This is a genomic window from Polynucleobacter sphagniphilus (genome assembly GCF_029892205.1).
Lineage (GTDB): Bacteria > Pseudomonadota > Gammaproteobacteria > Burkholderiales > Burkholderiaceae > Polynucleobacter > Polynucleobacter sphagniphilus.
The window spans coordinates 1-57,671 of record NZ_JARXVX010000005.1; the positions used below are offsets into that span (position 1 = coordinate 1).

Genomic DNA, 57,671 nt, shown 5'->3' on the forward strand with positions numbered 1-57,671 from the left:
GCTTGGGCCATTCTTCCCATCTGAGCGTAAAGATTAGTTAATGCATCTCCAGCCTCTTTGATTTGATCCAAAGTTAACTGGCGATTAGTAAAAGGCTTGAGAGCTTCCTGTTTCGAGTCAAGCCAATCCCTGAGCTCCAATTCATTGCAAAACTAGGCGGCGCTTACTTAAGCACATCCTCTTCCGCGCTGATTGGCTCATCAAACGGCTTTGCTCTCACATCTGGGGTGGGTGCAAAGTATGCACTTTATAAAAATATGGATCTCACCGTCGATTACACCCATTTTAGTACCGCAGGGTTTATGAACAGTGCAAACACTTATATGGGTGGGATGTCATATCGTTTTTAAATAATTACAAGCTAAATTATGAATATCCAAGCCATTAAAAGATTTTCTCTGGGGTTAATTTTCTCAAGCCTGTCACTGCTACTATCCGCATGCGGAGAGGGCAGCAACCACTCTCTTGTTACCAATAAAGATGCTCAAACCTATAAAGCATCACTTGATGTTGCTTGGGAAAAGATGAGCCCTCACGAACAAGAGGCATTTAATTGGGCGGTACAAGATTTTGATCTAGCTCGCCTTAACAAGGAATACGCGGGCGCAAGTCCTAAAGAAATTATTAGGGCGGAGGTAAAAAAACAAATAAAGATTAGTGAAGAGCAAATTCCAGCGCTCAAGCAAGATGTTGATGCCTGGGAAAAAGAAGCCGCCACATTACGATTAATTACCGTAAGCGACGCTAGCTTTTATATTGCTAAAGACTTTTTTGGCGACCAGCCAAAGATTAAAGCCAAAATGATTAATAAAAGTGGTTACGACATCAGCTCGGCCAAATACTACGCGGCCCTATACATTGATGACCAACCTGACCCCGTGGCAACAAGCATCGTCTCATCTAATTACAAAAGTATTGGGGGGTTTAAAAATAGTGAGGTAGTGACTAGCAGCTACACCATTGGCTTTGTAACTGGCGACGCTGGCTGGACCACCTTAGAAATTGTCAATGCCAAAAACAGGGTGGTGAAGATGTCTGTTATTCCGGATTCCGTTCGTGACTTTGGTGACCGGGCTTTTATTCGCGAATATCCTGGCACTCGACTCAAGCAGCTTGAAAATGGCCTTGCCTTAGCAAAGTCTTACAAAGACATCTAATTTCAATTAGCTACGTATTTTTTGCTTACGGGCGTCTTTTATGGCAAACCCAATAGAGGTAAGTGTTGCAGTAGTTATGACTGAGCACTCAAGCCAAGAATAAGCTCCCGATAGTGACAGAATAAGCAAAAGAACCAGTGATATGAAGCAGAGCCAAAGAGTATTCATAGGCTTAGACTTTAAGCCCGCCACACATTTTTATTTGTTAAAAATTGTTAAAGCTATCGCTAAATCCTTTGGAGCAATACAAAAGCCACCCCATAGCCAAGGAAACCACAGGGCTACCCACCGCTATCAGCATCGGTTGTTATTCACTTCGCAGAGAGTCAGGCGCAAAATCGTTCCATACCTTTCTTTTATGGATTAATTGGCGCTAAGGCTGGATTATTAGACTGTAGCTTTTCGGGGAAGGGTGTCAATCGCATGCATTTTGGCCGCCATCGTTTTTAATTTCAGGGGTGTTTAATTAATAAATGTTTTCCCAGGGTGATTGAGCCCGTCCCTTTGCAGTGACCTCATATAGCCAATATCAAATCGTAATGAGAAGTAGTCTGGCAAAAGACTATCTGGTACTTTTAATTTTATAAATCGCATCTACAAGAGATTTATTTTTTCAAGATATCGATCATGTTTCATTGTGTCAAATCGAAGTGCAACATTTTCCTCCAGCCTTTTTAGCTCTGTATGCAACTCATTTAAACGTCGCGTAATTTACTTTAATTTGATGCGGGTTAGAGTTAAAAACAGGTGGGGTAGAGAGTGCGCGGTGGTAAAAAAATTACCGCTCTACGGTTTTGAACTTAACAATATTTAACTTTCAAATTACCTTAAGTGAATTATCTTTGTACAGTCAAATATAAGTTCGCCAATATGTACATTAAACCCTTAAAAATTATTGTTGTTACTTGCTTGTTATTGCAAAACTATGAATTGGCATTTGCCTGCGGAACATCTGCGGCACAAGCCCCCTGCATTAATGTTCCGACTACAAAAATAAGCAACACTAGCCAAGCTCAAGTAATTGCTGCCCTACAACAACAGGCTCTGAGGGCTTTTCCAATTTATTCTTCAAACAATACAAACTCAGCAGCAAAGGATGAAGGATTCACTACGAATATAGCCAATCTTACTCAGCAAAATGAGGGGAGCGTAGTTGCATCAATTAACAATCAAACAAATATTGATCGGGTAACTTTTCGCTTCCCCGGGGAACGACTTGGATACCAAATTGATTCCAAGTTATATGATTCACTGGTGCAAAGTAAAAAAATTATCCCCATAGGAACACAGTTTGCTGCGGTTCCCAATAGCCTCATAAGCGCCATTAAGGCAATGGTAATTGAGGGTGCTACGTTCCAAAAAAATCTACTGCTCAAGGTAAATAACAAAGAAATTGAATTAGTTGCTGCCGATTAATGCATGCCAGGGCCTTAAGATCTACCGAAGCTTTATCGGCCTCATAAGGGGGAAAGATAAGCAAAAAATAATGGTGCCGATTCATTCTATGTTGACTAAACCAGCTTTAGCAAACCATTAAAACCTCAGGCGAACATATTAAATTAATAGCAACCTAAATCGCGCCGAGAATTTATTGAGCTGGCTGCGTAACCAATAGATGGATGGGCCCCCTCAACACACTGAAACATTTCAGACTCTGAACTTACAAGCTTTATTTCCCGGGAATCTTTAATCGAATCGCTGTTAGCAAGGAGAGCCTTAAAACTAGTTCGACTAACGCCCAGACTGGATAATAATGATTCAGTTGATGGGCTTTCTGGCGGTAATAGGCATACGCGAATTGTTTCACTCCCATCATTTTCGTAAGACGCCGAAAACAGCTGCGGCAAATCTCCTAAAGAAATATGTGCATCTTTTACCAAAGCAACAGAAAATTCATCTTTACTTAACGCGGATAAATTTTCAGAGCTTGAGCAAAGCAACTCAATTGCATTGGCATGGTGAATGCCGCTAATCAGGATACAAGTTATCGCGATGACGTATCGCATCAATCGAAAATTAATGCAGGATAATTGACTGGCCTTATTGCGATTTACAAATTTTGGCAGATGGGTTCGTGGTTGGAGCATGCTCGAATTATTTACTTAAGTAATTCGAACCTCAACCCCAAAGATCAATATTTAACATTCTTTAATATTGCTCTTAAAGCTCCGCTTCATCCCTTATCAAAGTCAGAAGACTCTCGTAATTTAAGTTGCGGCGACCGCTACCATCTTCCATGGTATTGAGTCGCTTAATTATCGATATAGCACTTTGCGCGCTCAACTTTGGGTCTTGCAAGACAAGTTCTGCCATTACGCCCGCTACCAGAGCGGACGAATAGCTTGTCCCCAACCCGCCATCTCTACCAATTGGCTGCTTTGTGTTTGGATCATAGCCCGCAATTTTGATCTTATTTTTAAGGGCCATCGAATATGTTGGTGACTGACTGCCGCCCCCAGGAGCATATAGCAAGATACGGCTATCTACAGCCGTATAGAATGTATTTGAATTATCAGGGTTTACTGCCCCCACACCAATAACTCCATCGCAAATAGCGGGCTCGAGAGCAGATTTCCCAAAGGTGTTGCCAGATGCGCTAATCACGATGATATTTTTTTTAATCAGCTGATCAATCAATTCCTGCAGGGAGGGGTCACATCGCGCCTCTCCTCCTGCCATACTGATATTTATTATTTTTGCTGGGTGTAGGTTGTCTTTTACCCCATCAATATGTAGGCCAGCAGCCCATCGTAAGCCATCCATTAAATCACGCCTACTGGCTGGACAGGCCCCCATAATCTTAATCGGAAGAATTTTTACTCGGGAATTTACTCCGAAAACCCCCAGCTCTCCATTGCCTGCAACGACGCTGGCAACACCTGTTCCATGGCTAAAAACATCAGGGTTATTAACCCGTTTAGTTATGGGACATAGGTCTTTTTCATTGTCAGGGGCAAAATTTTCACTCCTATCCCCACGGGGATTGCGCTCAGAAGAGACCATATCGACACCGGGCAATACTTTTCCACGCAAACTAGGATGATCGCTGCGCAGTCCGCTATCAATTAACGCAACCACTACCTCGCCAACGCCTCTAAAGCGCACTAATTGTTCGGCATTAATTGCCGCCGCCTCCTGAGCATTAGTTTTCGGGTCATCGAAATACCAAGGAAGGCTTACTTGCGCATACACGAAAGGCGCGGCAAAAAGCAATATGGCTAATAATAATCTTTGCACAAGGTATTGAACCAAATTAAGCTAACAACCTTAATTTTACCTGTCATAGTGCATAAGAAGGAAAGCCAAGAGTCTTTACTTTTTTTAGATTGGATAAGTTAGCGCAAAATTAAAGCGCCAGGAATTTGGATTTGTTTCATAAACGCCAGGCACAAAAGCAGCATAACTGCCAATCGCCTTTGCAACTGAGGCGTTGTAATTGACTCCCTTTACATAGCCGCCGAAAGAGAGCCCCACACCCTGCAATGCATAAGGGGTGTTAAATTGTCCAGCAACTGGAGTGCGGTTTTGTTTTACTATCCCGCCATCGTAGAACGCGCCTACAAAATGATCAACTAAGTATTGCTGACGAATTTCAAGAGACCCCATTGCGCCCATGTCCCCAATGCCATCAAGGGTAGTATAGGCACGCACTCCATTTACACCGCCCAGAGATAATCGGTTATAGGTATCTAGATTTCGTGAGGGAGCTCCCTGAGCCCGCATCTTTGCATATAGGCCGAGGCCGGTACTATTTAGATTGCCCTGATAATTTGCCCCAACCAAGAGAAATGAATAACGGCCGTTGTTGTTATCCGTACCATCAACCATCGTCATTTCATAATGCTGAATATTATCTCTTGCAAGCTTATCATTATCTGCAGCAAACTTTAATCGAGCCTGATCATCAACTATGCTACTAATCTGCAGCCCGCTCGCCTGAAGCTTGCTGGAAGTGTTTCTCTGAGATAGATCAATAAACGACTTGTAGACCATATCTCTCTGAGAACCCAAAAGATTAGTTAGTCCTACGCCATAATTACTAGTAAGCCCCTGAGTCGCAGTACTGCCACCATAGATCGTTCTACTATAAACAGACTCCCCAAATATACGAGCACGCCCTGCGAGCTCTTCTACTGGAGCCTCATACTCCATTCGACCGTAAGCCAATCCCTCTGCCCCCTGAGCAATCACAGTAGCTGTTGAGTCAGGTGTAAATCCATTAAAAGCTGCGATGCCTAAAGCCTGGGTTCTCCCGTACTGGCTAAGGCCATAATTATTTACCTGAACGGCGCCATAACGTAAAGTGCCTGGGTTACTTTCCTTTTCGGCCACATTAACCACCAGAATTACCTGATCAGAATCTACTGGACGAATATTTAAGTCCAATGAAATTGGCAAATCAAAGCTGATGTTGTCCAATTTCTGCTCTAAAGAAAGGGTGTCCACTGTTTGCCCTGGCACGCCGCTATCCCCAATACGCCTAATAATCTGCCCAGAATATTTTTCTGCCAAAGACTTGTCTTTTGAGTAAATCTTAATTTCCTTAACCTTTGGTAAAGAAATCTTGATCACCAGCCTTTGCCCCCCATCCTCCTTAAGGATTTCTGTGTGCAGGAATGCAAAGTAACCGGCCTGACCAAATTTTTGCCAAGCCCATTCTTTGAAGTTGGCAATATCTTGATTTGTGACAGACTTTCCAATAGATGGCGCCCAATACTGCAAAATCTCATCTTTAATTAGGTCGTTGTTTACACTCACCCCGATTAATTGATCGATATAAATCTTCGAATCGATTTTTTGGACTTCAGGCAAGCTCTTGGTTTGATCTTTTAAGGGCGGTAAAGTCGAATTATCTTGAATGTTTTTCAAGGCTGCTGCTGGGTTGGGCTCCACGGCCGGAGCGCTTTGACCAAAAGCTAACAGCGGACAAAGAAGCATTACACCCAAATATATTAAGGCTTGGTTAATTTTGGAATTCTTACGCAATTTAATGAATTGATTTTTTGTCATACGGGGCCATGAAAAATATTTATATTGATATACATCGCGACTTAGCCGATAGGGCATAGCGATATTTTCTATAAGAAGAGGTGCTTCTTGCTTATGCCCCAATCCTTGGGACATAAGGAAAATTGATGCCTACCATTTACCACCAATTAACTTAGATATCTGGATTTTTGGCTTAACACTATCGACGTCAATTGAATAGCAAATCTCTACCCCGGCAGTATCCGTCGCATCACAATTGCAAGACCGTTTAGTGCTGCAAATATCAGACTCCTCTATAGAGGCAGGTCCAAAAGAAACACCAAGGCCAGCTGATTGAGTGCTCGACGGAATGACAGTAGGACTTACTGGATTGACATTAGGTGGTAGTGGTAGCGGGGCGCTATTGACAGCAATAACAACACTATTAGTGCCGCCAGTATTGATGTTCGAGCCACCTGTGCTGCCTGCGGTTGCCGTCGCTGAAGTTGCTGCCGCATTCAATACGTAATTGCTAAACAACCATCCGCTAGTAGGAACAATACTAGTTACTGTATTGCTACTGCCAGTAGTTACATTACCTGCAGTGTTTAAAGTAACGCTGCTGGCTGTGCCATTTAAATCCCGCCCAACCAAGCCATATAGCGTAATGTTACTTGCGCCATTAATGGTTGTGCCAAGGCCTTGATAAGTCGCATTAATTGCAACACCAAGGGGCGCCGGTGTCACGGCTATGTTTGGCTGCGCCGATAAGCTAACAGTGCCACTCGCATCGGTATAGCCACTAATGCCGCCATAAGTATATGGCGTCCCGCCAGTTACATTTAAAACGTTTCCGCTATTTACGGACGCAGAGGCTACATTCAGATTTCCGAAAGCCGTTTGGGCTGACATTGAGAAAGCGTTATTTCCTAACGTGGTCGATAAATTAGCAGAGCCAGAGTATGCCGAGCTTAGCGCCGATATCAATGCTGCGCCTGATGGTCCGGCTGCGCCGTTATACACCTGAGAAATATTATTCAATGTCAATGAATAAGATGGCGCAGTAGCATCTCTAAACATGACCTGCGTATTGGAGGTTGATCCAGTGACTGTACCGCCTACTGAGTAAGCCGTACTTAATTGGGCATTAGGGGCGACACCAGAGCCCACCAAAGACAAGTTATTAAAACCTACGTTCAGACCGCTTAAATTTCCAGTCGCAGTTGTTGATCCAGAATATAGATATACCTTACCGGTGCCGCTATTGATTACCGGATTTAAAGCGGAGCTTGTCGAGCCGGCTGGCGCAGTAATGTTGGCAGATAGCCCATTGCCTGCTGTAAATCCCGTGCCAGCAGCTATAACAACATCGCCATTGCCGTTGTTAATAATTTTTGGTGGGGCAACATTGCCATATTGGGATGAGATAACCACACCTGCATTACTATTTTGAGTAATAACGGGCAAATTACCGTACGTAGTTGTATTGGCTGCACCAATCGTAGTCCCAACACCGCTTGAATCGACACCACTTGCACTAACTAGCACTGCTCCAGCACTAATGGCATTGGTAATGACCGTGCCATTATCTAGCTGTGTATTGGCACTACCACCACCAGTCCCGCTGATCATAGTATTACCGCCGTTGGAGTTATTGATAATAGAGGCACTATTAATAACAACGCCCCTTGTGCCCGATCCAGCAATCTTAATTGCATCAGCTCCGGCAGCGTAGCTACCACCATTAGCAGTAATAGTGCTGCCCTGCCAAATAATGACGCCTAAATCCTGATTAGCAGTTTGATTGCCAGTAATCGTTATTGGGCCACCTGCTGTGATTGCCGCATTATTAATATCTACTCCATGTGAGTAGCCAGTTGAGCCATATACATTAATGGCATTGCCTGCGGTAATGCCATTGGTAGAGTGGCTAAGACTTACGCCTTGATATGCAACATTCCCGCCATTGCCGGCAATATTAATATTGCTTGCTGCATTTAAATTAGATGCACCAACACCAAGTGCTCCCGATGTTAGGCCAGCAGAACCTCGCGTGATTACACCGCTTGTTGCATCAATCGTACCGTTAGTGTTATCCAGTGAAATATTGTTAGCGCTGATTGCGCCATTAGCCGCAATAGTGCCGCCATTTGATTCCACTGCGACATTGGCTACGCCAGTCGCACTATTGATGCCAGTAATGGTGCCCCATAATGTGATGCCTGATCCAGCAGTAGTGGCTTTTAAAGAGATATCCGAGTAACCCTTAATCACTGAGCCGCCAAACGTCTGAATACCTGTAGCACCGGCAGCTTTGGCAGTGCCAGTTAAGGAAACCGCAGTGCCTGTCGTTGCATTGCCAGTAATCGCTACGTTGTTATTGATATAAATTCCAGCACCGCCCGCCGTTCCAGCCACACCAGTCATCGCAACCGTTGATCCAGAAATATTAGCGTTTGCATACAAATAAATACCATTGTTATTGGTAGCTAAGCCGGTTTGGGCTCCATAAAAGTTCACAGCCCCCGTTGCCGCAATGGGCCCTGCCAGCTCTAATGACGATGTTGTAGTGGAGTTTGATTGCGCGGCAATATTAATATTGCCCGTTGCGCTAATGCCGCCGCCAACACCACTATTGCTGTTGCCATCCTGAAACAGAAGGCCCCTAGAAGTTTGTGCGTAGCCACTGCCCGGCGTTGTAATAGCGCCTGTTGTGGGATCGATATTGGTGCTGCCCGTATTATCAATGGTGACATTAGCGCCTTTGATAGTGGGCGTACTGGCCGTTGTCGACCCATCATAAATACTAATTTGGCCTTGGGTTGTCTTGATTAAGACATTACCAGTGGTGGCAGTTATTAAAGGGGCAGTAGTAGTAGAAGTGCCATTAATGTAGATCGCTGTGCCCGTGTTCACTGTTGGGTTAGCGCTTAAGGTGATATTAGTACCCTTGAGCGGATTGGTGGCAGTGATGGCGTATCCAGTTCCGGATGAGGTGCCATTGACAGTGATGCTACCGGTTGTGGAAATACCAGAATAAAGAGAAACGCCATTTCCTGCGCCGGTGCCGACTGTTCCGGTTAATGAAATGGCGCCACCACCAGTGCTGGTGACATTCGATGTCGCCCCCACATTCTGGAAAGTAATACCACTACCATTACCGGTGGTGCCCAATTCAGTACCATTCATCGTAATGCTACCGGTGTTGGTAGTGATTTTGGATAATACGCCGTTCAAATTTAATTCAATACCATTGCCAGTGTTTGCATTTGTGGAAACTCCGGTCACGCTAATGTTTGCGGCATTAGTTGCCAGCACTTGAGGGGCTACGCCGCCACCATCTTGAAAATAAACGCCATCGCCAGTATTAGACTGGCCCATTAAACTCAGAGTACCTGAGCTAGCATTGATAGTGCCTTGAACCTGAAATTTGGCATAGTTATTACCAGTAGATCCGATGGTGACATTACCCGAGGTGTTCATCGTGGCGCCACCGCCATAACCAAACCGAACACCCTGAATGCCTATATTATTCGAGCCGCTTGACACGACTAAGGAGCCGGCTCCAGCATTAAATGTGGTGTTAGTAGAGCTATAAAACTCTACGCCATCAGCCGTGCCAGACTGCGTGCTACCCGTAATCGAGCTTGTACCCGTGGAAGTAAATGAGGTAGTGCCTCTAAACATAATGCCGGCACCATTTGCGCCCCCCTCAGAACCACCGCTGGTAGCGTTCATGTTTCCAATAACGGTATAGGTGCCAGCAGTAATGCCAGAGCCGTTATTAAACGCAACACCGTCGGAGGTGGCATTCGTTGTTGCACCCGTTAAGCTAACGGTGCCAGTACCCGCATTGATTGCGCTATTTAAGATAATGCCCTGGCTAGTGGTTCCTAAGCCATTGGCTGTCATAATGACATTTAAATTAGATCCAGAGGTGCCGATATTTGCGCCAACTGTAATGCCGTTATTGGCAGTTAAGGTTAGCGTTGGAATATTCGTTGAGCCTGTATAACTATTGGTAATAGCCGAGTTCACCAAAATATTGCCATCAGCTTGTGTACCACCTGATCCTGCGATCGCTACACCGGTTGCGCTTGAAGTAGATCCAGCGCCGCTTCCAGTAGCAATCGTCACACTCGTGCCATTACCTAAGGCTGTACTAATATCACCTGCTTTAACAACTGAGTCACCCGCCGTATTAGCAGTAGAGTTGGTATTAATCTCCACATTATTGGGATCTAGCAGCCAATCTTTTGCGGTGATCTGAATGCCATCAGTCTTTAGATATTCACCGGAGGTTTCTATAAAACCGCCCTTGGCTTGTAAGGTAGCGCCGCTGACATCGGTTGTGGCTGAAAGGATGCCTGATTGGGTATCGCGGCCAATAATGATATTGCCGCCAGCGTTATTGGGATTGGTGCTATTGGCTGTAATGGAGCCATCGACTTTAATGTTGCCGTGATCTGTCAGTATGGCGACATTACCGGCCTGCGCTCCTGATACATCGATTGCTCCCGAGTTGGTGACTGAGCTCACCGCCGTTGCCGCCACATCATTAAGCGCAGATGCTTGCATAAACACTTGACCGCCCTCGGCCACAATCGTACCGGTACTCGAGTTGGTCACTGCTGTGTTGATCGCTGCAGGTGAGAGCTCCAGCTTAATCTTGCCGCTGCTAGACAAAGGCACAGTAATCGCTTCGGCCGCACCTAAATAGGCGGTGCCTTGTGGGGCGATGATCTTACCGTTGTTGGTGACTTGCGCGCCAAGGAGGGCTACATAGCCACCGCTAGATGATTGTAATGAGCCATTGTTTTCAATGGTGCCAGTAGAGCCATCACGAGTGTAGCGATAGTTGCCGGCCAAAAAGTCTGCATCACTAATGCCTAGAGTAGAAGCAGTAAAGGATGAAGCACTCACAGAACCATCTTTACCAAAGACAATACCATTTGGGTTAACCAAGATGACTTGGCCATTGGAAGTTAACTGTCCAAAGATTTGAGAAGGGTTGTTACCAGTTACACGATCAAGCTGAACACTGCTTGAGCTAGGTTGATTGATGACTACTTTGGCGTTAGTGCCAATGTTAAAAGAGTTCCAGTTCACAATCGCTTGATTGGTGGTCTGGTTCACGGTGAGCGTATTGCCTGATTGACTAATGGCTACCTTACCCGCGGCGACGGAGGCGCCAGTGGGAAGGGCGTTGACGGCAGGGGCAGCAAATGCAGAGCCATGCCCATCTAATGCAATTAATGCGGCAAACGAGCAAAGAGACAACCTAGCAACATAAGAAATATGGGAAACGATGCCTCGTTTAGATTGATTTCTGGCTCCAGAATGAGAGACGCTAGACGCGTTCTCCCCCACCGCAATAATTTTATTGTGGCGCTTGGAATATATGAGTTTGTAGGATTTTTTATTCATATAGGGCTTACCCGCTATTATCCTAAAATTTACGTATCAAATTGTTAAATCTTGCTAAATTTTCAATAAAACCATGCACTTAATGAGAATAATTTAATAAAAACATCATTAATATAAATTAAGGTGGTTTCTTAAGGTGGTGCTAATGGCAGTTTTAACTAGGTGTACACCTAAGGGCTAATATCAAAATTGAATTTGAAGGAATGTGCTGCGAGTGAAAAGACCGAAGACTGTGTGATGCCAAATGCCAATATGGTGGCGCAGGATGGGGCGCTCTTCAAATTGCAAAGTTACTGTGACATCGCGACTTAGCCGATAGGGAATAGCGATATTTTCCACAGGTCAAAAGTTATTGCTTCCTGATGACCCAACCATTGGGGCATCAGGAAAATTAATGCTTACCATTTGCCACCAACTAACTTAGATAACTGGAGTTTTGGCTTAACACTATCGACGTCAATTGAATAGCAAATCTCTACTCCGGCGGTACCCGTCGCGTCGCAATTACAAGCTCGTTTAGTGCCGCAAATATTAGACTCCTCTATAGAAGCAGACCCAAAAGAAACACCAATGCTAGCTGATTGAGTGCTTGATGGAACAACAGTAGGGCTTACTGGATTGATATTTGGTGGTAGGGGTGATGGCGGTGGTACCGGGGCACTATTGGCAGTAATATCAGCCGTTGTTGTAGATTGATTGCTGATGTTGTAGTTGGTTAAATCTGTATTAATACCGGCCGTATTAACCAAGGATAGGTTAACGGTCTTACCATTGCCTACTGAAGGGCTGTCAAAAGCCCCTGTCGCTGCAGTATTAATCGCCTGGCCAGAAACGACTCCAGCAGTCACCATGCCAGAAGTATTTAGAGTCGCCAAAGTGGTACCGTCATAAACTTTATTTGCAGCTGTAATACCAGAAATCACCACTGGTGCAGGCGTAATTGAACCTGACCCAGTTTGCGTGCTTACCTGATAATTATTTCCAGAGTTTCCATCATTGACGGTATAAGAACTAACCAGAGTCGTATTTGTACCAAGGACATTAGGGCTATTAAATACTTGTGTAGCACTAGCCGAATCTGAACCTTGCAATCCGTTAAAAACAACCGGCACAGAGGATACATTTGATCCGTCGTACACTTTTGTATCTGCAGCAGCTTTGATGATTAAGCTTGCCGGAGCAATAGTTAAAGTGCCTTCCGTCGCGGTTAACAGGTAATTGGCAGCATCAGACCCAGTTAATGAGGTTGCACTCGTTGTAGAGCCAACATTTCTTAGTGAGTTACCTGTTTGAGCTACTTGAACATTGGTGCCCGAGATGACGCCACTAATTATTGGGTTAGCTAGGCTTTGAGCACTACCGTTGTATACGACTGAAGATGATGCGGTATTGGCTGTAATTGGAGCTTGCGCAATGTTAAAGCTAGCATTATTTAATGTAATGTTGTAATTACCCAGAGTAGTTGGATCAGTGCCTGCAAGCGACAAATTAGACGTGTAATTGCCAGCGTTACGCGCAGACACAAGACCATTAATACTTAAGACATCACCACCAACTAAACCGGTCGTTGTGTTAGTTTGATTTTGAGTTTGACCATTAAATACTAATCCAGTACCAGTGTTAGCGGATACGGTTAAGTTGGCTTGATTGATGACAAGTGAACCCTGATTAATCGTAATCGCGTAATTCGAATTGGAAGCAGTTGCATTGCTGGTGTAGCTTCCTGCGTTGCGCGCGCTAATCAAGTCACCAGTAATTCCTAGATTATCAGAGCCAAATACTTGTCCAGAGGTAACAGAGTAACCACTAGATGATTGGGTAAGGCCATTGTATGTGGTTGAAGCACTATTAATGGTGACTCCAACATTAGCCTGCCCAACAGTCAGAGTACCCTCAGCAGCAGTTAATGCATAGTTATTCGCATCGACACCCGTTAAGGTGGTTGAGCTAGTAGTGGAGCCTACATTTTTCAGACTCGTACCTGTTTGAGCTACTTGAACATTCGTACCGCTAATGATGCCATTGACTGTCGGGCTCAATAAGCTCTGTGTTGAGCCATCGTAGGTGACATTAGATGAGGCAGTATTGGCTGTAATCTGCGCCTTGGCAATGTTAAAGCTTGCATCATTTAAAGTCACATTGTAATTATTTAATGTAGTGCTGCTGCCAGATAAAGATAGGTTCGAGTTGTAGTTACCAGCATTACGCTGTGACACCAAACCATTAACTGTGATGTTATCGCCAGAAACTAAGCCAACAATGTTATCGGTTTGGTTTTGAGTTTGGCCATTAAAGACAAGATTTAAACCCTGGACCGCACTAACAGTGAGATTAGCTTTATCAATCACCAATGTGCCTTCTGTCACATGGAAGTTATAGTTATTGAGCGTCGTTGCGTTGCCTGTCAATGTAGTCGTAGTGGTATAGCTGCCAGCATTAATCCCAGAATTATTAATTTGTGATGTGCCAACATTAGCGCTATCGCTCGTATATACACCACTAATTACTGGAGCAGCAAGTGAATAAGTTGAGCCGTTATAAGTGTTACCAGTTAATGAGCTGGCGGTTGTTACATACGCATTGGCTTGAGCAATATTAGCCGTGGTGGTAGTGGTGTAGTTGTTAGCAAGTTGATAGTTGCCAGCCGCTTGACCAGTCAACCCATATCCCGTAATCGAAACGCTCTTATTAGAGCCAGCGTTAGCATCGGCAAATGTGCCTGTCAAACCAGCAGTAGTTGCCGACACCAGGTTGTTATCGGTTGATAAAACTCCATTTAAAGTAATGCCGCTGGTATTGAGCGTTGCACCTGCAGTAGTGTCATACGTTTTATCATTAGCAGTGACACCAGTAGCAGTAATCGTTTTAGGCGTAATGGTTGCTGTGTAAGAAAGGCTTGGACCGACACCCGAAGAATTTACTAAGGTGTAGTTACCAGCATTTGTACCGGTTAATCCAAGTGACGTGAGATTAACTGTTTTGTTAACACCCGCATTGGAATCCACAAAGCTTGCAGCGCCAGCAACCAAATTCACATTGTCGCCAGACACAATACCCGATAAGGTTCCAAGACTAGATAAAGAGGCGGCCGTAGAGCCGTCATAAACTTTATTCGCAACCGTTAAGCCAGAAAGACTTAATAAAGCCTGTGAAGTGGTTAAAGTGCCTGATTGATAGGTAATGGAATAGTTACTAAAGTTGCTCGGCGTTGTTGCAATCGCGTTAATTGAGTATGTACCCACATCACGACTATTGATGGCGCTACCAGTATAAGTAAGCCCGCCTAAACCTGCTACGGTTTCACCATTCATTAAGCCAGTAACGGTTGCGCTCGGTGTTGTATAGGTAGAGCCGTCATAAATACGAGATGCGTTATTAGCAGTAACGAGCAAAGAAGCTGGATCAACTGTATAGGTGCCTGTTTGTGTTCTAACCAGATTAAAGTTACCAGAACTTGTAGCTGTGCCGCTATTTAAAGCGGATACCGCATAAGCATATGAACCTACGCCGGAATTAACCGTTACATTTTGCAAGCTTGGATTAATCGAAATGGTGCCACCAACGCCATCGGACCAAGTAGTACCACCAGTATTGGTAAGATTTTTAATGACATTGTTGTTGCCGTCTAAATACTGAACAGACGCAATGGTGGGTGTACCCAAAGTGCCGTAGGTGGTTGTTGCACTGTTCATGGTGATTAATAAAGCGGATGCGCCCAGAATCTGAAAAGTAGAAGTGCTTGGCACTACGTTTGCAATAATATAGTTGCTACCAGCTGCGCCACCCGACATGGAGATGGCATAAGTACCTGCGGTTTCACCAGCTGCGCGTGTCAAGGTTGGGCCGGAGGTGATCACACTTGCAGAATCGCCATTGACCAATCCGCTAGTCGCGTAAGACAAGGTAGGATCAGCTTGAGTAACAATTTTAGAATTGCCGCCAGCTGTAAAAGTCAGCGTCGCCGGAGTAATTGCCAATGTTCCAGGAGTAATCGCTGAAAGAGTGTAGTTTTGATAATTCTGTCCTTGCACTGAGGATGCTGTAATGGCGTACGAGCCTACATTATTCGTAGTCGATGTACCGGTATATCCAGTAGAACTAAGACCAGTAATGGAAATGCCTGCGGTTGAGGCGGTTTCATTATTAACAAGTCCGTTCACGCTATATGTCAATGGCGCTACTGCGCCATAAGTAGTGGTGACATTATTTAATGTGGCGGTAATGGGGGTCTTATCAACAGTGCCTAATGCGCTTGTTTGATAGGTAATACTGTAGTTCGATGCTAGCGTAGATCCTACCGGAGTTAAAGACTGCCCAGTGATATTGAGGGTTTTTCCAGTACCAGCATTCGGATCTAAATAGTTACCAGAGCCCGCAACCAAACTAAAGCTATCACTACCTTTGAGCCCGGAAATACTTGCATTACTAGTGTCTAATGCAACATTAGTTAATCCTGTGTAATTACGCTCGACACCAGCAACTCCACTAACACTCAGAGGCGCAGCCGTAATGGCTGCAGTAGTGTTGGCCAACGCATTTAGCGAATAGTTTGAAGCAGATGAGCCCGTTAATCCGCTAGAAGAAACCAAAACAGACTTATTAATGCCGGCATTTGCATCTGCAAAACTGGCTGCAACGCCATTAACAGACACGACATCAACCCCAACAACGCCACTAAGGCTACCTGGATTATTTACTGTAGCAGTCGTAGTTGCGTCGTACACCTTATCAGCAACCGTTAAGCCATTGAGTGTTAACGCCTTAGGCGTAATCGTGCCAACATTGGCGGTAATAGATGAGGAAGCGCCTGACAGAACATAATTACTTAAAAGTGTATTGGTGCCTGCATTAAGATTGCTAGAACTTAAATTGATAGCCGTTACTGAGCCAGAGCCAGCAAGGTTATCGAGCACATTAGCGCTGGCATAAGTGCCGACAACACCCGTAGTATTGGCAACATTAACGGACTCACCAGAAACAACCCCGCTAAGCGCAATATTGCCAGTACCGATAGTCGCAGTAGTTCCGCCATCATAAGTTTTAGATACTGAACCGACTAAAGATGCCGTTAACACTGCCGGTGTAATAGTTCCAAAAGCGGTATGTGTAACAACGCTATAGTTGTTGCCATTATTGCCATCGTTTACTGTGTAGCTCGCTATGCCAAGGGTTGAGCTATTGGTGCCAAGAACATTTTTAGAGGCAAATGTTTGCGTCACGCCAGTAAGCGTATCTGTTGTGCCCAGCAATGAGCCATTGCCTGCGCTCGTACTATACGTTGCGACCCCGGAGGATGCTGTGCTGCCATCGTAGGTCTTGCTATCACTTACGGCATTAATTGTTAATGTTGCTGGGGTAATTAAGAGCTTGCCGTTAGTTGTCGAAATAGTGTAATTGGCTAAAGTTGCCGCAGAGCCTGTCACGCTTAAATTATCAGCAACACCGCCCGTCACCACATTTCGACCGGTAGCCATACCACTCACGTTTAATACGTCTGTACCAAGTGCATTGGTACTATTGACGATACCGCTATTAGTGGAGACAGAGTAAGTATTTGTTTGGGTATTACCGCTATACACCACTGAATTGGTAGAGTTGCCAGTAAAGGTCAGATTAGCCTTGGCAACATTTCCGGTAACGCCAACATAATTAATGTTGTAGTTACTTAAGCCAGTACCCGTTGCTAAGCTCAATGTTTGTGTAAATGAGCCTGCCTGGGCAATACCAGAGCCGACAATGCTTCCACTATTAAATGCCGTTGTAACGGAATTTACAGCATCGCCCGTGGTAACACCATCCACGCTAGATACCAAACCAGAAGTGGAATAACCGGCTAAAGAGTTATAGCTTGATGTGCCGTTGTAAGTCGAATTAATTGCATTAGCGGTCACATAAAGTGTGGCTTTAGTGATGCCTAAACTAGGCGCAGTAATACTAAGATTGGTACCAGTGATGCCACTATAAGCATATGTACCCACCTGCTCACCAGCTAAGGTGCCATAGCCGCTACGGGCGGCGCCAGATAAATTTAATCCAGAAATAGCAGTTGAGGCAAGTTCTGCGAAAGTATTTGCACCGCCACCAACGTTTCCAGTAATGTTAGTTGAACCACCAGCCGCTGTGTAAGCGGACTGCAGTGCCGAGGTAGTTAATGTTGGATCACTGGCGCCATACACCTTGCTTAGATTAGCTAGCGTCAAATTGTAAGTTGGCGCAGTAATATCTCTAAACATAACCTGCGCAGTGCCACCACCACTAATCGTATTGGGATTTGCACTAGTGCCGTAAGCAGTGTAATTTAGAGCATTAACACTCAAACCAGAGTTAGCAAGATTAAGAGTGCTAAAACTACTATTTAATATCGAGAGACTACCTGTAGCAGATTCTGACCCAGAGTAAACGTACAGATTATCTCCAGAACCAAGCGTTACAGGGCTAGTAGTATTGGTAGTTAAGACATTGCCAGAGGTATTGCCTGCTAATAAAGCACTGCCGGCAATGATATTGACATTGCCAGACCCACTATCGACGATGTTGGCAGTAGTTAAGTTTCCGGTGCCAGTTGTGGCAAGAGTGATGCCGCCAGTACCAGTATTGGTTATGGATGTGTTGGCAGCAGAAGTCAAAGTAGAGGTTGATGAGGCGCCAGCACCAGTGCCAGTGATGCTACCAGCAGTTACGGAAACACCACTAGAGGCTCCGATGTTTGCGCTCAAAAGAACATTACCAGTTGCGCTTAAATTGACAGAGCCAGAAGTTAAGTTAATGGCGCTGCTATCAGTCAATGTTCCCGTGATATTAGCAATCACATTGCCAGTGCCAGTAATCACATTATTAATCGTTGTATTAGCAGCGCGCTGATAGCTTAAGGTTGAGCCGCCGCTCAATGTCACTGCACCAGTTCCTAATGTACCGGTGGTGCCGCTTGTACTACTTGCGCCCACTTGGAGTGTTCCACCACTAACGGTGGTTGTGCCAGTGTAGGTATTGGTGCCTGTGAGTATTTGGGTACCACTGCCAGTTTTAGTGATGTTCGCGGGGCCGGTAGAAGCGCCCGTTTGATCAGCAATGACGCCCGAGAATGTGGCTGTGCCCGCGCTATTGTAGGCAACACCCGTCACATTATTGGTAGTGCCAGCAGCCGTGCCATTAACGCCGACAATAATATTCGGTGTCGCCCCGCCATTACCAGACATCAAAGTGCCGCTACCGGTTAGAGCATCAACATAAATTACGCCCTCAACGCCGCTAAAGTTTGCCCCTGACGCAATATTCAATGATGATTTATTGCTAGTCCAAACCTCATTTGCACCTGAGCTACCAATAAAGGTTCCGGCCTGCACATCAATCAAGCCTCCACTCATTTCAAAAGTAGCTGCGCCACTTCCCCAGTTTAGAGTCCCTGTGCCGGTTTTTTGCAGGGTGCCAGTGCCAGTGATCGTATTGTTGATGTTGTAAAGAGTAGATGCGCCAGCTTTTACAAAGTAATTTAAGGTAGCACCACTAGCGATATTAATAGTGCCTGGCCCCAATGTACCGACTGTAGAGGCATCGCCTACTTGCAAAGTACCAGCATTGACATTGGTGCCGCCACTGTAGGTGCTAGTACCTGTCAAGGTTTGAGTACCTTGGTTATTTTCCACTGTGCCAGTACCAGTACCCGTTCCATTAGCAATCACACCTGAATACGAGTTTTGCAAGGAGTACGGATTAGAAAACTTCACCGCTGCACCGTTTGTTGTAATGCCACCAGCGCCAGTTGTGCCGCCCGTTAAATTAATACTCTTACCAGAGGCCCCAATGATTGTGCCTGCCAGATTTAATGGCGCTGCAGTAGGGGCGGCCGTATTAATACCCGTCAGAGTCACGTCCGAGTAGCCCTCAATAACTGAACTACTACCAGTTTGAATACCTGTAACCCCGGCAGCTTTGGCAGTGCCAGTTAAGGAAACCGCAGTGCCTGTCGTTGCATTGCCCGTAATCGCTACGTTGTTATTGATATAAATTCCAGCACCGCCCGCCGTTCCAGCCACACCAGTCATCGCAACCGTTGATCCAGAAATATTGGCGTTTGCATACAAATAAATACCATTGTTATTGGTAGCTAAGCCGGTTTGGGCTCCATAAAAGTTCACAGCCCCCGTTGCCGCAATGGGCCCTGCTAGCTCTAATGACGATGTTGTAGTGGAGTTTGATTGCGCGGCAATATTAATATTGCCTGTTGCGCTAATGCCGCCGCCAACACCACTATTGCTGTTGCCATCCTGAAACAGAAGGCCCCTAGAAGTTTGTGCGTAGCCGCTGCCAATCGTGATAGCGCCCGTTGTGGGATCGATGGCACCACCCGTATTATCAATGGTGACATTAGTGCCCTTGATAGTGGGCGTACTGGCCGTTGTCGAACCATCAGAAATATTAATTTGGCCTTGGGTCGTCTTGATTAAGACATTACCAGTGGTGGCAGTTATTAAAGGGGCAGCAGTAGTAGAAGTGCCATTAATGTAGATCGCTGAGCCCGTGTTCACTGTTGGAGTAGCGCTTAAGGTGATATTAGTACCCTTGAGCGGATTGGTGGCAGTGATGGCATATCCTGTTCCGGATGTGGTGCCATTGACAGTGATGCTGCCAGTTGTAGAAATGCCAGAATAAAGAGAAACGCCATTTCCTGCGCCGCTGCCAACCGTTCCGGTTAATGAAATGGCGCCGCCACCAGTACTAGTGACATTCGATGTCGCCCCCGCATTCTGGAAAGTAATACCGCTACCATTACCGCTGCCCGATGCAGTACCATTCATCGTAATGCTACCGGTGTTGGTAGTCATTTTGGTCAACACGCCGGTCAGATTTAATTCAATACCATTGCCAGTGTTTGCATTTGTGGAAACTCCGGTCACGCTAATGTTTGCGGCATTAGTTGCCAGCACTTGAGGGGCTACGCCACCACCATCTTGAAAATAAACGCCATCGCCAGTATTAGACTGGCCCATTAAACTCAGAGTACCTGAGCTAGCATTGATAGTGCCTTGAACCTGAAATTTGGCATAGTTATTACCAGTAGATCCGATGGTGACATTACCCGAGGTGTTCATCGTGGCGCCACCGCCATAACCAAACCGAACACCCTGAATGCCTATATTATTCGAGCCGCTTGACACGACTAAGGAGCCGGCTCCGGCATTAAATGTGGTGTTAGTAGAGCTATAAAACTCTACGCCATCAGCTGTGCTAGATTGCGTGCTACCCGTAATCGAGCTTGTACCCGTAGAGCTAAATGAGGTAGTGCCTCTAAACATAACACCGGCACCATTTGCACCCCCCTCAGAACCACCACTGGTAGCGTTCATATTGCCAGTGGCGGTATAGGCGCTTGCAGTGATGCCAGAGCCATTATTAAACGCAATACCGTTAGAGGTGGCATTCGTTGTTGCACCCGTTAAGCTAACGGTGCCAGTACCCGCATTGATTGCGCTATTTAAGATAATGCCCTGGCTAGTGGTTCCTAAGCCATTGGCTGTCATGGAAACATTAAACCCAGTACCAGCGCCGGTAATGCCTATACCAGCACCAACTGTAATACCGTTATTGGCAGTTAAGGTTAGCGTTGGAATAGATGAGCCGTTATAAGTGCTTGTGATTGCCGAGTTCACCAAAATATTGCCATCGGAGGTGTTGCCAGTTCCAACGGTGGCTTGACTGATAGTGCCAGTACCGCCAATACCGGTTGCGCTTGAGACTTGACCGCTACCACCTGTCGCAATGGTCACGCTTGTACCAAATCCCAAAGCCGTACTAATATCACCCGCTTTAACAACCGAGTCACCCGGCGTATTAGCAGTAGAGGTGGTATTAATCTCCACATTATTGGGATCTAAGAGCCAATCTTTTGCGGTGATCTGAACGCCATCAGTCTTTAGATATTCACCGGAGGTTTCTATAAAACCGCCCTTGGCTTGTAAGGTAGCGCCGCTGACATCGGTTGTGGCTGAAAGGATGCCTGATTGGGTATCGCGGCCAATAATGATATTGCCGCCAGCGTTATTGGGATTGGTGCTATTGGCGATAATGGAACCATCGACTTTAATGTTGCCGTGATCTGTCAGTATGGCGACATTACCGGCCTGCGCTCCTGATACATCGATTGCTCCCGAGTTGGTGACTGAGCTCACCGCCGTTGCCGCCACATCATTAAGCGCAGAAGCTTGTAGATAGACCTGACCGCCCTCGGCAACAATCGTACCGGTACTCGAGTTAGTCACTGCTGTATTGATTGCTGCTGGAGAGAGCTCTAATTTGATCTTGCCACTGCTAGACAAAGGTACAGTAATCGCTTCGGCCGCACCTAAATAGGCGGTGCCTTGTGGGGCGATGATCTTACCGTTGTTGGTGACTTGCGCGCCAAGGAGGGCTACATAGCCACCGCTAGATGATTGTAATGAGCCATTGTTTTCAATGGTTCCAGTAGCACCATCACGAGTGTAGCGATAGTTGCCGGCCAAAAAGTCTGCATCACTAATGCCTAGAGTAGAAGCAGTAAAGGATGAAGCACTCACAGAACCATCTTTACCAAAGACAATACCATTTGGGTTAACCAAGATGACTTGGCCATTGGAAGTTAACTGTCCAAAGATTTGAGAAGGGTTGTTACCAGTTACACGGTCCAACTGCACGCTACTGGCGTTAGGCTGAACAATGTTCACTTTGGCATTGGCGCCAATGTTAAAAGAGTTCCAGTTCACAATCGCTTGATTGGTGGTCTGGTTCACGGTGAGCGTATTGCCTGATTGGCTAATGGCTACCTTACCCGCGGCGACCGAAGCACCTGTAGGCAGGGCGTTTACGGCAGGGGCAGCAAATGCAGAGCCATGCCCATCTAATGCAATTAATGCGGCAAACGAACAAACAGATAACCTAGCAACATAAGAAATATGGGAAACGATGCCTCGTTTAGATTGATTTCTGGCTCCAGAATGGGATATGCTAGACGCGTTCTCCCCTACCGCAATAATTTTATTGTGGCGCTTGGAATATATGAGTTTGTAGCAATTTTTATTCATATAGGGCTTACCCCTTATTATCCCAAAAGACGACGCTCTGAATTGTTAAATATTGCAAAAAATTGAGTAAATCCTCCCTCTTAAGGGGCAATTTTGTTAAAAAGAGAGTCTTATGGAGATGATTTAGCTTGCGGTCTTATGAAGGTGTACACCTAAGAGCTAATATCAAAATTGAATTTGAAAGGATGTGCCGTGAGTGAAAACAACAACGATTTACCTATGCAGGCAATCAAAGAAGAGGCTTCCGACCCCTCAAATGAGACCCTCCGGGGGCGTAGCATCTTCCTGGTAGAAACGACCGCTTCTGGAATAGCAGTACAAACTTCTTTTATGACAGAAGACGGCAAGCTTTTGCAATTGCCCGCGATTTTTCCTGATGTTCAATATGCGTTGACACAAATTGATGAACTGCGCAACCTTGTAATTCAGCATTTTTCTAAAGCGGCGCAAGTAGGCGCACAAATAATAGCCAGACAGGCGGCAGATGATTTAGAGCGCCCCAAACAAAACGATTGAATGCACCGAACCGCCTCAGTAATGAGAGGCGGGCAACTGTATAGTAATTTTGGCAAATCCCCCAGGATCAACAGGAAAATGACGCTCTATTTGTCCATGATGTCGAATAATGACTCGATCGATAAAGTTTGTGCCAAGACCAAAACCTTTATGCTCAGTTTCGACTTGAGTTAGGTCGTGTGGCTGATCAACAATATTTGTAAACTCACATCTAAGCATTTGTAATTTATGGTCTGTCCTACCGAGGGATATTCGTACGACAATTTCTGTGGCAGGACGCCCATGACGAATTGCATTAACCAAAAGATTGATGAGTACTCTTTCCATCAAACGAGTTTGGGTCTGCACAAAAATACCCGCATCCCTCTCATCAACGCGAATTGTCATTTGGCGTTCTTGCGCTAAAACTCTCACCCCATAAATTGCTTGATCCAATAAAGCCTCAAATAGGACTGTTGAGAGCACATACTCAGACTCATCAGCCCAAATTGATAAGATAAAGTCATCCATCATCGAAAGAAGTCGTCTTGAGTGAGATGAGATATCTAACAAGCACTTATCTCCCTCCTCTTGCAAAGAATTGTGTGCGACTATTTTGCGACATAAGGTCAGAATAGAAGCTACTGGTGTACGCATATCATGCGAAAGTAGTTGCAAAGTGCGATCTCTTTGCGCCTGAAATTGCAACAACTGCGTTACCTCTACAAACATAATAATGGCCAGAGAATTGCTGGGCTCAAAATGAATTTCCACGCGGTGTACCATGTACTCTTTAGTGAGACCATCAATCCCCTTAAGATGCAAATATTTTTCTCCTGGCGGTAAGCTTAATAAGCCTTCGAGGTATTTAAGCGAGCACCCGAGATGATGTAGCAAGGAATCAATCGTTACATCATTCCTGAAATATTCTTTTGGGAATAAAGACCGAAACCTCATATTGACCAATAATAATTTTCCGCCCGCATCAAGAACAAACATCGCCTCAGGCAATTCGTTGATAATTTTTTCAAAACTATCTAGACGATTTTTTGCCATTAGGATTGCTTTATCTAAAATGCTCGAGTATTGCAGTACAGCATCTTGCACTAGATAATGTTTATGCCGCGTTTTTTGGGGCACCATTTCTATCAACTGCATCTCTTTAGCTCGATCTCGCATAAAGACAATTACCATATTCATTCGTCGCCACGCCCATATTGGCTTGACCACCAAAACGGCAACTACCAGCGGCATTGGATCTAGCCAATAATTCAATTTCAACAAAAGAAAGATGCTAGCAAGGAGCGCAGATATCGCTACACTAAGAGTGAGAATAATTTCTGTTGATGGGGCAAGCAGCAAAATGCCCACCAAAATTGCCAGTAGCCCAGCTGCGTAGACACAAAACTGCACCCAGGAGGTGGCCTTTGTAATTAAACTGTTTTGCAAAAGGTCATTTAAAAGACTTGCTTGAAATATAACGCCTGGAGTTCCTGACTTTTGCCTGCCAGCATAGATTGAAGGGTAATGATCGCCTAAGCTAGGGGCTGTTGAGCCAACTAAGACGTATGCATCTTTAAAAATCGATAGTGGGTAATTTTTTTGAAGGGCGTCTGAAAGCGAGATCGTTGTGAAGCCAATTTCAGGGCGAATCAAACTAAATCGCGAATAATGATCTCCATGATTATTAATGAGGTCTTGACGTCCTGACATGGCAACCGAAAAATGCGGAATGCCCGACTCCATTAGATTACTTCCACGTATAAATCCATCTTCATCAAAACTAACATTGACGTGCGATATGGTTGCCGTTGATTTAGCAATTGTTAGCGGCGGCGAGCTGACTACAACCTCGCCTTTTTTTTCGTCAAAATGAAGCTCGGCGGGCAAAACGGACTTATGTCGCGAGATTTGTCGCGCAAACTCCAGGTCATGAATAGTGGGATCGATCATTAATATATCAAACCCAATAGCTTTCGGATAATTCCCGGTGTCTGCTAACTCTTGAAGAAAGCGAGCATACAAATTGCGGGGTAATGGCCAACCACCTAATTGACTTAAGCTTCGGTCATCAATAGCGACAATAATAATTTTATTATTTGGTGCCTGCACCCTCATACGCTGAACCCCATCAAAAAAGATGTTGCCCAAGGGGGTAAAAATATTCAACGCAACAGCCAATGCCAAAGCAACTATTGCGATAAATGTTAAGCCGCACCACTCACCAAAGAAGCGCCGATCATCTGCGCGATTGAGCTTAATGATGTGAGGTTTTATGGGCCAGATATTTATTCGCATTGGCCTTTAGTTTTGAGTAGCGGCTATTAATTCAAATCGACCATCTTGTCTCGTAGATAAGTTGTTGCCCACACTTGACTTAATCTCCCAGCGATAATTGCCAACCGGCAATCCCTTAACTAACAGCACCTTTAGCTCCCTCGAAGGTTTATAGGCCTTCAATATTTCTACCGCTTGACCGTTTGGGGCAGCCTCAACCAGAGTTATGACTGGCTCTCGTAAACCAGTCAAATCAAACAATACACTGCATCGCTTTATATCTGCGCCACCACTCTGATCAACGCAAATACCAAAAACACTTTCATCCCCCATTAAACCGCTGGCAGTTTGTGCAGACCAAGTAAGCATTTTTGCAGTTGACCCCAATTGGGTGGCCAAAAATAATGGCTCCTTCCGCTGGACTGAATCTTCCTCACTTACGAGATTGGCCGCCTGACTTTCCCTTAAATAATATCTGTGAGAATTTGAGCTTCCTTGAAATACAAATAGATGCCATCCCAAAACCTGCTGAGCCTGTACCGATAAAAATTTTACCGGCGTAGGCAAGTCCTCGACCTTATCGGCCAAACCATCTTTTGGTATGACAACCCCTTTTTGAGCCGATACTCCCGCCTCTTCAATGTCAGCAACGCCTCTTGTTCCAACCAAACCAGAACTCACCTCAACCTTACCGGCGCCACTGGATCGATCAAACCCAACTCGGAACTCGGTGCCGCGGACACCGGCAACAGAAGTTGGTGTATTGACACCAAAAGGCGCATCCCCGCTCTGACGCTTAGGGACCTTCACTTCGACACGCCCATCCAATAAATTAAGCTGTACTTCAGGTGATTTTTCAAGGGTACTTTTTCGTAACATGCTAATCTTAATGCTACCCCCTGAGGGCATGCGTAAGATAGAGCGATCCTCAAATTGCAAAGAAAGGGCACATTGCGGAGGCACTGTGATGACATCGCCCTGATCAATAGCGCTGCCTAACTTTAGTGCTACGGCTTCGTTGGCTCTCAAAATTGGATCTGCACACTTTGCATACACAACCACGGCTCTAGAGCGGTGATACCGGATCAATGAGCGAGGAATAAGGATGGTTTGTCCCGCCAGAATTTCATTCTTATTAATCCCCACATTGGCCGCCATTAGCTCTGGTAGCGCATCCTGGATTAAGTGCCTATCTAATATCAACTGGAGAGTATCTCCTTGCTGGACTTTATAGACCAGAGGCTTTGGCTCGGAAAGGGCGGTTGGCTGAGCAAATATGAAAGCCGACCAAACAAATATGCCGGTCGACACGAAAATACGCAGTAATACAGGGAAATTTTTTGTCGGCACAGCCAAAGAATTACTCTTCAGGAAAAGTTTGCATAAGCCTATAGCCGTAACCATAAACTGCCACCAGCCTAGCTCTGCTTCCGCTTGCACCAATATGAAGCTTTTTTCTAATCCAGGCAATATGGACATCGAGCGTCCTAGATAATTCAGGACCAGTAGATCCCCACACCTCTATTAATAATCGGTTGCGCGAAAGCGGACGATCTAATTCTGAGAATAAAAAGGAGGCTAGAGCGAACTCCTTCTCCGTTAACGTAACGTCTTGATCATCAAATCTTACAAGATTAGTAATTGGATTAAATCTATAGCCTAAGATTTCTTTTTCGCGACCAAACGCTGGGGCATTTGTCATTTGCACTCGTCTCTGCGCAGAACTAATACGGGCGGAAAACTCTCTCAATCGAATCGGCTTAATACAATAATCATCAGCGCCCGCAGATAAAGCCGCCACAATTTCATCTTCAGCATCTGTGCTGGTTAAAAAGACAATGGGCTCAATCATTCTAAGATTTTTTCGCATGCGCACCAACACCTCATAACCATTTATTTTTGGGACATTCCAATCCAAAATAAACAAATCAAATGTTTCACGAGGCAAAGCCCTGAGTAAGGCCTCTCCATCAACAAAAATCGTTGCGCTATGGCCATCCCTCTCAAGGTAAAGCTTCACCTCTTCAGCCAATGTGGTTTCGTCTTCTAATATAGCAATGTGCATTTGCTTTTTGCGCTCATTTTCTTAAATTTAACCAGCCTAACCTTGGATTAAATGGGTCTAATATTAACTTATATAGCTAACTATCAGTATTAATTCTTCACACAGGCAGTAGGTCAGGAGCGCTCTCAAATAGAAATATTAAAGTTTTAACAAAATTTAACAATTTTGCATTTAGCTTTTTATTAATATGGAGGCACATATTAGGCACCAAAGAAAGCGGATGCTTCTCTAGACACGGTTTTCAAGTGAAATGCTCCTACATTAACAAATAGAGGGGACGCAGCGAGTATTTGGGCTTAATATGCCCCGTCAGACCAATGCACTGGTGATACAGTTACAAAATTACTATATAAACTTGGCTTCTGAAAATGAAATTCATTCCCTCCACTTTGATCAGCATTTTTATGTTGACGATATCTGGATTTGTTTTTGCGCAATCTAATAGCGGAATAATTGCCACCCTCAATGGAAACAAAATTACCGCACAACAAGTAGATGAATTGCTAAAGCTCGCCAGCGATGAGGGTGCCAAGATCACCCCGGAAGTCAAGCAACGCGTTACTAACGAACTAATCATCCGCGAGGCAATCATTCAAGAGGCCAAAAAGACTGGCTTAACAACAAAAAATGATAACGCCCTTAAGTTGAAATTGGCAGGCCAAAACGCTATTGTTGAGCTTTGGTTTTCTGAATATTTTAAAAACCACCCAATTTCTGAGTCTGATATTAAGGCGGAATATGACAGGCAACTCGCGGCTAGTAAAGAACCTCAAAATGCAAACGAGTATGAAATTGCTCAAATCGCTGTTGCGAGCGAACCTGAAGCTAACGACATTATTGCCAAACTCAATGGTGGCGCCACCTTTGACGCGGTAGCAAAACAATATTCTCTTGATAAAACTACTGCGCAACAAGGCGGGCTAGTTGGCTGGACCTTAAGCGGTAACCTGACCCCACCAATCAACGATATCGTCCCCAACTTAAGTAAAGGGAAAATTACTTCCAAGCCGATTCAACTTGGGAATAATTTTTATATTATTAAGCTAGTTAACATACGCCCATTTAAGCTTCCAGGCTTTGAGGAGGCAAAAAATCAATTGGCGCAACAAATGGTAGCGAAGGAGCGTGAACGCGCAGTTTCAGAGCTGGTAAAGAGATCTAATTTAAAAATTAATTAGTAGCCATTAATGAATTGAGCAACTTAACTGAGACTGCGCCATTAATTTATCGACTATCACTTCAGGCCATATTTGATCAAAAACAGCTTTGGCTTGATTTTTTTGATCTTCGCTCAATTCCAAATTAATCATGGTTGTTTTAATCATTACTGCATAGGCCATCATAAAATCGGTGGTGCTGGCTAATTTTATGTATGGCATCACCTCTTTGAGGGCAACAACCACAATCTCAACCACTCGATCAAGATTAATATTTTTTTCTACCTCTTTGGGGTCTTTTAAGTTTAATGACATCTCTTGGATAAATTATTGATCTAAAGATTATTTATGAGCCTACATCAATTGGCCTGCAAAGAGCTATAGCGTTAACAAGCCGCAATAGAGCAATACTGCGCCCGTCATCACAGTCAAGATACAGATCATCAGGCCCAACATAAACTCAATAAGGTGCACTATTGTTGACGCCCAATTAAAGGCGCCCCCAGTTTTTAATGTATTCAAAAGCGCGATATTTACACTCATTGAATGGGATTCGTAGCGCCTCGCTGACTGATTTGTGCACTCCTATAGACACCCATCCGCAAAACGAATAAGAGCGCATATCCACAGAAAAAGGGCCCAAGGGTCCGTGAAATTTGAGCAAGCCAATCATTTGCACCGTAGCCCTGCCATTGAGAGGGGTGCCAATCAGGATAGATGCCATAGGTTTTAAATCCACAATTCAATCAATATCAAAACTACTAGGGCGCTTAACTTACGCACTCGAATTATGAAGTCATAAACGCTGCACACAACATTGATTAACAATTGTTAATAATTGATAGTCGCTGGAATCATGTGATTAATCAGATAATTTAAGAATTGAATTTTTTAATCAATCGGCCTATAAAAAATTGACAAGTTTCACTATGGAAAAATTTATTCTTTTTGCGGATCAAATGCGCTCTATTGATAAGGACTTTAATCTGAGCTTCTATGAGATTCACCTGCTTGATCGGGTGGCCATGGCCCAGTTATCTGGCCAAGATATTTTTATAGGGGAGCTAATTGAACAAAAAGATATTGCGTCAAAAGCTACTCTCCATAAATCTATCAAAGCGCTCGTATTAAAAAAATGCTTACATTAAAAGCGCCCCAATCAGACGGCCGCCAAAAAAAGGTGCTGCCCACCAAATTGGCTCTTAAACACTATGTAAAGCTTGAACAGGCCATCTTCAGTTGTTTAAAGTATTTGTATGTTTTTTGTCGGTTGAGGCCTCCGAAGCCAAGGGTCGCAGGTTCGATTCCTGCCGGGCGCGCCAATAATAAGTAGGGGGGCTTTGACCTACATCATGCAGAAAATTGTGGAAAAGGCTATCATTTGCTCCTAAATTATTGATTCTTATCATGCCTAATCACTTAAATCCGACCCTTTCAGAACCGTCTATTGCCAATCCGTTGGCTCCTGATCTACCTTTGCCACATAGAAAGATCATTCGTAGTTGGCTCATCCCCATGGCTCAAGGTGAAACAGGCAGGGCATTGATGTTGCTCTTAATAGACGCCTCCTTATGGCTAGCCTGCATTGCTGGCACCGTTTTTGCAGAAAACATGCTGCTTAAGCTAGTCTTCGGTGTGGTAGCTGGTTTTGTAACTGGCAGAATTTTTATTTTGGGTCATGATGCTTGCCATCAAAGCTTCACCCCAAACCGCGAACTTAATAAAGTTCTTGGTCGAATTGCCTTTCTGCCATCCTTAACACCATATAGCCTATGGGATGTAGGGCACAACGTAGTGCACCATGGCCAAACCAATCTGAAGGGTTTTGACTTTGTTTGGGCGCCGCTCTCAAAAGCAGAATATGACGCCTTATCCCCGTCCCGCAAGGCCCTAGAGCATCTCTATCGTAGTGGTTGGGGGCCCGTTTTTTACTATTTAATTGAGATTTGGTGGAGAAGAGAGTACTTCCCAAATGCCCAAAATAAACCGGGCGATCGTCCCATCTTCCTCAAAGATAACCTACTGGTAAGCGCTTTTGCCATTGTTTGGATTGCCTGCCTCATTGCTGGAGCTCTCGCAACCGGCCAATCAGTATGGCTTGGTCTGATCATGGGATTTGCGGTTCCTTTCCTATTCTGGAATGGCATGATTGGCTTTGTAGTGTATGTTCACCACACTCATCCTTCGGTCTCTTGGTATGACAAAAAGTCCGAGTGGTTGCGCGCCCAACCTTTTGTTTCTACTACAGTGCACCTCACTTTTAACTGGATTTGGGGCGCACTAATGCACAACATTATGGAACACACTGCTCACCATGTAGACATGAGCGTACCCCTATACCGCCTTCAAGAAGCTCAAAATACCCTCGAAACTATCCTTCCTGAGCGTATTTTTGTTCAAAAGTTCTCATGGAGTTGGTATTTCGATACTGCTCGGAAGTGCAAACTCTATGACTTTGAAAACAAAGCATGGCTTGATTTTGATGGCAATAAAACAGCCGAATCAGTCAGGGTTGTATTGAGCCCAGCCCCAGCGGGACAAAACGGGTAAAATAGACACTCTGAATAAGATTTGCCTTACCCGGATTGCCCATGACTACCTCTACTCCAGCCGCCACCCAAGATACCTCTCAGAGCCTCAAGTTTTGTTCTTCTTGTAGCCGTGAAAAGCGCCTCGAAGGTGGGACCTGGATTCCAACTAGTAATCGCAAGCAACGCTGGATTTGTGCGAGCTGTCTTTACAATCGCACGCACCGCACTGGATCTGCTAAAACCTAATTCCTTACGCATTATCCCCAACATAGGGATTGCTTAATCGTTCCGCCCCAAAGGTAGACATTGGCCCATGGCCAGGAACAAACTGTACATCATCGCCCAAGGGCCACAATTTAGTTTTGATCGCATTAATTAAGTCTGCGTGATTACCTCGGGGGAAATCTGTTCTACCGATAGAGCCCGCAAACAGGACATCGCCGACTAGTGCCAGGCGATCTTCTTTATCAAAAAATACAACATGCCCAGGCGTATGTCCGGGGCAGTGAAAGACCTCTAAATCAACATTACCGACTTTTACATGATCACCATCATTGAGCCAGCGATCAGGCTCGAAGACTTTGGCATGCCCAAATCCAAACCGCTCCGTTTGCTCTGGTAGTTGATCAATCCAAAAACGTTCATCAATTTGCGGGCCCTCGATTGGCACATGCAACTGCTCAGACAAGTCTTTAGCCGCCGCACAATGGTCTAAGTGCCCATGGGTAAGCAAAATCTTTTTCACAGTACCACCCATTTGCTTTACGCCTTCCAAAATCTTTGGGATATTGCCACCTGGATCAACAATGGCCGCGTCTCCAGTCTCCTGACAAACCAGAATCGAGCAGTTTTGCTCAAATGGGGTAACGGGAACTATTCCTAATTTGATCGGCATATAAGCTGGCTCTCGTATAAATACAATGGTTGTTTATGGGAGTAAAGATAAAATATTCTTAAAGGATAAAACATGAACGCCCAAGAAACATTTAAATTTGCTCAAACCCATGAATGGTCATCCCTAGAGGACGACGGTCTTGTGTGGGTTGGCGTTAGCAATCATGCGCAAGAGGCTCTTGGAGATGTGATGTTTTTTCAAGCACCCAAACTAGGGCAAGTCGTTAAGCAAGGGGAGGCGATTGCGGTAATTGAATCTGTTAAGGCTGCTAGCGACATCCATGCACCCGTCAGCGGTGAAATTGTGGCTTTAAATCAGGCGCTTGAGTCCTCGCCTGAAATAGTAAATCAAGCACCATACTCAACTTGGCTTTTTAAAATTAAACCGGGCGCAGAGCTTGCTGCAGAACTACTGAATTTATTGGATGCTCCGACTTACAGTAGCACTGCTGGCGCCTAAAGACCCACTTAAATTGCAATTGGGTCGCGCTCAACCAACCATCGAATGCGCGATACCTTGCTAATGCGTCCCTGAGATTGTTGGCGTAAATCGCGGTCAATATTTTCTAGGATTTCTTGTAATAGTTTTCGATTGGTAGACTCTATTACCAGTTGTGCGCGCTCTGACCCAGCCACGCGCATGACTGTTTTGGGAACCGGATCGTATACATATACATCTATGGGCACCATCCCATGCTGCTTAAGGCGCGCCTTCAATTCATTTAAGAAACCAATCGCCTTCTCGAGACTTTTTGCCTCAGCATGAACCAAGCCTTGATAAGTAAAAGGGGGTAGTTTTGCTTCATCTCGCTCACGCGCGATGTAAGCCATAAATCCATCCACATCATGCCTGAGCAAATACTGAAATACTGGTGCCTCTGGATACTGTGTTTCTATATAAATATCTCCACCATCCTCTCCCTCGGCGCCAGCTCTTCCCGCTCGCCCGGCAACCTGTACTAGCTGCGCAAATAATCTTTCAGCAGCCCGAAAGTCTGCTGAATAGAGTCTAGCATCTGCATCCAAAACAGCAACCAATCCTATGTTTTGATAATCATGGCCCTTCGCAATCATTTGTGTGCCAACTACAATATCGACATTGCCATCGTGTATTTCCTGAAAGAGCTCTTCTGCACCTTTACTCTTTCTGCTAGAGTCTGCATCCACACGCAGCACCCTGGCTTGTGGCCACATCTCCTCAATACTATCTTCCAGCTTTTGCGTTCCCTGTCCAAGGGTTTTCAGATCTGCATTTCCACAATCGGGACAAAACTGCGGTATTGATTTAACCAATCCACAATGATGACAATTTAATACAGACCTTTTTCCTAATGCTCCTGGCTTATGCATCACCATATATGAAGAACATTGCGAGCACTTTGATAACCAATTACAACTACTGCAACTAAGTACCGGCGCGTATCCTCTGCGATTAATCAGAATTAAGCTTTGCTTTTGCTCTTGATAATTTTTGCTAATTGCCTGAGCAAGCGTTTTACTAATCAGGCTTTTCGTCTTTGGGGCACCTTGGTCTCCTGGGCTATATTGATTGCGAGGATCACGGGTGTTAATTAGATGCACCCTGGGCAACTTAGCCCCTTGGGCACGTTGATCCAAGCGAATATATTCATATCGCCCCGCCTTGGCAGCAATCCAAGTCTCTAAAGAAGGGGTGGCTGAAGAAAGTACGATTGGGAGCTGCCCATCATGCGCGCGCCATATTGCCAAGTCCCTTGCTGAGTATCTGGTTCCCTCTTGTTGCTTATAGCTTGTATCGTGCTCCTCGTCGACCACGATTGCTTTTAAATTTGGCATTGGTGTTAAAGCAGCCAATCTTGTTCCCAAAATAATTTGTGCTTTACCTGTCATTGCCTCATACCAAGCAATACCGCGCTTCTTTTCTGTTACACCGCTATGCAAGACTGCCATGATCTTATCTGGGAAATAGGCACGCACACGTCTTTCTAGTTGCGGCGTTAAATTGATTTCCGGAACCAGCAACAGCACTTGTGCATCTTTTTCCTCCAAAATCCCGCTGATCCAATTTAGAAATACTGCGGTCTTACCACTGCCAGTTTGACCCTGGAGCAAAATCGTGCGGAACTTGGTTCCAGAGTTGCTAGGATTGTTTAGGGCCTCTAATGCTTTTTTTTGCTCTGCATTTAATTGTTCAGCTGTAATGAATCCTTCTTTTTGAGAGCCTATTGCCTTTGGATTTTTCTTTCTTGCCTCATTTATTTTGTCTACATTTTTCTTCCATGAATCTGCTTTTTTCCACATCTGTGGGATTGTTGGAAGAATAGTTTCACCAAGCGTATGGACGTAGTACTGACTAGCGAAGTTTATCAAACGCAGCAGCGCTAAATTGAGTGGAGGTAGGGGCGACACCTTGTCAACATACTTTATTTTGTCGATTTGATAATCAGAGTGTGCACTTACTTTTATTACCACTGCAATTTCTTGCCCACGCCCAAAGGGCACTTCAATAATTTGGCCAACCTGAGGAAGCGCTCCCAACTGTTTTGCGTCCCAAAGATAGTCAAACCCTTGAGATAAGGGCTTATCAACTACCACTTGGACAACTATGGGATCTGGCATTTTTTTACTTCAATTTTCGCTTTAGCTTGTGGATAACTCTGTGGATATCATCAGCTTATTCTATTATCGGGACCGCTTTGAAAAATTGAAGTTTTTAAGGGAAACCCCTAATTATTCAATTTTATTGAATAAAAACAATGTGTTAGAGGCTTAACTAAAAGAGCAATCTAATCATTTCTCTCAATCTTACTGAATTTAAATCATGTCACATAATTGTGCATAACTTTGAACGCCTCTTTTGCCCAAAGTTAGCAAACACTTGGCGTTAGTGGTTTGATCTAAGGGTTTTTGATTTAGATATCACAGCATCAGCCAGGGCAGTGACGCTTTCTGGAGGTGTAAATTGTGAAATGCCATGACCTAAATTAAAGATGTGGCCATCTAAAGGATGCAGTCCTGGCTTTAAAGCGGGCGCGGCAGCCAAGTCGTCTAATAGAGCATGGACCTGATCAGCAATTTGTTTTGGTTCTGAAAAAAGAATTAAGGGATCGAGATTGCCTTGAATTGCCAAGGGCTTATTTAGTGAGAGCAATTGTTTGCGTGCCCGGCTTAATGAAATAGTCCAATCGAGCGCAATCACATCCGCCCCAACTTGCGCCATATCGTTAAGCCAGATGGCGCCGCCTTTAGTAAACATAATGACAGGAATTTTTCTGCCGTTATATTCGCGTGGCAGTAGATCAATCACTTTTTTCATCGATGCCAAAGACATTTTTTGATACCAGCCGTCCGGGAGCATTCCACCCCAAGTATCAAAAATCATTAGCGCTTGTGCACCAGCTTTGACTTGCTCAATTAAATAACTAGCCACTGATTGAGCGTTGATATCGAGAATATGTTGCAATAAATCAGGGCGACTAAACATCATGGTTTTGGCATGACGAAAATCGTCCGAGCTCGAGCCATCAATCATGTAGCAAGCTAAAGTCCAAGGGCTTCCTGAGAAACCAATTAATGGTACACGTTGCTTGCCATCTTGAATTAACGCTTTACGAATTTCTGAGACAGCATCAAATACATACTGCAGCTGACTCATATCAGCAACACGTAATTTTTTTACCGCATCTTCCGTGCGCAGGGGGTGATCAAAGCTAGGCCCTTCACCAGTGGTGAACTTAAGCCCCAGCCCCATAGCATCGGGGATGGTCAAGATATCCGAAAATAGAATAGCTGCATCCAAGGGGTAGCGGTCCAGCGGTTGGAGCGTTACTTCGGTTGCATATGCTGGATTTTTTGCTAGACCTAAAAAACTCCCGGCCTTAGCACGCGTTGCATTGTATTCTGGGAGATATCTACCGGCCTGTCGCATGAGCCAAAGCGGAGTTTGATCTACCGCTTCGCCCAGGCAGGCTCGTAGAAACCGGTCGTTTAACAACAAGGAATAGACCGGTTCTTACTTTTTACGACGGAAACGTGCAATGGCAGCCAACTGAGCGGCTGCTACTGCAAACTCAGATTGAGCCAAGGCCATATCAAAATCGCTGGTGCGGTTTTGCATTGCCTCTTCGGCACGCTTTTTAGCTTCTGTTGCTTTAGCTTCATCGAGATCGTGACCACGAATCGCAGTATCTGCTAAAACAGTGACGCGATCTGGCTGAACCTCTAAATAGCCGCCCGCTACGAAAACAAATTCTTCATCACCATCGGCCTTTTCAATACGAACAGAACCGGGACGAATACGTGTAATCAAAGGGGTGTGGCCGCGCAAAATACCGAGCTCACCACTTTCGCCTGGAAGAGCCACAAACTTAGCCTCCCCACTAAAAATGGATTGCTCAGCACTTACTACATCGACGCGTATGGTTGACATAATTTCCCTAGATGAATTCGATTAAAGCTTCTTGGCTTTCTCAATGGCTTCATCAATTGAACCCACCATGTAGAACGCTTGCTCAGGCAGGTGATCCAATTCACCGCTGCAGATCATTTTGAAACCACGGATGGTTTCTTTCAAAGGAACATATTTGCCTGGTGAACCAGTAAATACTTCTGCAACGTGGAAAGGTTGTGACAAGAAACGCTGAATCTTACGAGCACGTGATACAGCCAATTTGTCTTCTGGTGACAATTCGTCCATACCTAAAATCGCAATAATGTCGCGCAATTCTTTGTAACGCTGCAATGTCATTTGAACATCACGCGCGACTTCATAGTGCTCTTGACCAACCACTTGTGGGTCTAACTGACGGCTAGTTGAATCAAGTGGGTCAACCGCAGGGTAGATACCCAATGCAGCGATGTCACGCGACAACACAACTGTAGAGTCTAAGTGCAAGAAGGTGGTAGCAGGAGATGGGTCAGTCAAGTCATCCGCAGGAACGTAAACGGCCTGAATAGATGTAACAGAACCAGTCTTAGTGGAAGTAATACGCTCTTGCAACTTGCCCATCTCTTCTGCCAATGTAGGCTGATAACCCACAGCGGATGGCATACGGCCCAGCAAAGCTGATACTTCAGTACCGGCCAGCGTGTAACGGTAAATGTTGTCGACGAAGAACAAAATGTCACGGCCTTCATCACGGAAAGCTTCAGCCATTGTCAAACCTGTTAACGCAACGCGTAAACGGTTGCCAGGTGGCTCATTCATCTGACCGAAAACCATGGCAACCTTATCGATCACGTTTGATTCTTTCATCTCATGATAGAAGTCATTACCTTCACGAGTACGCTCACCAACACCAGCAAACACCGACAAACCTGAGTGTTGTTTAGCGATGTTATTAATTAATTCCATCATGTTCACGGTCTTACCAACACCCGCACCACCGAACAAGCCAACCTTACCGCCTTTAGCGAATGGGCAAACTAAGTCGATCACCTTAATACCAGTCTCTAGCAAGTCGACTGAAGGGGATAGTTCATCAAACTTCGGTGCTGGCTGGTGAATCGCACGACGCTCTTCTGTTGCAATCGGGCCTGCATCATCAATTGGGCGACCCAATACATCCATGATGCGACCAAGTGTAGCTGGGCCAACAGGAACAGAAATTGGCTTGCCTGTGGAGGCGACTTCCATGCCGCGACGCAAACCGTCGCTTGCGCCCATGGCAATTGCACGTACAACGCCATCGCCAATTTGTTGCTGAACTTCAAAAGTTAAACCTTTTTCAGCGAATGATTTTTCACCACTCTCAACCAATGTCAACGCATCATAAATGCTTGGCATTTTGTCGCGTGGAAACTGAATATCCACCACTGGACCAATACACTGCACGATCTTTCCGTTACTCATCGCATCTCTCCGCTTTCAATTCCTAAATTCTTTCGTATTTCTAAACGCTGACTGCTTAAACCGCAGCCGCTCCACCAACAATCTCTGACAACTCTTTGGTAATAGCAGCCTGTCGTGTCTTGTTGTAATCCAATTGCAATTCGCCGATAACGTTCTTAGCGTTATCTGAAGCAGCCTTCATGGAGACCATGCGAGCAGACTGCTCGGAGGCCATGTTCTCTGCAACAGCTTGATAGATCATTGCTTCTACGTAGCGCTTTAGGAGTCCATTCAAAATGGACTCAGCATCAGGCTCATAAATGTAATCCCAAGAATTACCAGTCTTATCCTCTGGGGCAATAGCTGCTGGCTCCAATGGCAATAGCTTTTCTAAAACAGGTTCTTGCTTCATTGCATTTACAAAGCGGGTATAAGCTAAGTAAACAGCATCAATTTCACCATTCTCAAATGCTTCTAATTGGGCCGTAATTGCCCCAATCAAGGTATCCATGTGTGGGGTGTCACCCAACTGGATTGTTTGAGAAATTAATTTTGCTTTTGAACGATTTAAAAACTGCAATCCTTTGGAACCAATCGCAGTGTAAGCAACACCGATATTGGCCTCTTGGAAATCGCGCACCTGGTTTGCAATCAAACGCAATACATTGGTATTCAAACCGCCGCATAAACCTTTGTCTGTAGTGACCAAAATAGTGCCAACTTTCTTCACTTCACGAGTTGCCATGTAAGCAGGGCGGAACTCAGGATTAGCTTTAGAAAGGTTGGCCACAATTTCACGAATTTTTTCGGCATAAGGGCGCGCATTACGCATGCGCTCCTGGGCGCGGCGCATCTTGGATGCGGCGACCATTTCCATTGCCTTCGTGATCTTGCGCGTGTTTTGCACGCTCTTGATCTTTGATCGTATCTCTTTTGTGCTTGCCATGATTTATGCGGGCCCTCTTAGAAAGAGGCTGAACGCTTGTAATCCTCAATCGCGGCACGCAAAGCAGCTTCGTCATCTTTGCTCAAGTCTTTAGTCTCTTCAATACGCGCAACCAAATCTGCATATTTAGATTTCAAATGATCTTGTAAGCCTTTTTCGAATGCCAATACGTTTTTGACTTCGAGGTCATCAAAGTAGCCATTGTTCACAGCAAATAAAGAAGCCGCCATTTCCCAAACCTGCAAAGGCTTGTATTGAGCCTGCTTACACAATTCAGTAACACGGCGACCACGCTCAAGCTGCTTACGAGTAGCTTCATCAAGGTCGGAGGCAAACTGCGCAAACGCAGCCAACTCACGATATTGAGCTAAGTCAGTACGAATACCGCCTGATAACTTTTTAATCACTTTAGTTTGAGCTGCACCACCAACGCGAGAAACAGAAATACCAGCGTTAATCGCAGGACGCACACCAGCATTAAACAAGTCAGTTTCCAAGAAGATCTGACCGTCAGTAATCGAAATGACGTTGGTTGGAACGAAAGCAGAGACGTCGCCAGCTTGAGTTTCAATAATCGGCAGAGCGGTTAAGGAACCGGTCTTGCCTTTTACTGCGCCATTTGTAAATTTCTCAACATATTCAGCATTTACACGAGCAGCGCGCTCAAGCAAACGTGAGTGGAGATAGAAAACGTCGCCAGGATATGCTTCGCGGCCCGGTGGACGGCGCAATAGCAAAGAAATCTGACGGTATGCAACCGCTTGTTTTGTTAAATCGTCATACACGATCAAAGCATCTTCACCGCGATCACGGAAGTATTCACCCATAGTGCAACCAGCATATGCAGAGAGGTACTGCATTGCAGCAGACTCTGAGGCACTTGCTGCAACAACAACGGTGTACTCCATCGCACCCAACTCTGTGAGCTTGCGCACAACGTTGGCAATAGTAGAAGCTTTTTGACCAATAGCAACGTAAACGCAATAAACGCCTTTACCTTTTTGGTTAATGATCGCATCAACTGCAACAGCGGTTTTACCAGTTTGACGATCGCCAATGATTAACTCGCGCTGACCACGACCAATAGGAACCATCGCATCAATCGCCTTCAAACCAGTTTGTACTGGCTGGCTGACGGACTGACGAGCGATCACGCCTGGCGCAACCTTTTCAATGAAGTCGGTTAACTTGGTATTAATTGGGCCTTTACCATCGATCGGTTGACCGAGCGCGTTTACAACGCGGCCAAGCAACTCTGGACCAACCGGAACTTCCAAAATACGACCAGTACATTTAACTGGATCGCCTTCTTTAATGTGGGTGTATTCACCCAACACCACAGCACCAACTGAATCACGCTCAAGGTTCAACGCGAGGCCGATAGTGTTGTTAGGAAATTCCAACATTTCGCCCTGCATCACACCAGACAAGCCATGTACACGGCAAATACCGTCGGTCACTGAAATAACAGTGCCTTCGTTGCGAAGCTGGGAATCAACACCCATTTCGCTAATTCGGCTTTTGATCAGCTCGCTGATCTCGGAAGGGTTGAGTTGCATTACTTACTCCTGGGTCTTATTTCGTATGTTCTTAATAGGGATAACTTATGCGCCAAGACTTGCTTGCATTTGAGCTAACCGTGCTTTGACAGAACTATCCATCACTTCATCGCCAACTTGAATACGCACTCCGCCTATCAACGCTGGGTCTACTTGAATAGTTGGGCGCAATTCTTTACCCCCAAAACGCTTCTTCAAACTTGACAACAAATCCGTTAATGCAGCACCCTCTAAAGGGAACGCACTAGTAATCATTACTTCTGATGCACCTTCGCTTTGATTCTTCATTTCCTCAAATTGACGTGCAATTTCAGGAATGGCGGACAAGCGATGGTTTTGATTCACTAGACTCAAAAAGCTAGAGATCTTGCCGTCTAGTTTGGTCTTGACCATGCCGGAAAGCAATTTGCTTAAATCATCAGCCGAAACTTTTGGGTTATTTGACAACACAGCCACTTCTGGCAATACAGCAAGCTGTGCCAGTTCGTTTAACTGCTCCAAAGAACTGGCAAGCTCAGCAGGCGCTGCACTTTCAAAAAGTGCTTCGGCATAAGGGCGCGCAATAGTGGCTAATTCAGCCATATCAAAGTTCTGCCTTTAGTTGGTCAAGCAATGCACCGTGCGTTTTTGCATCAACTTCGCGACGCAAAATTTGCTCGGCACCTTTTACAGCCAACACAGCTACTTCAGCGCGCAATACTTCGCGTGCACGGGTAATCTGTTGGTCTGCTTCTTGTTTAGCTTGAGAAATAATACGAGCAGCCTCTGCTTGTGCGTTGGCACGAATTTCTTCGGCAGACATTTGCGCACGTTTTTCTGCTTCAGCTACACGTTGCAAACCTTCTTGGCGTGCTTTGGTTAATTCTTGCTCTGCGACATTATTTGCCAATGCGAGAGCTTCTTTTCCGCGCTCGGCCGCAGCCAAACCATCAGCAATTTTGGTTGAGCGTTCATCCAATGCCTTAACCAGGGGTGGCCACACAAAGCGTGCAACTACCCACCATAAGACAAAGAAGACGATCATTTGCGCGAATAGGGTCGCGTTCAGATTCACGATATTCCTTTCAGTATTGTTGAGAACGGTTGGATGACTCTAGGCCATCCACGCCAAAACAATTACTTAATAACTGCGAGCAGTGGGTTTGCGAAAGCAAACAACATTGCAACACCAACACCGATCAAGAACGCAGCGTCGATCAAACCAGCCAAGAGGAACATCTTAGTTTGGAGTGGCTCCATCAATTCTGGCTGACGTGCGCAAGCTTCAATGTATTTACCGCCCATCAATGCGATACCCAAACAGGCACCAATAGCGCCCAAACCAATGATGATACCGATACAGATAGCTGTTGAACCTTGAATAGTTGCGAGATGTTCCATGTTGCTGACTCCTGAAGTTAAAAGAGGTAAGTTAAAAATAAAATCTTAGTGATGGCTATGTGCTTGCCCGATGTAAACCAAGGTCAACATCATGAAAATGAAAGCTTGCAACAAAATAACCAAAATGTGGAAGATGGCCCAGGCTGAACCTGCAATAACATGGCCCACCAATCCGAACAGGGTTAAATCTAAGTTAAAGGTCCAAACGCTACCCAATAATGCGATCAATAAAAAGACTAATTCTCCGGCATACATATTGCCAAAAAGTCGCATACCCAATGACACGCCTTTGGCAAGGTACTCAATGATATTTAGAGCCAAGTTGAAAGGCGCCAGATACCATTTCGCACCAAATGGTGCAGAGATCAACTCGTGCAGGAAGCCACCAAAGCCTTTGACTTTGAAACTATAGAAAAATACCAACACCAATACTGACAGAGACATGCCCATCGTGGCATTTAAATCGGTGGTTGGCACAAGGCGGTTATGCGGAACGTGGCCACCAAAATTACCAATGAACTGGTTTATGCCCAAAACCCAATCTACCGGGATTAAATCTAGAGTATTGAGAAGGATGATCCAAAAGAAAACAAATAAAGCTAATGGCGCAATGAAAGTGCGGTCGCCATGAACAATACTTTTCGCTTGGGCATCCACCATCTCAACAATCATTTCAACCAAACACTGAAAACGACCTGGGACACCTGGGGTTGCACGACGTGCAGCAATCAATAGAACGAAAACTGCGATAAGACCCATTAATGAGGCCCAAAAGATGGTGTCTAAATTGATAACACTGAAATCAACAATGGATGCCTGATGTGCACCCGTGCTTGTTAGGTTTTGTAAATGCTCGGAAATGTACGCCGTTGGCGTCATTTTCTCGATTGCCTCGTGGGCTTGGTTTACTTCGCTAGACATCTCTTAACTAGTCCTTTGTTCAATCTCAGTTGTTACTACTAGCGCTTACTTAGCGCCTTAAATACACCAACCACATACATTTCAAGGCAAGAAAGTAGGTCACCAACAAGGGGACCCATGCTATGCCAGGAACGAGATAAGCAATTCCTAAAAACAGCATTAAGGTGGTGGCAATTTTAATAAATTCGCCCGTGACCAATGCTGCCAAAAACCCTTCTGGTTTTAATTTCGACGTCTTTTTTGCCAACTCCAGTCGTACTAAAAACAATCCTGTAGGCAAGACGCTAATTAAACCACCGAGAAAGGCCGACTGAGTATAAAGGCTTACCCCTACCGACCCTCCAAAAACTGCCCAAGCAACCATACTGACCATCGTTACCAAGGTCTGCGCAGCCACTACTTTCCAAGGCGATACTGGGGGGTATTTATTTGCGTTGTTTTGCTGCAACGCAATAATTTCCGCCTTACTGTAGGCCCGAATATATTCTTCTTCTGGCTCATCCCACTCATTTGCCTTGGAAAATTGATTTTTTTGAGGAATCAATTTAGCCCCGAGAGTTTAATGTGTGCACTGCAATAGGTCAAATGTTTTGGGCTCTTTTTCATTTAAAACTACTCCTGAACACCCAGTTTTCTTAACAAAGAATCGAGCTCATCAAATTGGCTAAAACGAATCCTGAGCTCCCCACCCCTGCCTTTAAACTTAAATTCCGCATTTAAGCCTATTACATCTGCAATTTCTTGGGATAAACGGCGCATATCCGGATCTCGGGATGGCGAATGCGCCCCCTCTTTACTTTTTGCTTTTTTGTCGCCGATTTGACCCCCAGCCAAAGCTAAGGCTGCAGCCATTCTCTCCGCTTCGCGGACCGATAAACCTTGGGCGGCTATTCTCTGAGCCAAAGCAACTTGGCTGGCACCAGGCAAAGGCAGCAGGGCGCGAGCATGGCCCATATCAATTTCGCCAGCCAGCAACATCGCTTGCACTGGTTTTGCCAATTGAATCAGGCGCAACAAATTAGAAATGGCGCTGCGTGATTTACCAACCGCTTTGGCAGCCTGTTCATGGGTAAAACCAAACTCTTCAATGAGCCTAGCCAATCCCTGTGACTCCTCTAAAGGATTCAAATCTTGGCGCTGCATATTTTCTACTAAAGCCATCGCTGCAGCTGCTTGATCATCAGCACCCGAAACCAGAACAGGAACCTCTTTCAATCCGGCCAGGGTTGCTGCTCTAAAGCGACGCTCTCCCGCAATAATTTCATACTTTCCTGCGCCTACCAATCGAACCAACAGTGGCTGCATTACACCTTGCTCACGAATACTTTCGGCAAGCTCCTGCAGTGGACCCGCATCCATCTTTTGTCGCGGTTGATATTTACCAGCCTGCAATGCCGTCAATGGCAAACGGTTAATTTCAACCTGAGCTTGGGTTGTAGCTTTGTCACCAAGCAATGCCTCTAAACCGCGGCCCAAACCTTTTTTCTTAATAGCAACCATAATTTTTTAATATCTTCCTAGTGTTTGCAGTTGATTAATGCGCTCAATCATTTCAGCGCCAAACTCTAAATACGCCTTTGCTCCGCGCGATGACTTGTCAAATGCAACGCCAGGAAGCCCATAAGATGGGGCCTCAGCCAATCTGACGTTACGAGGAATAATGGTTTTAAAAACCTTGTCGCCAAAGTGTTCAAGCAATTGCTCAGACACTTGCTGCTGCAAAGTCATCCGAGCATCAAACATCACACGCAGCAAGCCAATGATCATGAGGTCTGGATTTAAATTTGCATGAACTTGTTTAATCGTATTGACCAAATCGGACAAACCTTCCAATGCAAAATACTCGCACTGCATTGGCACAATCACTCCGTTAGCAGCGCACAATCCATTCAAGGTTAAAAGAGAAAGTGCTGGCGGACAATCAATCAAAATAAAATCGTAATCATCGGCGACTGCAGCAAGTGCATTCTTCAGCCTTTGCTCTCGTAATTCCAAATCAACCAATTCGATTTCCGCACCCGCCAAATCACGATTTGCTGGCAACACATCAAAGCCGGAGCTTTCACAAGTTTTTGCGCACTCCTTCACTGTTGCAAGCCCAATTAATACTTGATAAACGCTCGTAGTTAAATCTGTTTTTTCAATGCCTGAGCCCATAGTTGCGTTCCCTTGTGGATCAAGGTCAACCAGTAAAACGCGTTGCTGATGCCCAGCCAATCCAGCGGCCAAGTTAACAGCTGTAGTTGTTTTACCAACACCGCCTTTTTGATTTGCAATACAAAATATTTTTGCCATGGATAGATTTTTTTATTCAGAGAGGGTGGGTGATATTTTTATGGGGCTCAACACTAAAAGTCTGCGTTCGACCGTTGTATGAGGGATATGCAGAGGGATATCGGCAATGAGTTGCCATTGACTCAGATTGACATCTTGGATCTCTTCATCAGCTCGTTTTGATTTCATAGCAAACACCAATCCGTTGGGCTTTAACAGTGGCAAAGAAAGCTCTAAAAATCGAGCTAAGTTCGTAAACGCCCTGGAAATTACGGCATCAAATACGCCTGATTGCTGCACCGCAACAACTTCTACGCGCTCACTCAAGACCGTGATGTTGTGCAGCTTTAATTTCCCACGAATATGCTGCAAAAATGCAGTCTTTTTTCGCACAGCCTCAATTAAGGTGAGCCGCCACTCTGGTTGCAATATGGCAATAGGTATTGCAGGCAGACCGCCACCTGAGCCCAAGTCCGCAATGAGGGGGTTTGGGCCTTCTAAAAACCGCCTCATTACAGGCAAAACCGCAATAGAATCAATGAGATGAAGTTTGATAGATTCACTTTCACCCTCGATTGCCGTCAAGTTATGCACCTGGTTCCACCGGCCCATTTCATGAAGAAATATATCTAAATCAGCAATATTTTCAGGGCCTAGATTGAGACCCAGATCTTCTATTCCAAGAGCGATCAAGCCCTCACTCACACCGACTCCTGGGTTCTGCCCAAGCCCTTTTTAAGGTGCACCAGCAACAAAGATAATGCAGCAGGCGTCACACCCGAAATTCTTCCGGCCTGACCTAAAGTGCTTGGCTTATGGAAGTTCAGTTTTTGCTGCACTTCTTTTGATAATCCCAGCACCTGGGTATAGTCCAAAGACTCCGAGAGCGGGAAACTTTCGTTGTGCTCTTGGCGGGCAATTTCAACCGCTTGCCGATCTATATATCCCTGGTACTTAACCGAAATCTCAACCTGATCACTAATTTGTTGGGCCAAACCAAGGTCATCATCCAGAACCCCCGCAGACCACTCACCCCCCGCGAGCGATGTAAGCGCATCGTAGCTAACGCCAGGGCGCCTCAAAATCTCAGCCAAACTACACTCATGAGATAAGTCTTGTCCAAGCAGTTCAGATACCGCTTTGGCAACCTCATGCTTTGGGCCAACCCAAATTTCTTGTAGACGGGCTGTTTCACGTGAAACAGCCTCTTGTTTCCTGCAGAAGACTTCCCAACGATAATCATCCACCAAACCAAGATTTCTGCCTATTTCAGTTAGGCGTAAGTCGGCATTGTCTTCGCGCAAACTTAAACGATACTCTGCGCGACTTGTAAACATACGGTAGGGCTCTTGAACACCCCTAGTAATGAGATCGTCCACTAGAACCCCAATATAGGACTCACTTCGCTTAGGAATCCAAGGCTCTTTTCCTTTTGCAGCCAAACCAGCATTGATTCCAGCCAACATGCCTTGTGCTGCAGCCTCTTCATATCCGGTTGTGCCATTAATTTGACCGGCAAAATACAAACCTGAAATTACCTTGGTTTCTAGGCTGTGTCGCAGTTGGCGCGGATCAAAATAATCGTACTCAATAGCATAGCCAGGACGAACGATGACCGCCGACTCCATTCCACGAATGCTTCTAACCAGATCCCACTGAACATCAAAGGGCAAACTGGTTGAAATACCATTGGGATAAAACTCGTTTGTAGTTAAGCCCTCTGGCTCCAAAAAGATCTGGTGACTATTTCGGGAGGCAAAACGATGAATCTTGTCCTCAATAGAAGGGCAATAGCGCGGCCCAACACCCTCAATGACGCCTGTATACATTGGCGAACGATCGAGACCACCGCGAATAATGTCATGGGTTTTCTCATTAGTATGAGAAATCCAGCACGGAACCTGTCTTGGATGATTTTCTGGCCTACCCAAATAAGAAAACACCGGCAAGGGATCCAGATCGCCCGGCTGTTCCAACATTACCGAAAAATCAATCGTTCTACCGTCAATTCTGGGTGGGGTTCCCGTCTTTAATCTGCCCTGGGAGAGCTTTAATTCTTTCAGGCGAGCTGAAAGCGATATTGCAGCAGGATCGCCAGCACGGCCACCCGCATAATTATTTAAACCAACATGAATCTTGCCATCCAAAAAGGTGCCTGCGGTTAAAACCACCTTCTTGGCAAAAAATTCTAGGCCCATTTGGGTTAAGACACCACAAACCTCATCGCCAACCACTATTAAATCATCCACAGCAGCTTGAAATAAGCTTAAGTTGTCTTGATTTTCCAAGCGGCGACGAATTGCTGCCTTATACAAAACTCGATCGCCTTGAGCACGAGTTGCGCGGACTGCAGGGCCTTTGCTGGAATTTAATATCCGAAACTGTATTCCCGCCTCATCCGTTGCTGCTGCCATGGCGCCGCCCATGGCATCAATTTCCTTTACTAGATGACCTTTGCCAATTCCACCTATAGATGGATTACAGCTCATTGCACCGAGATTTTCGATGCTATGGGTAATTAATAACGTATCGCAGCCCATACGAGCTGCAGCAAGGGCGGCTTCAGTCCCAGCGTGTCCGCCACCAACAACTATGACATCGAAACTTTTTGAATAACGCATGATTTGCCTCTGATAGGGCGATGATCATAGCATTTTGTTTGTTTCACGTGAAACAAAGCTTGAAAAATTATGTAGTCCCATGGTAATAAGCTTCATAAGTTATTGATTTAATTGATTATTTTGTAAATGTGCAATAACCTACATGCATCCCTAAACCGGGCGTGGAGATCCAACTTGTCCAAATAAAACAGAGCCTGAGAAGAAATCTATTGTTAATTAGTGGCTATACAATCAAAAAATGGATCTATCACTATCACCAAAACTATTAGAGCTGCAGGAAAAGACGCGATCATTCATAAAAGATCAAATCACTCCCTTTGAAAATGATCCACGCCAAAGTGAGCACGGGCCTTCTGATGAATTACGCAAAGAGCTTATTGAGCTAGCGCGCAAGGCGGGTCTACTGACACCACACGCATCAGTTGAAATGGGCGGGCTTGGTCTTAGTCATATTGAGAAAGCAATTGTCTTTGAAGAGTCCGGCTATTCAAGTTTGGGGCCAATCGCAATGAATATTCACGCTCCTGATGAGGGAAATATTCATTTGCTAGAGGAGATTGCCACGCCTGAACAAAAAGAACGTTGGCTCAGGCCTTTAGTTGCAGGTAAGGCCCGCTCTTGTTTTGCAATGACAGAACCGTCGCCCGGTGCAGGCTCAGATCCCTCGATGCTGAGCACAACAGCAACCAAGGATGGCGATGATTACATCATCAACGGTACAAAGTGGTTTATCACCGGCGCTGATGGCGCTGATTTTGTAATCATCATGGCGCGCCTGGATGATGGCAGTGCAACCATGTTTCTCTCAGACATGAATGCCCCTGGAATTGAGTTGCTTAGAAATATGGATGCGCTTGATAGCTGCTTTACAGGTGGGCATGGCGTCCTGCAGTTCACAAATCTGCGCATTCCGGGCAATCAAATATTAGGTGAGCTAGGTAAGGGATTTAAAAATGCTCAGGTTCGTTTAGCGCCGGCACGTTTAACGCATTGCATGCGCTGGTTGGGTCAAGCACGACGCGCGCAAGATATTGCGATTGCTTATGCAAAACGACGTCAAGCTTTTGGAAAAACCCTAGGAGAGCATGAGGGTGTTGGCTTCATGATTGCAGACAACAATATGGACCTGCACACTTCACGACTACATATATGGGACACCGCATTACTATTAGATCGGGGTGAACGTGGCAACTTCGAATCTAGTCGAGCTAAGGTAATTTGCTCAGAAGCAGAGTGGCGGGTGGTGGATCGCTGTGTACAAATTTTGGGCGGTCAAGGCGTCACCGGGGAAACCCAGTTGATGAAAATCTTTAAAGATATGCGCGGATTCAGAATCTATGATGGTCCAAGTGAAGTGCATCGCTGGAGCATGGCTCGCAAACTAATTGGAAATAAATAAATTGATGGTGCTTGAGCAACTTTTTAAGTTAGAGAATAAGACGGCGCTCATTACTGGCGCATCCAGTGGTATTGGCAAACACTCCGCTTTATTGCTTGCTCAGGCCGGGGCGAGGGTGGCAGTTGCATCACGTCGCATTAGTCAACTAGAGACTACTGTTCGCGAGATTGAGGATCTTGGTGGACAAGCCAAAGCCTTTGAGTTGGATGTCACAAATAAAAAGAGTGTTGTTCGGTGTTTTGATCAAATTCTTGAGTGGTCACTGCCAAGCATCATTATCAATAATGCGGGTGTTAGTAGCACAGGAAAATTACTTGATCACACTGAGGAAGATTGGGATCGGGTGATGGACACCAATTTAAAGGGATCTTGGCTAGTTGCAACAGAAGCAGCAAGAAGGTTGATAGCTGCAAACTCATCAGGAAGCATTGTTAATATTGCATCGATTTTGGGGGAGCGCGTCATTGGTGGCGCAGCCCCTTATGTAATCTCAAAAGCGGGGGTCATTCAAAGTACCAAGGTGATGGCGCTTGAATTAGCGCGCCATCAAATTCGAGTGAACGCACTCTTGCCAGGATATGTGATCACCGATCTCAATCGAGAGTTTTTATTAAGTGATGCAGGGCAAAAAATATTGCCCCGCATACCTTCGCGACGATTTAATGAGCTGGATGACTTAAATGGCCCCTTGTTGTTACTAGCATCAGATGCTAGTAAAGCCATGAGCGGTTCCACCATTGCAGTAGATGGCGGCCACCTAGTAAGTGGTCTCTAAAAAAACGATTAAGCATGAACATGACGAATGTCTCCTTTCAAGAAGCTCTTGCGCATTATTTAAAAGATATTGGTCTTGTTAATGGCCCGATAGAGTTGAGTCAGCTCACTGGCGGTCAATCAAATCCCACCTACAAAATCAGCAGCGGCAATGATCACTTTGTGCTCAGAAAGAAGCCGGCAGGCGTTCTACTTCCATCAGCGCATGCTGTTGATCGAGAGTACAGGGTCATGAAAGCATTGGCCAACAGCGCAGTGCCTGTGCCGAAGATGTTGGCTTATTGCAAAGATGAAAATGTGATTGGTACGGCATTTTTCATCATGGAGTTTTTAGATGGGCGCGTATTCATAGACCAATCATTACTAGGGCTAAGTGCGGATGAGCGCAGTGCCATCTATTGCGAAATGAATAAAACCATCGCAGCTATTCATCAACTTGATTATGTGGCGCTAGGATTGGAAAGCTTTGGTAAGCCTGGCAATTACTTTTCTCGACAGGTTGCCCGCTGGTCTCGTCAGGTGCGCGAAGCCAATATTCCCATTCCAGACTCGTTAAACAGATTAATAGATTGGTTACCCGAACACATCCCCAGTGAAGATGAAACCACCCTCATTCATGGTGACTTTCGTATGGATAATTTGGTGTTTCATCATTCCGAAGCGCGGGTCATTGGGGTCTTGGATTGGGAGCTATCAACCCTAGGAAACCCGCTGGCAGATTTTTCCTATCAATGTATGGCCTGGCGCATCCCCCCCAGTTTGTGGCGCGGTATAGCGGGGCTTGATTTCAGCTCGCTCGGAATTCCAAGTGAATCAGAATATATCGCCATGTATGAAAAACAAATTGGACGGCCAGTGGTTGAGCATTGGCCATTCTTGATGGCGTACAACTTATTTCGTATTGCCGCAATTTTGCATGGTATTGCGAAACGTGCAATGGATGGCAATGCCAATGCGAGTGATGCTGTTGAAAACGGCAAAAAGGCTGGGGCACTTGCAGATATTGGTTGGGCGTGCGCCCAGCAAAAATAGTTATTTCTGTTTAATAAAGAGGCCAACCAGGCCACGACGAAATGCCATTACACAGAAAACAAATATCAATCCTGTCACGATCGTGACGGACTCGCCCAGTGAGTTAAACCAAGCAACGCCGGTTACTTGAGATAAAAAGCTACCAATCTCACCAACTCGATGCTCAAGCAACACAATTACCAGCGCACCCACAAATGGACCAAGCATGGTCCCTACACCACCAACCAATGTCATCAAAATCACAAGGCCCGACATTGTCCAATGTGCATCAGTGAGAGTCTCAAAACCCAAGACCAATGCTTGAGTGCTGCCAGCCAAACCAGCAAGCGCTGCAGATAAGATAAACACCAAAAACTTAAAACGATTTACGTTGTAACCCAAAGAAATTGCACGCGGCTCATTTTCTTTAATTGCTTTAAGGATCTGGCCAAAGGGTGAAGAAATAATTCGCTTGATAAATAAAAATCCAGCTACAGTAAGACATAAAACCAAATAATATAAATTCAGATCATTCTGCAGATTAATTAAACCAAATAAATCACCACGCGGGATACCCTGAAAACCATCCTCACCCCCAGACGCTGGCACCTGCACACAAACAAAGTAAAACATTTGCGCAAGCGCGAGAGTAATCATGGAAAAATAAATACCTTGACGTCTAATTGCTAAACCCCCAATCAGGGCGCCTAAAGCGGCAGCAAATAAAACGGCAATGGTAATTCCTATGGCGGGACCAACACCCATGTCCCGCATAAAGTAACCTGCGCAATAGCCAGCTCCACCAAAGAAGGCGGCATGACCAAAGGATAAAAGACCTGTATATCCAAGCAGTAGATTAAATGCTGCCGCAAATAGAGCAAAACACAAAATCTTCATCAAAAATATTGGATAGAAGAAATGCGGCAACGCTATTGCGATACCAATTGAAGCCAGAAGAATAATGGGTTTGGCTAACTTCATTTTTCACGTCCAAACAAACCTGCCGGCCTAAACAATAAAACAATCACCATAATCGCGAAGACTACAGTGCTCGATGCCTGTGGATAAAACACTTTGGTAAGCCCCTCTACCAAGCCCAAACCTAAACCAGTAAGAATGGATCCCATAATGGATCCCATTCCACCAATTACAACCACAGCAAAAACGGTAATGATTAGATTGGAGCCCATTAAAGGGGAGATTTGAATGATAGGCGCTGCAAGCACACCAGAAAACGCGGCGAGCGCAACGCCAAAACCATAGGTTAAGGTTGTCATTAGTGGAAAGTTCACACCAAATGCTTGAACCAGTTTTGGATTTTCTGTTCCAGCGCGCAAATAAGAACCGATACTGGTTTTTTCAATGACGTACCAAGTAACAAAGCACACCGTCAAAGACGAGAAAACCGCCCAGGCGCGATAGTTTGGCAGAACCATAAAGCCCAAGTCCGTTGCTCCACTTAACAACTCGGGAGTACTGTAAGCAAGACCCGATGCGCCATAAATCGATCGCAAAACACCCTCTATAAAAAGCGTTAAACCGAAAGTTAACAGCAAGCCATAAAGATGGTCTAGTTGATAAAGACGCCGTAAAAATAAGCGCTCAATCACAATGCCTAGAAGACCAACAATGAATGGTGCCAGTAAAAGCATTACCCAATAGTTAATTTCAAAATATTGCCCAGCCATCCAGGTGACAATCGCACCCAACATGAACATAGCCCCATGTGAAAAATTGATCACATTTAAAAGGCCGAAAATAATAGCAAGCCCTAAACTGAGGACAGCATAAAAGCTACCGTTAACCAACCCCAAAAGGAGTTGGCTTAACAGAGCGGAAGTGGAGAGGCCGAAAATTTCCAAGATTTATTTATTTAGTAATGCACATTTTGAATCAGGTGGAATTGCAAACGCTTTTTCTCCTGATAACGAAGAAACCAATTTGTAGTAGTCCCAAGGGCTTTTAACTTCGGCTGGTGATTTAACCTCATACAAATACATGTCGTGAACCATGGTTCCATCCTTACGGATATATCCATTTTTTGTAAACATGTCATTAATTTTGGTTTTACGTAACTGCTCCATCACTTTATCTGAATCATCCGTACCAGCAGCTTTCACTGCATTGAGATAGGTCATAGTTGAGGAATAATCGCCGGCCTGAACCATGCCAGGCATGCGCTTCATTTTCTCCATAAAGCGGCCAGCAAATTTACGTGTTTGATCATTTTGATCCCAATACCACGCTGTTGTTGCTAAAAGACCTTGTGCATTTTTAATACCAATTGCATGTACATCGCTAATGAAAACCAATAAACCCGCAAGCTTCATCGTTTTTGTAATGCCAAACTCATTTGCGGCCTTTACAGAGTTAATTGTGTCGCCGCCAGCATTAGCCAAACCCAGAACTTGTGCTTTGGAGCTCTGCGCCTGCAGTAGATAAGATGAAAAATCACTCGCATTGAGCGGGTGCTTTACATCACCCAACACTTTTCCACCGTTCGCAAGAACAACATTAGAAGCATCTTTTTCGAGCGCATAACCAAACGCATAATCCGCCGTTAAGAAAAACCAATTTTTATAACCCTTATCTAACAAGCCTTTGGCAGAACCATTGGCCATCGCGATGGTGTCATAGGTGTAGTGAATCGTATACGGGCTGCATTGTTCATTTGTAAGCGCAGAGGTACCAGCACCATTGTTAATGTAGATACGTTTTTTCTCCGCTGCCACCTTTGCTGTTGCTAGTGCTGTCCCAGAGTTGGTTCCCCCAATAATGACGTTAACGCCATTTTGGTCAATCCACTCTCTTGTTTTAGATGCAGCAATGTCTGCCTTATTTTGATGGTCAGCAGAAACAATCTCAATCTTTCTGCCCAATACGGTGCCACCAAAATCGGCAACCGCCATTTTGATGGCCTCTAAGCCACCCTGACCATCAATATCAGCGTACAAACCAGACATATCGGTAATAAAACCGATTTTCAAAGGGGGTTGGTCAGCCGCGCTAGCATTACCCGCAACCGCAAACAAAGCTGCGGCAGCCATCGAAATTAAAGTTTGTCTCATTATTTTTCCTTTTAGAAATTATTTAATTAAACGCCTAGATAGCCGTTTAGTAACTGGGCTTTTGTACCTAATTCAGCTCGCTCAACCACTTCAACTATCAAACCACCCTCTACAACATAGTGTCTATCGGCCAACTGCGCCGCAAACCTAAAGTTTTGCTCCACCAAGATGATCGTAAAGCCTTTATCCCTTAGTTTGGATACGACCTCACCCAACTTTTGAACAATCACCGGCGCAAGACCCTCGGTTATCTCATCGAGCAACAACAATCTAGCGCCCGTTCTTAAAATTCTAGCCATAGCCAGCATTTGCTGTTCACCACCCGATAATCTGGTGCCAGGACTGTTACGTCTTTCATAAAGATTGGGAAACATCTCATAAATCTCATCCAAACCCATTCCACCAGAAGCAATCTTCGGCGGCAGAAGTAGATTTTCTTCCGTCGTTAGGCTTGAAAAAATGCCGCGCTCTTCGGGACAAAACCCAATACCAAGACGCGCTATTTGATAGGTCGCCATATCAATAGTTTCCGTCCCATACACCTTAATGGAACCAGCTCTTTTGCTGGTGAGGCCTAAGATTGTTTTTAGAATGGTGCTGCGTCCGGCACCATTTCTACCCAAAAGGGTGACTACTTCTCCATCGGCGACAGAGAAACGAAGGCCATGCAAGATGTGAGATTCTCCATACCAAGATTGGAGAGCATCCACCTCTAAGGCTTTGGAGCTCATAGAGAATCTCCTCCATGACTTCCCATATAGGCCTCAACCACCAAGGGGTTGTTTGAAACCTCTTGATAATTGCCCTCAACCAAAATGGCCCCACGTTGAAGCACGGTAATTCGATCGGCAATCGAAGATACAACCTTCATATTGTGCTCAACCATCAGAATAGTTCGCCCTTTTGCAACCCTTTGAATTAAATCGGTTACTCGCTCAACATCCTCGTGTCCCATACCCTGTGTGGGCTCATCGAGCAACATCAGCTCTGGCTCCATCGCCAGAGTTGTTGCAATCTCCAGCGCCCTCTTGCGTCCATAAGCCAGATTGGCGGCCAACTCATTAGCAAAGCTCTCCAAACCAACCTCATGCAAAAGCTCCAGTGCGCGACCGTTGAGCGCATTTAATGAAGCTCCAGATTTCCAAAAAAAGAATTCTGTATTTAATTCTCTTTGAAGCGCAATTCGAACATTTTCCAAAACCGTAAGGTGGGGAAAAACCGCTGAGATTTGAAATGATCGAACCACCCCGCGGCGTGCAATTTGCGCTGGCCGCTCATGGGTCACATCAATACCATTAAATAGAATTTGCCCCTGGGTAGGCTCCAAGAATTTGGTAAGCAGATTAAAGCAGGTGGTTTTGCCTGCGCCATTGGGGCCAATAAGCGCGTGTATAGATCCGCGCGATACGCTTAAATTAACGTCTGTAACCGCAGAAAAACCTAAGAAGGACTTTCCTAGTCCAATTGTTTTTAATATTGTCTCTTCCACACCTAAGCCTTTTTACCCTCTATGGGATAAGAACATTAGGATAGACTAGCCACGATAAACTCTATATAGCATTAACCCTAGGTCGGCTCAGTATTTTTGATATTTAATTGTGTGAGGTATTTTTGGATTGCACTTTTGGCAGACGCATCTAGGAGGTCCATTGGAATGCGCTGGGAACCCTGGACAATCATCATGGCATATGGCTTGGCTAGGGAGGACACCTCAACACACAAACTCAACTCATCCCCTTTGGCGGGGGATTGACTGCGCCAATAATTTATTGCAGCCTCAATCTCTTGAATAGATAAGAACAGCATTTGATTGTTTAATTAAATTACTTATCTTCGATTGCCAACATCGTACCGCGGCACTTTTTAGCACCACAACGACATTCATAGTCTTTTTTGAGTTCTTTTGTAATGGGGCCTTCTATGTCGAGGGAATAGTCATAAAAAAGCTCTTCCCCCACTTTTAGTGTTCTTTTGGCATAAATAAAAACGCGCGGCTCACCACCAAAGCTACCCTCCTGTGTTTCACAGTTTGGTTTGCATGAGTGATTAATCCATCGAGCAGCATTGCCACCGTATTTAGCATCAATCACACGTCCACCTTCTAGAGAGAAGTAGAAGGTGTGATTTGGATCTTTAGGGTCGTGCGGGTGGCGCTTTTCAGCCAACTTCCAGCTAATTCTTTCACCCTTATACTCAATAATAGCGTCGCCTTTTTTAATTTGCTTCGCAGCAAAAACACCTTTTCCATGGATTGGTGAAGTTTTTACGGTGATGGCATCCCGATCCACCTTTGGTGGTTTGACTTTTTTATTTTTCATCACTTAAACATCTAGATTTCGTGCAATGAGCGCATTCTTTTCGATAAATGCGCGACGTGGTTCAACCTCATCACCCATTAATGTAGTAAAGACCTGATCAGCTGCAATTGCATCTTCAATTTTGACCTGCAATAAAGTGCGTGATCCAGCATCCATGGTTGTTTCCCATAACTGGGATGGGTTCATCTCACCCAAACCTTTGTAACGCTGTCGACTTAGTACACGCTCAGCCTCTGACAGCAACCAAGAGAAGGCGGCCCTGAAATCCTGGATAACTTGTTCTTTTTGGTTTTTATCTGGATCCCCGCGGCGTACTTTTGAGCCAGGTAAAACTTTTCCAGATAATACTGCGGCTGCATTAGACAAACTTTGATAATCATCGCCATGTACAAAATCAGAATTAATGGCTGATAGCTTTAAGTTTCCATGAATGCGACGTGACAGTAATAATCTAAAACGCTCTGTGCGATCTTCTTTTTGAACAATAATTTCTGGTGGAAGTGCAAGTGGATTAAGTGAGGCAGATAAAGCAGTCCTTAAACGTTCTGCCGATTCATATGCAGATTTTTCGGTATCTAAATTGAGTTGAGTGCCGGATGCAATGGCACGCAATGCGTCTTCATCAATTGTTCTAGATAAACGATCAACCACTGATTGAATCACTTGATAGTGTTTTGCAAGTTCAATTAAATCAGCGCCCTCAATTACCTCACCAGTTGGGGATTGGAGTGAGGCTGATTCAAGGGCAATTTTTAATAGTAACTGATTTAATTCAGCATCATCTTTAATGTACTGTTCATTTTTTCCAAACTTCACCTTATATAAAGGTGGTTGAGCGATATATATATGTCCACGCTCAATCAACTCAGGCATTTGTCTATAGAAAAAGGTGAGTAGAAGAGTACGAATGTGGCTACCGTCAACGTCCGCGTCGGTCATGATAATGATGCGGTGATAGCGTAACTTATCAGCTTTGTATTCCTCTACACCAATACCCGTTCCAAGCACGGTTATTAGTGTGACAACTTCTTGGCTGGCCAACATTTTGTCAAAGCGCGCTTTCTCGACATTCAAAATCTTACCTTTTAGCGGCAGAATGGCTTGGAAACGACGATCACGCCCTTGCTTAGCAGAGCCCCCCGCGGAGTCTCCCTCGACAATAAATAATTCAGACTTGGTTGGGTCTTTTTCTTGGCAATCAGCGAGTTTTCCAGGTAAACCAAGGCCGTCCAACACACCCTTACGACGTGTCATATCACGCGCTTTGCGGGCAGCCTCACGAGCTCGTGCAGCATCCACAATTTTTCCACAAAGGATTTTTGCGTCTGCTGGTCGCTCTTGTAGGTAGGCACTCAAAGCCTCTGCAACAATTTCCTCAACAGGTCCACGAACTTCACTTGAAACTAGTTTGTCTTTTGTTTGACTGGAGAATTTTGGCTCAGGAACTTTTACCGACAATACACACGCCAAACCTTCACGCATGTCATCGCCTGAAATTTCAACCTTTGCTTTTTTTGCAACTTCATTTTCATCAATATATTTATTAATGACGCGCGTCATCGCCGC

44 protein-coding genes (1 of these 44 running past the window's edge) are annotated in these 57,671 nt (G+C 45.1%); 11 read left to right on the plus strand and 33 right to left on the minus strand.

The window, feature by feature from the left end; genetic code table 11:
- The first annotated feature begins 524 nt into the window (after window positions 1-524).
- Window positions 525-1,157, plus strand: coding sequence for a hypothetical protein (locus M2125_RS09575; protein WP_280742883.1), 633 nt, complete (start codon window positions 525-527; stop codon window positions 1,155-1,157).
- Window positions 1,158-2,027: 870 nt separating this feature from the next.
- Complete coding sequence (locus tag M2125_RS09580; RefSeq protein WP_280742884.1) at window positions 2,028-2,573, plus strand: hypothetical protein; 546 nt, start codon at window positions 2,028-2,030, stop codon at window positions 2,571-2,573.
- 143 nt (window positions 2,574-2,716) lie between these two features.
- On the opposite strand, the gene M2125_RS09585 is transcribed toward M2125_RS09580, so the two are convergent.
- From M2125_RS09585 to M2125_RS09605, 5 genes are all read right to left on the minus strand, one after another.
- Window positions 2,717-3,166 carry a hypothetical protein gene (locus M2125_RS09585; RefSeq protein WP_280742885.1) on the minus strand — a complete coding sequence of 150 codons (450 nt, stop codon included), beginning with the start codon at window positions 3,164-3,166 and terminating at the stop codon, window positions 2,717-2,719.
- Between the two features lie 151 nt (window positions 3,167-3,317).
- Entirely contained in the window at window positions 3,318-4,394 is a 1,077-nt protein-coding gene (locus M2125_RS09590; RefSeq protein WP_280742886.1) for a S8 family serine peptidase, read from the minus strand.
- Between the two features lie 84 nt (window positions 4,395-4,478).
- Entirely contained in the window at window positions 4,479-6,167 is a 1,689-nt protein-coding gene (locus M2125_RS09595; RefSeq protein ID WP_280742887.1) for a ShlB/FhaC/HecB family protein, read from the minus strand.
- A gap of 129 nt (window positions 6,168-6,296) precedes the next feature.
- Entirely contained in the window at window positions 6,297-11,552 is a 5,256-nt protein-coding gene (locus tag M2125_RS09600) for a beta strand repeat-containing protein (protein WP_280742888.1), read from the minus strand.
- A 398-nt stretch (window positions 11,553-11,950) separates the two neighbouring features.
- Window positions 11,951-22,606 carry a YDG domain-containing protein gene (locus M2125_RS09605; RefSeq protein WP_280742889.1) on the minus strand — a complete coding sequence of 3,552 codons (10,656 nt, stop codon included), beginning with the start codon at window positions 22,604-22,606 and terminating at the stop codon, window positions 11,951-11,953.
- A 192-nt stretch (window positions 22,607-22,798) separates the two neighbouring features.
- On the opposite strand from M2125_RS09605, the gene M2125_RS09610 reads away from it, so the two are divergent.
- Window positions 22,799-23,122, plus strand: coding sequence for a hypothetical protein (locus tag M2125_RS09610; protein ID WP_216243030.1), 324 nt, complete (start codon window positions 22,799-22,801; stop codon window positions 23,120-23,122).
- Window positions 23,123-23,137: 15 nt separating this feature from the next.
- Here the strand turns inward: M2125_RS09610 and M2125_RS09615 are convergent, their stop codons facing one another.
- From M2125_RS09615 to M2125_RS09625, 3 genes are read right to left on the minus strand one after another with little or no spacing between them, the layout of a single operon-like run.
- A complete protein-coding gene (locus tag M2125_RS09615; RefSeq protein WP_280742890.1) occupies window positions 23,138-25,399 on the minus strand; it encodes a CHASE2 domain-containing protein in 2,262 nt (753 codons plus the stop codon).
- Window positions 25,400-25,405: 6 nt separating this feature from the next.
- Window positions 25,406-26,728: a FecR domain-containing protein gene (locus M2125_RS09620; RefSeq protein ID WP_280742891.1), complete on the minus strand. Its 1,323-nt coding sequence runs from the start codon at window positions 26,726-26,728 to the stop codon at window positions 25,406-25,408.
- 10 nt (window positions 26,729-26,738) lie between these two features.
- Entirely contained in the window at window positions 26,739-27,443 is a 705-nt protein-coding gene (locus tag M2125_RS09625; RefSeq protein ID WP_280742892.1) for a response regulator transcription factor, read from the minus strand.
- A gap of 368 nt (window positions 27,444-27,811) precedes the next feature.
- Between M2125_RS09625 and M2125_RS09630 the strand changes: the two genes are divergently transcribed.
- Entirely contained in the window at window positions 27,812-28,621 is an 810-nt protein-coding gene (locus M2125_RS09630; protein WP_280742893.1) for a peptidylprolyl isomerase, read from the plus strand.
- 6 nt (window positions 28,622-28,627) lie between these two features.
- Here M2125_RS09630 and M2125_RS09635 read toward each other — a convergent pair whose 3' ends face one another.
- Window positions 28,628-28,915 (minus strand): hypothetical protein, encoded by a 288-nt coding sequence (locus tag M2125_RS09635; protein WP_280742894.1) that lies wholly within the window; start codon window positions 28,913-28,915, stop codon window positions 28,628-28,630.
- 614 nt (window positions 28,916-29,529) lie between these two features.
- On the opposite strand from M2125_RS09635, the gene M2125_RS09640 reads away from it, so the two are divergent.
- From M2125_RS09640 to M2125_RS09650, 3 genes are all read left to right on the plus strand, one after another.
- Window positions 29,530-29,748, plus strand: coding sequence for a hypothetical protein (locus M2125_RS09640; RefSeq protein ID WP_280742895.1), 219 nt, complete (start codon window positions 29,530-29,532; stop codon window positions 29,746-29,748).
- Between the two features lie 259 nt (window positions 29,749-30,007).
- Window positions 30,008-31,150 (plus strand): fatty acid desaturase, encoded by a 1,143-nt coding sequence (locus M2125_RS09645; RefSeq protein WP_076024529.1) that lies wholly within the window; start codon window positions 30,008-30,010, stop codon window positions 31,148-31,150.
- A gap of 41 nt (window positions 31,151-31,191) precedes the next feature.
- Complete coding sequence (locus tag M2125_RS09650) at window positions 31,192-31,377, plus strand: hypothetical protein (protein WP_129560400.1); 186 nt, start codon at window positions 31,192-31,194, stop codon at window positions 31,375-31,377.
- A gap of 4 nt (window positions 31,378-31,381) precedes the next feature.
- Here the strand turns inward: M2125_RS09650 and M2125_RS09655 are convergent, their stop codons facing one another.
- Window positions 31,382-32,026 (minus strand): MBL fold metallo-hydrolase, encoded by a 645-nt coding sequence (locus M2125_RS09655; protein WP_425334243.1) that lies wholly within the window; start codon window positions 32,024-32,026, stop codon window positions 31,382-31,384.
- 72 nt (window positions 32,027-32,098) lie between these two features.
- Between M2125_RS09655 and gcvH the strand changes: the two genes are divergently transcribed.
- Entirely contained in the window at window positions 32,099-32,485 is a 387-nt protein-coding gene (gcvH, locus tag M2125_RS09660) for a glycine cleavage system protein GcvH (RefSeq protein WP_076024527.1), read from the plus strand.
- An 8-nt stretch (window positions 32,486-32,493) separates the two neighbouring features.
- Here the strand turns inward: gcvH and priA are convergent, their stop codons facing one another.
- The 15 genes from priA to mnmG all read right to left on the minus strand — a co-directional run bounded on the left by priA (window position 32,494) and on the right by mnmG (window position 47,535).
- Window positions 32,494-34,623, minus strand: a complete 2,130-nt coding sequence (priA, locus tag M2125_RS09665) for a replication restart helicase PriA (protein WP_076024526.1) — start codon at window positions 34,621-34,623, stop codon at window positions 32,494-32,496.
- 265 nt (window positions 34,624-34,888) lie between these two features.
- Window positions 34,889-36,001: a uroporphyrinogen decarboxylase gene (hemE, locus tag M2125_RS09670; protein WP_280742896.1), complete on the minus strand. Its 1,113-nt coding sequence runs from the start codon at window positions 35,999-36,001 to the stop codon at window positions 34,889-34,891.
- 15 nt (window positions 36,002-36,016) lie between these two features.
- A complete protein-coding gene (locus M2125_RS09675; RefSeq protein WP_076024524.1) occupies window positions 36,017-36,433 on the minus strand; it encodes a F0F1 ATP synthase subunit epsilon in 417 nt (138 codons plus the stop codon).
- A 21-nt stretch (window positions 36,434-36,454) separates the two neighbouring features.
- Entirely contained in the window at window positions 36,455-37,855 is a 1,401-nt protein-coding gene (gene atpD, locus M2125_RS09680) for a F0F1 ATP synthase subunit beta (RefSeq protein ID WP_076024523.1), read from the minus strand.
- A gap of 55 nt (window positions 37,856-37,910) precedes the next feature.
- On the minus strand, window positions 37,911-38,780 hold the full coding sequence (gene atpG, locus M2125_RS09685) for a F0F1 ATP synthase subunit gamma (protein ID WP_076024522.1): 870 nt from the start codon (window positions 38,778-38,780) through the stop codon (window positions 37,911-37,913).
- A gap of 17 nt (window positions 38,781-38,797) precedes the next feature.
- The gene (atpA, locus tag M2125_RS09690) at window positions 38,798-40,339 is read right to left on the minus strand and encodes a F0F1 ATP synthase subunit alpha (protein ID WP_076024521.1); all 1,542 of its coding nucleotides are present in this window, start codon (window positions 40,337-40,339) and stop codon (window positions 38,798-38,800) included.
- 45 nt (window positions 40,340-40,384) lie between these two features.
- On the minus strand, window positions 40,385-40,921 hold the full coding sequence (locus M2125_RS09695) for a F0F1 ATP synthase subunit delta (RefSeq protein WP_076024520.1): 537 nt from the start codon (window positions 40,919-40,921) through the stop codon (window positions 40,385-40,387).
- Between the two features lies 1 nt (window position 40,922).
- Window positions 40,923-41,393, minus strand: a complete 471-nt coding sequence (locus tag M2125_RS09700; protein WP_280741440.1) for a F0F1 ATP synthase subunit B — start codon at window positions 41,391-41,393, stop codon at window positions 40,923-40,925.
- A 62-nt stretch (window positions 41,394-41,455) separates the two neighbouring features.
- Window positions 41,456-41,719: a F0F1 ATP synthase subunit C gene (gene atpE, locus M2125_RS09705; RefSeq protein WP_076024518.1), complete on the minus strand. Its 264-nt coding sequence runs from the start codon at window positions 41,717-41,719 to the stop codon at window positions 41,456-41,458.
- 45 nt (window positions 41,720-41,764) lie between these two features.
- A complete protein-coding gene (gene atpB / locus M2125_RS09710) occupies window positions 41,765-42,640 on the minus strand; it encodes a F0F1 ATP synthase subunit A (RefSeq protein ID WP_280742897.1) in 876 nt (291 codons plus the stop codon).
- 49 nt (window positions 42,641-42,689) lie between these two features.
- Window positions 42,690-43,184 carry an ATP synthase subunit I gene (locus M2125_RS09715; RefSeq protein WP_076024516.1) on the minus strand — a complete coding sequence of 165 codons (495 nt, stop codon included), beginning with the start codon at window positions 43,182-43,184 and terminating at the stop codon, window positions 42,690-42,692.
- 68 nt (window positions 43,185-43,252) lie between these two features.
- Window positions 43,253-44,140: a ParB/RepB/Spo0J family partition protein gene (locus M2125_RS09720; RefSeq protein ID WP_076024515.1), complete on the minus strand. Its 888-nt coding sequence runs from the start codon at window positions 44,138-44,140 to the stop codon at window positions 43,253-43,255.
- A 6-nt stretch (window positions 44,141-44,146) separates the two neighbouring features.
- A complete protein-coding gene (locus M2125_RS09725) occupies window positions 44,147-44,935 on the minus strand; it encodes a ParA family protein (protein ID WP_076024514.1) in 789 nt (262 codons plus the stop codon).
- Window positions 44,936-44,947: 12 nt separating this feature from the next.
- A complete protein-coding gene (gene rsmG / locus M2125_RS09730; RefSeq protein ID WP_280742898.1) occupies window positions 44,948-45,619 on the minus strand; it encodes a 16S rRNA (guanine(527)-N(7))-methyltransferase RsmG in 672 nt (223 codons plus the stop codon).
- Window positions 45,616-47,535 (minus strand): tRNA uridine-5-carboxymethylaminomethyl(34) synthesis enzyme MnmG, encoded by a 1,920-nt coding sequence (gene mnmG, locus M2125_RS09735; RefSeq protein ID WP_280741441.1) that lies wholly within the window; start codon window positions 47,533-47,535, stop codon window positions 45,616-45,618. The genes rsmG and mnmG overlap by 4 nt, the downstream gene beginning before the upstream one ends.
- 238 nt (window positions 47,536-47,773) lie before the next feature.
- Here mnmG and M2125_RS09740 point away from each other — a divergent pair, with 238 nt between their 5' ends.
- From M2125_RS09740 to M2125_RS09750, 3 genes are read left to right on the plus strand one after another with little or no spacing between them, the layout of a single operon-like run.
- Window positions 47,774-48,934 (plus strand): acyl-CoA dehydrogenase family protein, encoded by a 1,161-nt coding sequence (locus tag M2125_RS09740; protein ID WP_076024511.1) that lies wholly within the window; start codon window positions 47,774-47,776, stop codon window positions 48,932-48,934.
- A gap of 4 nt (window positions 48,935-48,938) precedes the next feature.
- Window positions 48,939-49,709: an SDR family NAD(P)-dependent oxidoreductase gene (locus tag M2125_RS09745; RefSeq protein ID WP_277542836.1), complete on the plus strand. Its 771-nt coding sequence runs from the start codon at window positions 48,939-48,941 to the stop codon at window positions 49,707-49,709.
- Window positions 49,710-49,729: 20 nt separating this feature from the next.
- Window positions 49,730-50,740 (plus strand): phosphotransferase family protein, encoded by a 1,011-nt coding sequence (locus M2125_RS09750; protein WP_420875850.1) that lies wholly within the window; start codon window positions 49,730-49,732, stop codon window positions 50,738-50,740.
- On the opposite strand, the gene M2125_RS09755 is transcribed toward M2125_RS09750, so the two are convergent.
- The 8 genes from M2125_RS09755 to gyrB form a co-directional block, all read right to left on the minus strand.
- Complete coding sequence (locus tag M2125_RS09755; protein ID WP_076024508.1) at window positions 50,741-51,700, minus strand: branched-chain amino acid ABC transporter permease; 960 nt, start codon at window positions 51,698-51,700, stop codon at window positions 50,741-50,743.
- The gene (locus M2125_RS09760) at window positions 51,697-52,581 is read right to left on the minus strand and encodes a branched-chain amino acid ABC transporter permease (protein WP_076024507.1); all 885 of its coding nucleotides are present in this window, start codon (window positions 52,579-52,581) and stop codon (window positions 51,697-51,699) included. The genes M2125_RS09755 and M2125_RS09760 overlap by 4 nt, the downstream gene beginning before the upstream one ends.
- Window positions 52,582-52,584: 3 nt before the next feature.
- A complete protein-coding gene (locus M2125_RS09765) occupies window positions 52,585-53,787 on the minus strand; it encodes an ABC transporter substrate-binding protein (RefSeq protein ID WP_280741443.1) in 1,203 nt (400 codons plus the stop codon).
- Between the two features lie 26 nt (window positions 53,788-53,813).
- Complete coding sequence (locus M2125_RS09770) at window positions 53,814-54,518, minus strand: ABC transporter ATP-binding protein (protein WP_076024505.1); 705 nt, start codon at window positions 54,516-54,518, stop codon at window positions 53,814-53,816.
- Window positions 54,515-55,276, minus strand: a complete 762-nt coding sequence (locus M2125_RS09775; RefSeq protein ID WP_280741444.1) for an ABC transporter ATP-binding protein — start codon at window positions 55,274-55,276, stop codon at window positions 54,515-54,517. Before M2125_RS09775 ends, M2125_RS09770 begins: the two co-directional genes overlap by 4 nt.
- A gap of 77 nt (window positions 55,277-55,353) precedes the next feature.
- Window positions 55,354-55,593: a DUF3717 domain-containing protein gene (locus tag M2125_RS09780; protein ID WP_076024503.1), complete on the minus strand. Its 240-nt coding sequence runs from the start codon at window positions 55,591-55,593 to the stop codon at window positions 55,354-55,356.
- A 17-nt stretch (window positions 55,594-55,610) separates the two neighbouring features.
- On the minus strand, window positions 55,611-56,105 hold the full coding sequence (locus tag M2125_RS09785; RefSeq protein WP_076024502.1) for an SET domain-containing protein: 495 nt from the start codon (window positions 56,103-56,105) through the stop codon (window positions 55,611-55,613).
- 3 nt (window positions 56,106-56,108) lie between these two features.
- On the minus strand, window positions 56,109-57,671 hold the 3' portion of the coding sequence (gene gyrB, locus M2125_RS09790) for a DNA topoisomerase (ATP-hydrolyzing) subunit B (protein WP_280741445.1). The gene runs 936 nt beyond the window's last position; the window shows 1,563 of its 2,499 coding nt (coding positions 937-2,499); its start codon lies beyond the right edge, outside the window — the gene reads right to left on this strand; its stop codon occupies window positions 56,109-56,111.

Coding starts and splice junctions, on each gene's coding strand:
- M2125_RS09645 (WP_076024529.1), top strand. CDS start 30,008: ATGCCTAATCACTTAAATCCGACCCTTTCAGAACCGTCTATTGCCAAT.
- atpE (WP_076024518.1), bottom strand. CDS start 41,719: ATGGAACATCTCGCAACTATTCAAGGTTCAACAGCTATCTGTATCGGT.
- M2125_RS09605 (WP_280742889.1), bottom strand. CDS start 22,606: ATGAATAAAAATTGCTACAAACTCATATATTCCAAGCGCCACAATAAA.
- atpD (WP_076024523.1), bottom strand. CDS start 37,855: ATGAGTAACGGAAAGATCGTGCAGTGTATTGGTCCAGTGGTGGATATT.
- M2125_RS09655 (WP_425334243.1), bottom strand. CDS start 32,026: ATGCCGATCAAATTAGGAATAGTTCCCGTTACCCCATTTGAGCAAAAC.
- M2125_RS09750 (WP_420875850.1), top strand. CDS start 49,730: ATGACGAATGTCTCCTTTCAAGAAGCTCTTGCGCATTATTTAAAAGAT.
- M2125_RS09615 (WP_280742890.1), bottom strand. CDS start 25,399: ATGCGAATAAATATCTGGCCCATAAAACCTCACATCATTAAGCTCAAT.
- gcvH (WP_076024527.1), top strand. CDS start 32,099: ATGAACGCCCAAGAAACATTTAAATTTGCTCAAACCCATGAATGGTCA.
- M2125_RS09630 (WP_280742893.1), top strand. CDS start 27,812: ATGAAATTCATTCCCTCCACTTTGATCAGCATTTTTATGTTGACGATA.
- M2125_RS09575 (WP_280742883.1), top strand. CDS start 525: ATGAGCCCTCACGAACAAGAGGCATTTAATTGGGCGGTACAAGATTTT.
- atpB (WP_280742897.1), bottom strand. CDS start 42,640: ATGTCTAGCGAAGTAAACCAAGCCCACGAGGCAATCGAGAAAATGACG.
- M2125_RS09785 (WP_076024502.1), bottom strand. CDS start 56,105: ATGAAAAATAAAAAAGTCAAACCACCAAAGGTGGATCGGGATGCCATC.
- M2125_RS09695 (WP_076024520.1), bottom strand. CDS start 40,921: ATGGCTGAATTAGCCACTATTGCGCGCCCTTATGCCGAAGCACTTTTT.
- M2125_RS09600 (WP_280742888.1), bottom strand. CDS start 11,552: ATGAATAAAAAATCCTACAAACTCATATATTCCAAGCGCCACAATAAA.
- M2125_RS09740 (WP_076024511.1), top strand. CDS start 47,774: ATGGATCTATCACTATCACCAAAACTATTAGAGCTGCAGGAAAAGACG.
- M2125_RS09745 (WP_277542836.1), top strand. CDS start 48,939: ATGGTGCTTGAGCAACTTTTTAAGTTAGAGAATAAGACGGCGCTCATT.
- mnmG (WP_280741441.1), bottom strand. CDS start 47,535: ATGCGTTATTCAAAAAGTTTCGATGTCATAGTTGTTGGTGGCGGACAC.
- M2125_RS09640 (WP_280742895.1), top strand. CDS start 29,530: ATGGAAAAATTTATTCTTTTTGCGGATCAAATGCGCTCTATTGATAAG.
- M2125_RS09675 (WP_076024524.1), bottom strand. CDS start 36,433: ATGTCAACCATACGCGTCGATGTAGTAAGTGCTGAGCAATCCATTTTT.
- M2125_RS09770 (WP_076024505.1), bottom strand. CDS start 54,518: ATGAGCTCCAAAGCCTTAGAGGTGGATGCTCTCCAATCTTGGTATGGA.
- M2125_RS09650 (WP_129560400.1), top strand. CDS start 31,192: ATGACTACCTCTACTCCAGCCGCCACCCAAGATACCTCTCAGAGCCTC.
- M2125_RS09635 (WP_280742894.1), bottom strand. CDS start 28,915: ATGTCATTAAACTTAAAAGACCCCAAAGAGGTAGAAAAAAATATTAAT.
- M2125_RS09765 (WP_280741443.1), bottom strand. CDS start 53,787: ATGAGACAAACTTTAATTTCGATGGCTGCCGCAGCTTTGTTTGCGGTT.
- M2125_RS09625 (WP_280742892.1), bottom strand. CDS start 27,443: ATGCACATTGCTATATTAGAAGACGAAACCACATTGGCTGAAGAGGTG.
- atpG (WP_076024522.1), bottom strand. CDS start 38,780: ATGGCAAGCACAAAAGAGATACGATCAAAGATCAAGAGCGTGCAAAAC.
- M2125_RS09595 (WP_280742887.1), bottom strand. CDS start 6,167: ATGACAAAAAATCAATTCATTAAATTGCGTAAGAATTCCAAAATTAAC.
- priA (WP_076024526.1), bottom strand. CDS start 34,623: ATGCCAGATCCCATAGTTGTCCAAGTGGTAGTTGATAAGCCCTTATCT.
- M2125_RS09720 (WP_076024515.1), bottom strand. CDS start 44,140: ATGGTTGCTATTAAGAAAAAAGGTTTGGGCCGCGGTTTAGAGGCATTG.
- M2125_RS09755 (WP_076024508.1), bottom strand. CDS start 51,700: ATGAAGTTAGCCAAACCCATTATTCTTCTGGCTTCAATTGGTATCGCA.
- atpA (WP_076024521.1), bottom strand. CDS start 40,339: ATGCAACTCAACCCTTCCGAGATCAGCGAGCTGATCAAAAGCCGAATT.
- M2125_RS09580 (WP_280742884.1), top strand. CDS start 2,028: ATGTACATTAAACCCTTAAAAATTATTGTTGTTACTTGCTTGTTATTG.
- M2125_RS09725 (WP_076024514.1), bottom strand. CDS start 44,935: ATGGCAAAAATATTTTGTATTGCAAATCAAAAAGGCGGTGTTGGTAAA.
- M2125_RS09780 (WP_076024503.1), bottom strand. CDS start 55,593: ATGCTGTTCTTATCTATTCAAGAGATTGAGGCTGCAATAAATTATTGG.